Origin of the sequence: Sphingobium herbicidovorans (assembly GCF_002080435.1) — a bacterium.
Lineage (GTDB): Bacteria > Pseudomonadota > Alphaproteobacteria > Sphingomonadales > Sphingomonadaceae > Sphingobium > Sphingobium herbicidovorans.
Window position 1 is genome coordinate 402494 of sequence record NZ_CP020538.1, and the last position, 55209, is coordinate 457702.

The following is a 55209-nucleotide window of genomic DNA, read 5'->3' on the forward strand; positions in this document are numbered from 1 at the left end:
ATACTGCTGGGCGCCATTGATGCTGGTCATGGGCTTTGCCATCATGATTACGTCGCTTCGACGTTCAGGCGGTCCCTTCTTTTTCGATCAGAACGAATTTCTGTTCAGCAACGCTTTGATGCTCGTCCTCTTCTGCGCCTTGGTCTTTGCGGCGCTTCGCCAGCGCCGCTATTCCGGCTGGCACCGGCGGTTGATGCTGACGGCCATGAGCATATTGACTGGCCCAGGCCTTGGCCGCCTTCTTCCCATGCCGCTCCTGATGCCGCACGCCTGGCGCATCATGACGGTCGTCACTCTACTGTTCCCGGTGATCGGCATGATTGCGGACAAGCGTCGGCACGGGCGCATCCATCCCGCATGGTTCTGGGGTGTGGGAGCAATCCTTGCGACGCAGGTGGTTGCTGACCTCGTCGCCTATAGCCCGCTGGGCGTCAGCTTGACCCAGATGCTTCTTGCCGGTTCGCCGGGAGCGTCGCGCTCGATGGCCGCCTCTATGCCGCCCACCCCGTAATCGGGAAGCGGGGCGGGTCGGCACGACGCAGCCTCAACGCTTGACCATCCGCGCGACCTTCCCGCCCCTCACCCAATAATCAAACCCACCCCAGCTGATCCGCCGCGAACCAGCCGCCGCCAGCTGCATCGCCATATGCGCCCAGCACACCGCAAAGGGCGCCAGCACATCCCACCAGAGCGACCGCCGCGCCGCCCGCGCCTGTCCCGGCTCCACGACGCTCGCGATGATCCGCCGCCGCACCAGCGCCCGTCCAGCCGCCGCCGCATAGCCCACGGCCACCGCGCCCCAGCCGCCCCAGCCAAGCGCCCATATCCAGCCAAAGGCATGGCAACTCACCACCGCAGCGGCCGCCAGCCACATGCGCCAGCTATTGGTGAAAATATGCCGATACTGCCGCACTCCAAAGCCAACAGCCCCGCGCCCCTCCAGCGGCGAAGCGACCAGCAAATCCCGCACCGGCCGCAATCGCAGCTTCGCGCGCCACCCGGCCAGCCCGATCGCCATGTCATCCGACAACTGCCCCGCCAGAGCCGCATCCAAGTCCAGCCTCTCCGCTTGCCTCCGCGTCAACGCCATCGCCCCGCCCCACGGCATGGTTGCGCTCGCGGCACGCGGGAGCGTCGCCAACTGCATCTCCACCGCGCCCACCAGCGCCGCCACCACGCTCCGTTCCGGCAACAACAGCCGGTATCCCGTCACAATATCCGCCTTACCCCGCACCAGAGGAAAGAGCAGTCGCCCCACCATCCGGGGCGGAGGCGCAATGTCCGCATCCACGAAAACCAGATAGCGGTCCCCCTCACGCAAGGCGCGCAAAGCCGCGCGCAGCTTATGAACCTTCTGCCCCTCATCGCTCGCCACCCCGGCATGAACGATCTGCACCCAGTCGCCTTCTCGCGCAGCCAGAGCTTCCGCCGCCGGACAAGCCCCCGAAGTCGCGATCACCAGCCGAAACCGCACCGTCTGCGCCTTCAGCCGCGCGATCAGTTCCGCCCCGCCGTCCCAATCATCCCGCACTGACAGCAGCAGCACGACGCCCTCGGGCGCTTCCTCCTGCCGGTCCACAGGCAGATGCCGCCAATAATTCAGCACGCCCGCAAGGCTCAGCCCCTGCAACAGCACCCACAGCCCCAAGGCCCAATTCATGCGTAATCCAAGCCCTTTACCACCCCGACCGCTGCTGTATGACGGCAGGCGCGATGCTCTCCAACCCCTTTCTCTTCACCCTCCTCCGCATCCTCCCCGCGTCGGTCGCGTCCTGGCTAGGCGGCTGGCTGTCGGCGCATGTGGCCCGGCGGCAGATGAAGCTGCGCGACCAGCGCGCCCGCACCAACCTCGCCATCCTGCGCCCCGACCTTCCTGAAGCGGCGCAAGAGGCCATGCTCACCCGTCGCTGGATCAACCTTGGCCGCACCATGGCCGAACTGACCAACATCGACCGGCTGATCGAAAATAACCACATCACGGTGGATGATGCCGCCGGCTATCAGCAGGTGCTCGACGGCCCCGGCCCCATGATCGCGCTGGCCGTTCACCTCGGCAACTGGGACTTGCTGGCCGCTCATATCAAGGCGTCGACGGACCGTCCCGGCCTGGGCGTCTACGACCCGCCGGAAAATGCCGCGCAGGCCGCCATGCTCAAACGCGCCCGATCCAGTTACATGGGCGAAGCGATCACCGGCGAAGGCGCCGCGCGCGGCATCCTCAAGCATCTCACCACAAAGGATCGCGCTACCCTCTACATATTGCTGGACGAACGGCGCGACCGGCAGGTTTGCTTCCCCCGCTTCGGCCGCGATCTGCCGCCATCGGGCAACCTTTCGGTCGCCTTGAGGCTGGGCCGAAAAGTCGGCGCGAAATTCCTGCCTTTCTACATGATCCGCACAGGCGGCCCCCACTTCCGCGTCTACTGGCACGCCCCGCTCGACCCCGCGCAACTCACTGACGCGCAGATCATGGACCGGGTCGACGGCTTCCTTGGAAAGGCCTGCATCGACCATGCCGACCAATGGCTCGCCCTGCACGACATGGACCTGACCGCCCCGACCGCCTAAAGCGCCATCATGTCCCGACTCGCCATCAAGATTTGCGGTCTTTCGACCCCCGACACCGTCGGCGCAGCGATGCGAGCGGACGCCACCCATTTGGGCTTCGTCCACTTCGCCAAAAGCCCCCGTCATGTCGAAGCGGACCAGTTGCGGGCCCTGACGGCACAGGTTCCCGCCCATATCGACCGGGTCGCCGTGGTCGTTGATCCGACCGACGACATCCTTGCCGAACTGGTCGGCACAGGCGCACTCACCGCCCTGCAACTTCACGGCAAGGAAAGCCCCCAGCGCGCCGCCGCCATCCGCGCGCGCTTCAACCTTCCGGTCTGGAAGGCAATCGCCGTCAAGACCCGCGCCGACCTTGATGCCGCCAACGCGTATAACGGCGCAGCCGACCGCCTGCTCTTTGATGCGAAAACTCCCGAAGGCGCGGCGCTGCCGGGCGGCATGGGCCTGCGTTTCGACTGGACGCTGCTGCGGGGCGTCCCCATATCCTTGCCCTGGGGCCTGTCCGGGGGCCTTGGTATCGACAATGTCGCCGAGGCAATTCGCATTACCGGCGCCCCGATGATCGACGTTTCTTCCGGCGTGGAAAGCGCGCCGGGCATCAAGAGTGTGGACAAGATCATGGCCTTCTGCAAAGCGGCACAACAATCATGACCATCAAAAACTCCCTCCGCTCACAGCCCGATGCGTCCGGCCATTTCGGTTCATTCGGCGGCCGCTACGTCGCCGAAACGCTGATGCCGCTCATTCTTGAGCTGGAAAAGGTTTACAGGGAAGCCAGGCAGGACCCCGAATTTGACGCAGAGTTCACCGAACTGCTGCGCAACTATGTCGGCCGTCCCAACCCGCTTTATTATGCAGGTCGCCTGACCGAATCCCTGCGCGCCGACGCACCGGAAGGAAAGGGCGCGAAAATCTACCTGAAGCGCGAGGAATTGAACCACACCGGCGCGCACAAGATCAATAACTGCATCGGCCAGGCCCTGCTCGCCCGCCGCATGGGCAAGAAAAAGGTCATCGCCGAAACCGGTGCGGGCCAGCACGGCGTCGCCACTGCCACCGTCGCCGCCCTGTTCGGCCTGGAATGCAAGATCTTCATGGGCGCAAAGGATGTGGAGCGGCAAAAGCCCAACGTCTTTCGCATGAAGCTGCTCGGCGCAGAAGTGATCCCGGTCGTGTCCGGCTCTCAGACGCTGAAAGACGCGATGAACGACGCCCTGCGCCACTGGGTGTCGAACGTCCACGACACATTTTACATCATCGGCACGGCGGCAGGCCCGCACCCCTACCCGGAACTGGTCCGCGATTTTCAGTCGGTGATCGGCCGCGAAGCCCGCGAGCAGATATTGGAAATCGAAGGCCGCCTGCCCGACATGCTGATCGCTCCCGTCGGCGGCGGATCGAACGCCATCGGCCTGTTCCACCCCTTTCTCGACGATACGGAAGTCAAGATGATCGGCGTCGAAGCGGCCGGTGAGGGGCTTCAGGGCAAGCATGCGGCCTCGCTGGCTGGCGGCGCGTCGGGCATCCTGCATGGCAATCGCACCTATCTGCTTCAGGATGAGGACGGCCAGATCACCGAAGCGCACAGCATTTCGGCGGGTCTCGACTATCCCGGCATTGGCCCTGAACATAGCTGGCTGCACGAAATCGGCCGCGTCGAATATATGCCCATCACCGATGACGAGGCGCTTGCCAGCTTCCAGAAGCTTTCCGCGCTGGAAGGCATCATCCCCGCGCTTGAATCCGCCCATGCCATTGCGAGCGCCGAAAAGATCGCGCCCACGCTGGACGCGGATCAGATCCTTATCGTCAATCTCTCCGGCCGTGGCGACAAGGACATCTTCACCGTCGCCCAGGCCCTTGGTGTCGAAATATGACTTCTGATCGCCTCGCTACGCGCTTTGAAACCTGCAAGGACGCGGGTCGCGCCGCCCTCATCACCTTCGTAACCGCGGGCGATCCATCCGTCGCCGCTACCCCGGCCATTCTGGACGCGCTCGTGGCTGGTGGCGCGGACATCATCGAACTGGGCATGCCCTTCACCGATCCGATGGCGGACGGCCCGGCCATCGAACTGGCGAACCTGCGCAGTCTCGGCTCGGGCACGCGGACGAAAGACATTTTTCATCTCGCGACGACTTTCCGCGCGCGCCATCCGCGCATTCCCCTGATCCTCATGGGCTATGCCAATCCCATGCTGATCCGCGGATCGGAATGGTTCGCCGCGCAGTGCCGTGATGCGGGCGTCGATGGCGTCATCTGCGTCGATGTGCCCCCAGAGGAAGACGCCGAACTTGGCCCGGCGCTCCGTGCCGCTGGCATCCACCTCATCCGTCTCGCGACGCCGACGACCGACGCCGCCCGCCTGCCCGCCGTTCTCGATGGCGCCAGCGGCTTCCTTTATCATGTCGCCGTGGCGGGCATCACCGGAAAGCAGCAGGCCGCACAGGCGTCTGTCGAACTCGCCGTTGAAAAGCTCCGCAGCGCCACTGACCTGCCGATCGCGGTCGGTTTCGGCGTCCGTTCGGCTGAACAGGCCGCCGCCATCGGCCGCGTCGCCGATGGCGTGGTTGTCGGTTCCGCCATCGTCGATATCGTCGGTTCGCATGGCGATGCCGCCGCCCCCTTCGTTCAGGAGTTCGTCGCGACTCTGCGCGGCGCGCTCAACGCCAACAGCCCCCATTTTCGGGAGACCGCAGCATGAGCTGGATCAACCGCGTCCGCAAGGCCGTCCCTTTCCTGGCAAAGAAGGAAACGACCGCCGAGACGCTGTGGCACAAATGCCCGTCCTGCACCGAGATGATTTTCATCAAGGAGTGGGAGGACAATCTGTCCGTCTGCCCGCGCTGCGACCATCATGGCCGCATCGGGCCGTCCGAACGCTTCGAGCATATTCTCGACCCCGGCTTCATCCTGCTGCCGACGCCGCCGGTTCAGGAAGACCCGCTCAAATTCCGCGATTCCAAGCGTTACCCGGACCGCATAAGGGCCGCCCGCGCGCAGACGGGCGATCAGGACGCGCTGATCAACGCGCGCGGCGCTATCGACGATGTGCCGCTGGTCATGGGCGTTCAGAATTTCGCTTTCATGGGCGGCTCCATGGGCATGGGCGTCGGCGCGGCCTTCATTCAGGGCGTCAACGAAGCCATTGGCCATAAATGCCCCTATGTCATCTTCACCGCAGCGGGCGGCGCGCGGATGCAGGAAGGCATCCTGTCGTTGATGCAGATGCCCCGGTCCACCGTCGCGATCCAGAAACTGCACGCTGCTGGCCTGCCCTATATCGTCGTCCTGACCGATCCGACCACCGGCGGCGTCACGGCTAGCTATGCGATGTTGGGCGACATCCAGATCGCGGAACCCAACGCCCTGATCGGCTTTGCGGGCCAGCGCGTTATTGAAAGCACGATCCGCGAAAAGCTGCCCGATGGGTTCCAGCGGGCCGAATATCTGCTGGAACATGGCATGCTCGACATGGTTGTCCACCGCAGCGAACTGCGCGACACGCTGGCGCGGGTGATCGGCTATCTGACCCCACGCGTGGCGGCCTGACGCCCCAGCGCGAAGGACAGGGCCATGCCCGACCACGCCGTCTCCGATGATCCTGGGGTTCAGGCCCAGCTGGACCGTCTGGCGATCCTGTCGCCCGGCGCTGACATATTGGGCCTCGACCGCATCACCCGCCTGCTGGATCGCCTGCGCGACCCCCATCGCGCCCTGCCGCCGGTCTTTCATGTCGCGGGCACCAATGGAAAGGGATCGACCTGCGCCTTCCTGCGCGCCGCGCTCGAAGCCGATGGAAAAAGCGTCCATGTATTCACCTCACCCCACCTCGTGCGCTTCAATGAACGCATCCGCATCAGCGGCCAGTTGATCGGGGACGAGGCGCTTGCGGGCTATCTGTGCCGCGTCCTCGATGTGGCGGAAGGTGTCGGCGCCAGCTTCTTCGAAGTCACGACCGCCGCCGCATTCCTCGCCTTCGCCGAGCACCCGGCCGACGCCTGCATCATCGAAGTGGGTCTGGGCGGTCGCCTCGACGCCACCAACATCATCGACGATCCGGTCGTCTGCGGCATCGCGCAGTTGGGGATCGATCATCAGGCATTCCTCGGCAACAGCCTGCGCGCCATCGCCACGGAAAAGGCCGGTATCGCCAAGCCCGGCGCACCTCTGGTGACGCAACGCTACCCGACCTCGCTCGCCAGCGTCATGAGCGACGCCGCCGCCCGCGCACGCACTGTCTGGTTGCCGATGGGCGAAAGCTGGGACGCCGCCAGCTATCGCGATCGCCTTCATTATCGCGATGCTCAGGGTCGCATCGAAACCCCGCTGCCCCGCTTGCACGGCGCGCATCAGGTGCACAACGCCGCCCTTGCCTTCGCCATGCTGCGCCACCAGAGCGCCGTGCCGGTCAGCGAAGCCGCGCTGAAGGCCGCGCCGCTCTGGGCGCACTGGCCCGCCCGTCTCCAGCGGCTCGACCACGGCCCGCTGCTCGCCCCCCTGCCGGACGACAGCGAAGCCTGGCTCGACGGCGGTCATAATGCCGGCGCCGGGGAAGCCATCAGCGCCTTCTTCACCAATGAACGCCTTGCGGGGCGAAAGCTGCACCTCATCATCGGCATGCTCGCGAACAAGGATGTCGACGCCTATCTCGCGCCCTTCGCCGGATGCGTCGCCCACATCCACGCGCTGCCCGTGCCCGGCCACGACCATCATCCCGCCGACCGCTTCGCCGCCATCGCAAGTCGCTGGGGCATCGACTGCGCAGCGCATGATGATCCCGCGCAGGCCATCGCCGCCATCGCCGCCGCCCCTCAACCTGACCCGCCGCTCATCCTGATCGCGGGGTCGCTCTATCTGGCGGGCGAAATTTTGCGGCTGAACGAGCAATATCCCGACTGAATCCACTTGCGATTGACTCGCAATAGCGTAACCTGCCTTCCGTCACGCAACGGAAAAGAAGGTGCACGCCCATGGCCTACGGAGAGACCAGCCCCCTCGAACTGCCCCGCCCGCTTCCCGGCGGCTACGGCAACCGGCTCTTCCTTTATGTGTTGCGCCGCATGGCAAGCGCCGGTGTGGACGACGCCCACGCCGCCAACGCCATGCTGGGCGCATTCGGCCGCAGCTATCGCCGCCCGCTGATCCTCATGCGCGCCATGATGCTGGAGCTTGCCCGCTGCGCCACGCGCCGGATATTGGTCGCACCCTGCTGCTGCGCCCGTATGACCGCCGACGAAGCAATGCTCATGCAGGCCATCGGCGACGCGCTACAGGATCCGCCATCCGCCTATGACCAGCTCGCCACGCTGCTCGGCTCCGACGACGTGCTCGGCGCACTCACCTGTCTGCAAGCCGTCTCGCAGGCCCATGCGGACCTGGGTCGCCCGCTCGACCTTTATGCCGGAGCCTGATCGCCCTCTTCCGTCGCCGCGCTGCCGACGCTCGAATCCACCAGCCCGCTGCGCATCATCAACCAGAACAGGATGATGCCCGGCAGCGCCAGGACCGTTGTCAGCAGGTAGAAATCGACATAGCCGAACCGTTCGATCATCGCCCCGGCGGTGGTCCCGGTCAGGAACCGGCCCACGATGCTAGCCGCCGCCGATATCATCGCATATTGCGCGGCGGTAAAGCGCAGGTCGCACAGCGCGGAGAAATAGGCGACCACCGCCACGCCCCCGATCCCGCTCGCGAAATTTTCAAAGCCGATCGCGCCCGCCATGCCCATGTTGCTCTTTCCCGCCGCCGCCAGCGCGGCGAAGCTGAAATTGGACACCGCCATCAACACCAGGCTGATCAGCACAGACCGCTTCAGCCCCAGCCGCGCATACAGCACGCCGCCGACGAATATCCCGGCCAGCAACGCCCAGAAACCAATGCCCACATCATAGATCGCAATCTCTTCATTGGTGTAGCCAAGGTCATTGAACAGCAGCCGGAATGTAAGGTTCGCCAGCGTGTCGCCAATCTTGTGCACGATGATGAACAGCAGTACGAGCAGCGCGCCCTTGCGCTTGAAGAAGTCCAGGAACGGCCCGATGATCGCCTGCTTCAACTCGCCGCCGCTCTTGCGCGAAGCAATCTCGCGGTGCCGCTCCGGCTCGCCAACGATCAAAGCGGCCAGCATTGCAGGCAGGGCGAACAGCGAACATATGATGTAGGCCGCCGTCCAATCCCAATATTGCGCGACCACCAGCCCCACCGCGCCTGCCGCCGCAGCCCCGATTCGCCATCCATATTGCGACATGCCCGCACCAATGCCCAGCTGGTCTGGCCTAAGGATTTCAATGCGATAGCCGTCTATGATGATATCGAATGTCGCCCCCGCAATCCCCAGCAGAATCGCGGCCCGCACCATCGCCATCAGGTCCGACGCAGGATCGACCACCGCCAGATTGACCACCGCCGCCATCACCAGCACCCCGGCCAGCAGCATCCACGACACGCGCTGCCCCAAGCGATGCAGCAGCGGCAACTTCACGCCCTCCACCACCCACGCCCACAGCCATTTGAGATTATAGGCGAGGAGCACCAGGCTGAACGCCGTCACGCTCTTCTTGTCGATGCCGTCCTGCGCCAGGCGTGACGCCAGGTTCGCGCCGATCATCGCAAAGGGAAAACCGGACGAAATCCCCAGGAACAGCGCGGCCAGCGGCGCCTTCTCCACATAGGGCTTCACGGCATCGGCCCAGCTTCTGGCGCCCATGGCGATGTCGGTCATTTATGCTTGGCCCCCGATGTGATCCGTGGGCCCACCATATGAGCATATGCGCGGGAAACAACCCGCGCTTTCCCCAATAATCCCTTGAAAAAAACGGGATGAAGCGATCCGCTCGCTCTTGGTTCAACGCGCCCCTGCGGAACGCTAAAGCTCCAGCCCCTCTTCCCGCACGCTTTCCTCGGCCCGTTCCACGGTCTTGGCCAGATGCTCCTTTGTGGCGTTGGCCATTTGCGTGATCATCGCGAAATGCGTGATGGCCACGCGGAATCGCGATGCCAGCGCCGGATTTTGCGCAGTCGGTGAAATTTCATAGGAAATCGCATGCACGCACGGCAGCGCCTTGTCGGTGCGCAAAGTGTGGCTGCGGCATTCGGCATAACTTGTATTACTGTTGGTCATGCGCTCGCCATCGCGCGACCGCACGATCCACCCCGCGCCTTGATTGCTGTAGCCTGCGTCATCGAAACTCCCGTATTTGCGGGCGACTTCCTGCGCGACGCTGGCGATGGGGACTTCCTTGCCGGCCGGATATTCAAGCGTCCGGTCAATATGCACGACCCGTTCCGCGCCACTGGGACCCACCAGCCAGACATTGACCTTGTCCAGCCCGGTATCCGCATTCAGATTGACCTGCGACATCTGCCCGCCGGACGGCAGGGACGCACTGTTCTTTCCGGCGTTGATCGCATAATTGGCGTTCTTGCACAGCAGGACGCCACGGACCTGCTCTTCCGTCATACCGTGGCGCAGGCCCACAATATCATCGACCGCCTGTCCTCGCTCTGCCGACTGCGGCTTGAACTTGTCACAATCAATGTCGCTCTTGTCGATCGCGGATGCCGATTGCGCCTCGGCTTCCACCGTCTCTACGTCACCTGCGGCGGTTTCGCCCGCACGGGGCTCGTCACCACTCCCGCATCCCGCGAGAAACAACAATCCACCAGTCAGAAAAAGGGTGCTGCGCATGTGGTCCGCCTTTCAGCCTGAAACCTCCAAAGCATCTCGATACGATGGCCCCCCAGCGGGGAAGCAGTCCGCCAGGAGCCTCGCAAACGGCGGCCCATATTGTCGGCGCGCACGTGCGCCATGGCCATCGCCTGCGCAAAGCCAATCTGTCACTTTCCTTGCGAAGCCGCAACGGAACGAGCGGGCGCAAAGGGATTACGTCTTTGTGTCCGGGGGATAGGTAGATAGCCCCGGCGGGGTCAGGCGAACAGCCGCAACCCCTGCGGCACGCGCCCCGGTTCATCCCCGCGCATCACCGCTTCAATCACGGCAATAGACCCAAGCAGATCGCGCGGCAGATAGGGCTTCGCCAGGCATCCGACCGCCATCTCATGCGCGTCGATCGGGCACGCGCCCGTCACGAACAACACCGCCAGCCCCTTGCCATGGGCAAAGCGGGCCACATCGATGCCCGTCTTGTCGCCATGCAAGGTGATGTCGGCGATCACCAGATCGACATCATCCTCGTCGATCACGCGCACCGCATGGTCATAATCCTCGACCGTCGCGGCGACGCGATAACCGGCCTGTTCCAGCACATGTTCATTGTCGAAAGCGACCAGCGGTTCGTCCTCGACCACCAGCACGCTGCGGATCGCCGCGGCTTCCTGCCCTGACTTTGCGTCCCCTTTTACCAGCCCGAAAAACATTTGCCGATACGCCCCATTTACGCCATGCAGCCGATTAAACGCGCAGCGCCTGCTGGGAGTTGCGGCCTTCCCCCTCGCATGAGCGACGGGACGGCACTATTCGTCATTTTCACGGCTTTCCTGATATGGGAATGGCCTCGCTTCGTTAAAAGGAACCGCCGCGTGGAGCCGCCGAAAAAATCTGGACCGCCTCGCCGCGCAGGACCCGGCGGTCCCCGGCGCCCTGGCGAAGGCAGGGCCGCGACCGGCTCCCGCCCCGCGCGCCCGCCATTTCGGAAGGCAAAGGCGGCCCCGGCCACTCCCGCCAATCCTCATCCCGCCCGCGCCGCCGCCGTCGCCAGCGGCAAGAATGAACCGCAGCGCATCGCCAAGCTGCTGGCCCGCGCGGGGGTTGCATCCCGTCGTGAGATCGAACGGATGATCGAGGATGGCCGGATCACGCTGGACGGGGAAGCAGTGACGACGCCTGCCACGCTGCTGACCTCGCTCAATGGCATCGCCGTGGATGGCAACCCCGTCGCCCAGCCCGCGCCCACGCGCCTGTTCCTTTTTCACAAGCCTTCCGGCTATCTCACGGCGGAGCGTGACCCGCGTGGCCGCCCGACCATCTACGACCGGCTGCCCGCCGACCTGCCCCGCCTCATGCCCATCGGTCGGCTCGACATGACGACCGAGGGCCTTCTGCTCATGACCACCGACGGCGAATTCAAGCGTCAGATGGAACTGCCGGCCACCGGCGTTCCGCGCACATACCGCGCCCGCGCTTTTGGCGAAATCAGCCAGGCTCAGCTTGAAGACCTGTTCGACGGCATAGAGATTGATGGCATTCGCTACGGCCAGATCGAGGCGAATCTGGAACGGCGGACGGGCCGCAACCAGTGGATCGAAATGACCCTGACCGAAGGCAAGAACCGCGAAGTGCGCCGCGTGCTGGAACATTTGGGGCTTCAGGTAAGCCGCCTGATACGCACCAGCTACGGTCCCTTCCATCTGGGCGAGCTTGCGTCCGGCGCGGTCGAAGAAGTGCGCCAGCATGACCTGATCCTGTTTCGCAAGACGCTGAAACCGCTCAAGTCCTAAGGTTTTAATCCGCTTGCCCTTATCCGTGAAATCCAACAACGCACAAAGCCGGACGAAGCCATGAGAATAATCGCAGGCCAATGGCGTGGCCGCCCGCTGGTGGCCCCCAAGGGCGACGCAACCCGCCCCACCGCCGACCGCACCCGCGAAACGCTCTTTTCGATGCTGCTCAGCCGGGTGGGTTCATTCGAAGGGCTGGCCGTCGGCGACTTTTTCGCCGGGTCGGGCGCGTTGGGTTTCGAAGCCCTGTCGCGCGGCGCGGCCACTTGCCTCTTCGTCGAGCAGGACCGGGCCGCACTGGACGCTATCCGCGCCAATGGTGAAAAACTGGGGTTGCGCCCCGACATCCGCCAGAGCAGCGTGCTCTCGCTCGGCCCTGCGGCAAAGCCGCTCGACCTCATCCTGATGGATCCGCCCTATAATAGCGGCGCGGGCGCGGTGGCCCTCGACAAGCTCGGCCGTCTGGGCTGGACCGGTCCCGCAACGTGGATCAGCATCGAAACCGACCGCCGCGAAGATGTGGACGTCAAGGGCTTCGTTGTCGAAACCATCCGTGATGTCGGGAAGGCGCGGTTGACGTTGCTCCGGGCCGAACCTTGAAACGCCCCTCCCGCACGCGGTCAAACGAGGCGCGCGACTTGCTTGGAAGGCCGGGGGCGAGCTAGCCCCCGCTCACAATTCAAGCCGCTTCGGCGTCCTCATAGGCCTGCGCTTCCTTGCCGATCAGTATCTCCGCCAGGAACCAGTAGGCCTTGCCCCAGGCATCAAGCACAGCGTCGGTGGCCACTTCCTCGCCCAGCACATCGCGGATGGCGGGCAGGAGTGCCGCAGCGACCTTGGGATAATGCTCCGGCTTCACCCCGGTTTCGACATGACGCTGCACCATGCGGGCGACTGCGCCCTCCAGCGCCTGCAACTTGTCGATATTCTCCGCATAGCCAAGGATCGCCGCCGCCAGCCGCTTGGGCTGCTCGCCGCTTTCCTGCGCGGCTTGGTCGAACATGTCCTTGATCGAAGCATCCTGGAACAGCCGGGCGTACATGGCCGTGGTGATCTCTACCCCATGGCTGCGCAGGGCAGGCGCTGTGGCTTTGACGATCGCTATGGTTTCCGCGGTAAGCTGGCTCATGGAATGCACCCCTTTTGAGACTCGATAAAGGTGCATTTACGTTGCATCTTTTAACATGTAAACAGGATACATGTTTTATTTCACAAACCCGTTCTTCTAACGCATTCATCCATGCAATTGACCCGCCACACCGACTACGCCCTTCGCGTCCTCATCCACCTCGCGGTCTCCCCCACGGGCCGCGCGACTATCGCCGACATAGCCGACGCCTATGCGCTATCCCGCAACCATTTGATGAAGGTCGTCCACCATCTCGGCCAAGGCGATTTCATCATCACCCAGCGCGGACGCGGCGGCGGCTTCAGCCTCGCTCGCTCGCCTGCAGAAATCATGCTCGGCGCAGTGATCCGGCACACAGAAACAGACATGAATTTGGCCGACTGTGGCAGCTGCGCCCTTCGTCCCGCCTGCGGTCTCTCGGGCATATTGAAGGCGGCGACCAACGCCTTCCTTGCCGTCCTCGATCAACATAGTCTCGCCGACGCTGCACGCGACAAGGCCGGGCTCGCAGCTCTGATCGCCGCCTTGCCCGGCCCCACCACTTTAATCAGCGACGGTTGTTAGCGGCCCCTCTTGGCGCGTCGCGCTTCGCCCGGATTGATGCAGCTATCCTGCACAGTCCGGCTGCATAACGGATAATCCTTCGTCGCCGCTGGGGGCGGGGTCATATTCCCGCCAACGGTTACAGGATTGGAAGAACTGCCCACAGGCGCTGCCGGGTCAGTGGGGGCGCCCGCCGGAGCAGGAACCATGCCCGTGTCGTCCGGCACAGCGCCCGTCGGTTGACCGGCATTGGGATCCGCCGGCGTCGCAGGGGTAGCGGGCGTCGCCGCTTCACCCGGCATACCGGGCGTCGCAGGCGTAGCCGGGGTCGCTGGAACAGCCGGATCTGCAGGCGGCATGGAGCCGGCTTCGGGGGGCTGGGCCATACTGTTCGGCACACCCTGAGCGATCGCAATGCCAGTAGCGCCTGTACCGAAGGCCAGCATGGCCGCACCTGCAAGCATGATCGATTTCATCGGGTTATCCTTTCCTGTTCTTCACCCCGTTCTGCCTCTTGGCTTGGCAAGAACCGGGCCCGTAACACAGGCGTTCCGATACCGGCGACGAACCGTTGCCTACGCGCCACCAAGTGACGGCCGCATGCCCTTACTGATCCGGATATCGATCGGACCGGGGCAGTTCGTGCATTCTCCCCATCCACGGCGCCGCCTCTGCCCACTGGATGTGGATGGCTGGGGGAAATGCCGACTGATCGTCCAGGGTAGCCGTTTGAATATCGACCATTCCGGGAAAGCTGATCGCATTGCGATAAAACAGCCCTGTGCCACAGGTCGCGCAGAAATGCCGGGTAGCATCCTGCGAGGATCGATACGCCTTCGGCTCACCGATTACCTTGACGTCATCCTCGGGGAAAAGCACCCATCCCACCATTGGCGCGCCAGCGCTTCGGCGGCAATCCGAACAGTGGCAGAGCGCGCTGTATACCGGTTCGCCCCGCACCTCATAATGGATGGCTCCACATTGGCACCGCCCAGTCGCCATGGCCTTTCTCCTTGCATGATTCGCCTTTTGTTCTCATAGAAGGGCCTGCACTTCAAGGGCGTCGCTCTTGCCCCCTCCTGCCTTGCTCCCTAGTTGTTGACCATGACCCTGCCCGCTCCTTCGCCGAACGATCCTGACTATCTCAAGGGTCTCAACGCCCCGCAGAGGGAGGCGGTGCTGACGACCGAAGGCCCAGTCCTGGTGCTTGCCGGCGCAGGCACTGGCAAAACGGCTGCCCTGACAGCGCGCCTCGCTCATCTTATTGCCACCCGCCGCGCCTACCCTTCCGAAATTCTGGCCGTCACATTCACCAACAAGGCCGCGCGCGAGATGCGCGAGCGCGTTGGCCGGATGATCGGACCAGCGGTCGAGGGCATGCCTTGGCTCGGAACCTTTCACGCCATCGCGGCCAAGATGCTACGCCGTCATGCCGAACTGGTTGGCCTGCAATCCAATTTCACCATCCTCGATACCGACGATCAGCTTCGGTTGATGAAGCAGTTGATCCAGGCGGAAGGGATTGACGAAAAGCGCTGGCCCGCACGCCAGCTCGGCGGCCTGATCGACCAGTGGAAGAATAAAGGGCTGACGCCTGAGGAGGTCGGTGCGGGAGAAAGCGAAGCCTATGCCAACGGACGCGGCCAGAAATTATATGCCGCCTATCAGGCGCGGCTTCGCGACGTAAATGCGTGCGACTTCGGCGACCTTCTGCTCCATGTCCTGACCATATTGAAGCGTCATCGCGATGTGCTGGAAAGCTACCAGCAGCGCTTTCGCTACGTCATGGTGGACGAATATCAGGATACCAACAGCAGCCAATATCTCTGGCTCCGCCTGCTCGCCCAGCAGCGCAAGAATATCTGCTGCGTGGGCGATGACGATCAATCCATCTACTCCTGGCGCGGCGCCGAAGTCGCGAATATCCTGCGCTTCGAAAAGGATTTCCCAGGCGCGAAGATCGTCCGTCTGGAACAGAATTACCGGTCGACTCCGCACATCCTGGGCGCGGCTTCGGGGGTCATCGCCGAAAATGGCAACCGCCTGGGCAAGACGCTCTGGACCGATATCGACGTTGGCGAAAAGGTGCGCATCATCGGCGTATGGGACGGGCCGGAAGAGGCACGCCGGGTCGGCGACGAAATAGAGTCCATTCAGCGATCCGGGCAATCTCTGGAAGAGGTCGCTATCCTCGTCCGGGCACAACATCAGACTCGCGAATTTGAAGACCGCTTCATCCAGATCGGGCTACCTTACCGGATCGTGGGAGGATTCCGTTTCTACGAGCGCGCGGAGATACGTGACGCCCTCGCCTATCTTCGCCTTGTCAACCAACCGGCGGACGACCTCGCTTTCGAGCGGATCGTCAACGTCCCGAAAAGAGGGTTGGGCGACAAGGCCGTTGAAAAGCTCCACCGTCTTGCACGCGCCGAGGGCATTCCGCTGGCGCTCGCGGCCGCCCGCATCCTCGACACCGACGAAATGACCCCGCAGGCGCGCCGCAGCCTTGGCGCGTTCATCGGCGACCTTGCCCGCTGGCGCGATCGCGCGGCTCAACTGCCCCATGCCGAACTGGCGCGTCAGATACTGGACGAAAGCGGCTATACCGCGATGCTTCAGGCCGAGCGCACCGCCGAAAGCGCGGGTCGGCTGGAAAATCTCAACGAACTGACCCGCGCCATGGAGGAATATGAGACGCTCGGCGCATTCCTCGAACATGTGTCGCTGGTCATGGACAATGATGCCCAGGCCGAGGAGCGCAAGGTCACGATCATGACCATCCACGCGGCAAAGGGACTGGAATTCGACACTGTTTTTCTCGCCGGTTGGGAAGAGGGTATTTTCCCGTCCCAGCGCGCCCTTGACGAAGGCGGCCTCAACAGCCTGGAGGAAGAACGCCGCCTTGCCTATGTCGCAATCACGCGCGCGCGCCGGCTGTGCGTCATTCTTCATGCCGCCAACCGCCGGATTTATGGCCAATGGACCAGTTCCATCCCGTCGAGATTCGTTGGGGAATTGCCACCCGAACATGTCGAGGAAGAAAGCAGCATGTCCGGGGGTGCTTCGCTCTGGCGCGCCAACTGGTCAGAGCGCGCCGATCCCTTCGCCAATGTCCAGCGCGGCACAGGGCGTGGCCCAGGCTGGCAGCGCGCGCAGCAAGGTGGCCAGTTCACGCGGGAGCCTGTCCGGATCGTAGAGGCCCGCGCCTCCGCCGTCTCTCTGGGCAACAAGGGACGCGACGACATGAGCGTCGGCCTGCGCATCTTCCACCAGAAATTCGGCTATGGCATCGTGGCGGAGATCGAAGGCAACAAGCTGGAAATCGACTTTGAAACCGCGGGACGCAAACGGGTAATGGACAGTTTCGTCCAACCTGCCTGAACGCTCCTTTGATCGTCAGTTTCCACCCGCTTCATTCGTGTCGATTATAGGGGTCGTCAGGGTCTGGACGGTATCGGGCTTTTCCACCGGGCGCGGGCCGCTTGCCCCCTTACTGTCACCACCACCACCGCCGCCTGAAGATGCGGCAATGGCGTCGGACAAAAGGGATGTGGACAGCATGACCGTGATCGCCGGCGGCACAGTCACGGCAAAGCGCCCGCATGATTGCAGAAAGCGGCGTCGGTCGTCGGTGGTGGCTTTTTCGGCCATCGCTATTCCCCCTTCGTCTGAGAAAACGGAGATAGCATCTTTGACCGCCACTCGCGCTCATTCTGAAGGTTTATGCCTATCGGCATATGCCGGCTATCCGCTGGATTGACCGGTCAAGTGAGCAACCGCACCAATATATTGTCAGTGGTTTCCGAGTATAGCTTGGTGGAGCCTAGCGGGATCGAACCGCTGACCTCCTGCATGCCATGCAGGCGCTCTCCCAGCTGAGCTAAGGCCCCATCGTAGCGCGGCACGAACCGCATCCCAATGGATCAGGCCATGTCCGGTAAGACCGTCGGCCATATGTCTGGAGTTCCTCGCCCGCTCGGAACTGGCAGGGCTGTTCCAGGCCCGGCCCGCTTCCTCACATGAACTCGGGTGTCCTTCGGAAAAATGCCCTTTCGGTCATCATTTCATCCGAAAAACTGGTGGAGCCTAGCGGGATCGAACCGCTGACCTCCTGCATGCCATGCAGGCGCTCTCCCAGCTGAGCTAAGGCCCCATTTCCAGTGTCGGCGCCGTTTGGGTCCGGCCACCGTGGAGGTCGCTGCCATTAGGTGGCGGCTCCCTCCTTGGCAAGCAGAAAATTACTTAATTGTCGTCGTCGCCATCGTTGCCGCCAGCATCGACGCCCAGGTCGTCATCACCGCCTAGATCGACATCATTGTCCGGCGAATCTCCGTCGTCATCGACGTCCAGATCCAGGTCCAGATCGTCATCTGCCGTCTCCAGTTCGCCGTCGGCTGTCTCGATGACCTTCTTGGGCGCTTCTTCATAAGGCAGCGGCTGCTTCGACTTCAAAACAGGCTCAGGTTCCCAAGCCGTTCCGCAGTTGATGCAGGTCACCGGGTCGTCCTTGCCCAGGTCATAGAAGCGCGTCGCACATTTTGGGCAGCTACGCTTCGTGCCCCATTCAGCCTTGACCATGTCCGGCCTTGTCCTTCTAACGAGTGCTCTAACAGAAATCACGCGGCACGACGATGTCGCCCGCGAAGCGACGCGCGCCTTGCCATAGCGAAACCGCGCTGTCAAAAGCCGGGCGCAATTTTTCAGTTCCCCGGCAAACGGATCAACCCCGTGACATCTTCTTCCGATCAACCCAATCCCATGACCTTCTCCAGCGCGCCCTCCCTCTCAGGGAGCATCCGGGTGCCCGGCGACAAGAGCATTTCGCACCGATCGCTGATGCTGTCGGCGCTTGCGGTGGGTGAAAGCCGGGTGAAAGGCCTGCTGGAGGGCGAAGACGTGCTCGCCACCGCCGCCGCCATGCGTGCAATGGGCGCGCAGATCAGCCGCGACGATGACGGCATATGGCACATTCGGGGCGTCGGCGTCGGCGGGTTGCTGCAACCGCAGTCTGCGCTCGACATGGGGAATAGCGGCACCTCCACACGCCTGTTGATGGGCCTGGTCGCCAGTCATGCGATCACCGCGACTTTCGTAGGCGACGCATCCCTCAGCAAGCGCCCCATGGCGCGCGTTACAGAACCCCTCTCCCGCACAGGCGCGAGCTTCACGTCCAGCCCTGGCGATCGACTGCCGCTCACCATGCGCGGAATCTGCCCAGCCGTCCCGCTGGACTATCGCCTGCCCGTCGCCTCCGCTCAGGTGAAATCGGCCATCCTGCTCGCTGGTCTCAATACGCCCGGCATGACGCGCGTCGTCGAACCTATCCCAACCCGCGATCATAGCGAACGCATGCTCAAGGGTTTCGGCGCAGATCTCAACGTAGAGGTAGAGACTGACGGCACGCGCATCATCACCCTGATGGGCGAAGCCGAACTGCGCCCGCAATCGATCGCCGTGCCGGGCGACCCATCATCGGCCGCCTTCCCGATGGTCGCCGCACTGCTGGTGCCGGGGTCGAAGGTGACAATCGCCAATGTCGGCCTCAACGCGACCCGCGCGGGGCTGATCGATCTGCTGCGCGAAATGGGTGGCGACATTCTGATCGAAAATCCGCGCGAGGTGGGCGGCGAACCGGTGGGCGACCTCGTCATCACCGCCTCTCCGCTCGTGGCCGTCGAACCCGATCCCGCCCGCGCGCCGTCGATGATCGACGAATATCCCGTCGCTTTCATCGCCGCCGCATTCGCCGAAGGGCGCAGCATTTTCCGCGGCCTTCAGGAACTGCGCGTGAAGGAATCGGACCGCATCGCCACTATGGCGGCCGGCCTGCGCGCGATCGGCGTCGACGTAGAGGAACTGGAGGATGGCATCGTTATCGAAGGCAGCGGCGGCGCGCTCCTTCCCGGCGGCGGCCCTATCTCCACCAAGCTCGATCATCGTATCGCCATGAGTTTCGCTGTCGCCGGCCTGGTATCGAAGAACGGCGTCACCATCGACGACATGCGTCCGGTCGCAACCAGTTTCCCCGGCTTCACCGGCCTTCTGCAATCGCTGGGCGCCATTCCATGACGTTAGACCTCGCCAATATCGTTGGTCTGATCGGGAGCAGTATGATGGTTATCGCCTATGCCTATAGCAACATGGCGAAGGTCTTGAATTTCACCCTTTTCAATCTGTTGAATCTGGTCGGCGCGCTACTGCTCATCTGTTCGTTGACGGTTCATTTCAACGTGGCGTCCATGGCGCTGGAAGTCGTCTGGGCCGTCATTGCGCTCATCGGCCTGGCCAAAGCGCTGCGGAAGGGGAAAGCGTCATGATCATCGCCGTCGATGGCCCCGCCGCTTCGGGCAAAGGCACGATCGCCAAGGCTCTGGGCCGTCATTATGGCCTGCCCGTGCTCGACACCGGCCTTCTTTACCGGGCTGTGGGCCTGGCCGTCCTGAAGACCGGGGGGACCCCGATCATGAAGCCGATGCGTTGGGAGCCTGCACGTTCAAGGACGCCGTGCTGGCAGACCCGGCGCTGCGCAGCGAAGCCGTCGGCTCGCTCGCTTCGCGCGTCTCTATCCATCAAAGCGTTCGTCAGGCATTGGTCAAACGCCAGCGTGACTTCGCCACCCAGCCGGGCGGCGCGATACTGGACGGCCGGGACATCGCCACCGTCATCGCGCCTGACGCGGATGCAAAGATCTTCGTCACCGCGAGCGTTCATGTCCGCGCCCAGCGCCGCTATGACGACGCCCTGTCTCATGGCGGCAATCCTGACATGGACAGTCTGATCGCCGACATTCAGGCACGGGACACGCGCGACATGAGTCGCGACCATGCGCCCCTGCGCATGGCGGACGGTGCGGACTTGCTCGACACCAGCAATTTGACTATAGACGCCGCCGTCCAGCAGGCCATTGCACTGGTGGACGCCCAGTTGGAACGTCGGCGGCAAGCCTGACGCGACGGCGGCGCTTGGGATGCCCAGGCGCCCTTTTCGCTTTTCCCAAAGGGGTGTCCCTTGTCACGGCCGAACGGATGTTCGCACGGTATTCGGCCGTGCGGGCGGTTTGGCCTGAAAGACCACCGGATACAACCGGTAGGCCAGCAATGATGTGTGAAGGAAACTACCATGGCCTCTACGGCATTCCCCTCGCGCGACGATTTCGCCGCGCTTCTCAATGATTCTCTCGGTGGCGAGGACGGCGGCTTCGAAGGCCGCGTCGTAAAGGGCACCGTTACCGGCATCGAAAACGACATGGCGCTGATCGACGTCGGCCTGAAGTCGGAAGGCCGCGTGCCGCTGCGCGAATTCGCTGCGCCGGGCCAGAAGGCCGAATTGAAGGTCGGCGACGAAGTCGAAGTCTATGTCGATCGCGTCGAAAATGCCCATGGCGAAGCCATGCTGTCGCGCGACCGCGCGCGCCGTGAAGCCGCCTGGGACAAGCTGGAAAGCGAGTTCACCGAAAACGCACGCGTCGAAGGCGTCATCTTCGGCCGCGTCAAGGGCGGTTTCACCGTCGATCTCGACGGCGCCGTGGCGTTCCTGCCCGGTTCGCAGGTCGACATTCGCCCCGTCCGCGACGTCACGCCGCTGATGGACATTCCGCAGCCGTTCCAGATCCTGAAGATGGATCGCCGCCGCGGCAACATCGTCGTGTCGCGCCGCGCCATTCTGGAAGAAACCCGCGCCGAACAGCGTAGCGGCCTTATCCAGACGCTGGCCGAAGGTCAGATCATCGAAGGCGTCGTCAAGAACATCACCGACTATGGTGCGTTCGTTGACCTGGGCGGCATCGACGGCCTGCTGCATGTCACCGACCTCAGCTACAAGCGGATCAACCACCCGAACGAGATGATCAACATCGGCGATACCGTCCGTGTCCAGATCATCCGCATCAACCGCGACACCCAGCGCATCAGCCTTGGCATGAAGCAGCTGGAAAGCGATCCGTGGGAAGGCGCCGCCGCCAAGTACCCGATTGGCGCCAAGCTGTCGGGCCGCGTCACGAACATCACCGAATATGGCGCGTTCGTCGAACTGGAGCCGGGCATCGAGGGCCTGGTTCACGTGTCGGAAATGTCCTGGACCAAGAAGAACGTCCATCCTGGCAAGATCGTTTCGACCAGCCAGGAAGTCGAAGTCCTGGTCCTGGAAGTCGATCCCGAAAAGCGTCGCATCAGCCTCGGCCTCAAGCAGGCCCAGAACAATCCTTGGGACAGCTTTGCCGAACGTCACCCGATCGGCTCGACCGTCGAGGGCGAAGTCAAGAACGCAACCGAGTTCGGCCTGTTCATCGGCCTGGACGGCGACGTCGACGGCATGGTCCACATGTCGGACATCGCCTGGGGCATTTCGGGCGAAGACGCGCTGGCTCTCCACCGCAAGGGCGAATCGGTTCAGGCCGTCGTTCTCGACATCGACGTCGAGAAGGAGCGCATCAGCCTTGGCATGAAGCAGCTTGAGCGTGGCGGCCCGGCCGCTGGTGGCACCGCTGCCGCGGCTGCCGGCCTCAACAAGAACTCGATCGTTACCGTGACGGTTCTGGAAGTCCGCGACGGCGGTCTGGAAGTCCAGGCTGGCGAAGACGGCGCTGCCGGCTTCATCAAGCGCAGCGACCTTGGCCGTGACCGCGACGAACAGCGTCCGGAACGTTTCCAGGTCGGCCAGAAGTTCGACGCCATGGTCACCGGTTTCGACCGTGCCAAGAAGCCGACCTTCTCCGTCAAGGCGATGCAGATCGCCGAAGAAAAGCAGGCCGTGGCTCAATATGGTTCGTCCGACAGCGGCGCATCGCTGGGCGACATTCTGGGCGAAGCCTTGAAGGCGAAGAGCGAAGGCTAATCTCCTTCGAGGTCTATCTAAAGTAATAGAGCCCGCCGGAAGGACTTCCGGCGGGCTTTTTCTATCCCAAAATGAGAGCATAACTACCGACATTGGATAATTGTCATGAGGTAACGAACTCACTATAAATTAAGCGGGAACCAGAAGGGGGAGCTGGAGGACCAATGATACGCTCGGAACTGATACAGACTCTGGCAGAGGAAAATCCGGACCTCGGACTTCAAGAGGTCGAACGGATTGTTGATCTCTTCTTCAGGGAGATCGTGGACCGCCTTTCAAACGGCGGCAGGGTGGAGTTGCGCGGCTTTGGGGCGTTCACCACACGTGCGCGCGACGCACGCACAGGACGCAATCCGCGCACGGGGGAGCAGGTGCCGGTGTCCGCAAAGCGCGTCCCTTACTTCAAACCAGGCAAGGAAATGCGGGAACGTCTGAACAGCAAGACGCACTGAATAGCAGCGCGTCTTGACCTGCGCGCTCGGAGACGTCAGGGGGATCGCCACGCGGACGTGGCGAAATCGGTAGACGCAGCGGACTTAAAATCCGCCTCCCCCTGGGAATGCGGGTTCAAGTCCCGCCGTCCGCACCAGCTTGCATCACATATCGACGCGCTAGGGCGTAAACTCATGAATGGCGCGTTCGAGGCGTCAAAATGGCGAACATATCGCGCCGAAATGCACGGCGCGAAGCTCATACGCCTTTGCAAGCCTATTTCGGTTTCAGATGGAAGCCATTTGGGCGTCCTGCGGATTTGACCAAAAAGTCCCATCCCGGCGTCGAGAGTGCTTGAAATATCGACATATTCCTGCGCCATCTTTCGTTGTGTCGGGCCTTTTTGCTTCAAACCTCAAACGCGCCATTTCTGAGTTTACGCCCTAGTTGCGCGCAGGGCTGGAAATTCTGCGCGGTTCCCGCAATGGTGAACCATGGCCGGTGCAATCAATCCACAAAGTTTCAGCGATTCCCTGGTTATCCTGGGAGCGGCCGGCCTGGTGATCCCAGGCTTTGCGCGCTTCCGCATCAGCCCTGTGATCGGCTTCATCCTTGTCGGCCTTGCGGTAGGGCCATCGGGCCTTGGTGCGCTCGTCGGCCAGTATCCCTGGCTCTACCATGTCACCATTTCGAACAGGGAGGCGATAGAGCCTTTCGCTGAACTCGGCGTCATTTTACTGCTTTTCTCCATAGGCCTGGAACTGAGCTTCCGTCGCCTCTGGGTCATGCGAACGCAGGTCTTTGGGGTTGGTGCGACCGAACTGGTGGGAAGCGCCGCCCTGATCGCGCTGGGCCTTTACTGGCTTGGCCAACCCCTTGCAGGAGCAATCGGCCTTGGCTTGGCGCTCGCACTTTCGTCAACCGCCGTAGTGCTGCCCATGGTCGGAACACAGAGCGCGGTGGGACGCGCCGCTTTTGCGATGCTCCTGTTCGAAGATCTTGCGCTGGTTCCCATCATCTTCATGCTCGGTGCACTCGCACCGTCGGTTGCGTCCAGCCCGGATGGCGCGTGGGGCGCGCTCGCTGATACCCTGCTGAAAGGCGGGATCACAATTGCTGTCATGTTGGTGCTAGGCCGCATTGTCCTGCCACGCATATTCAGTCAGGCCGCCCGCACCAAAAGTCCCGAAGTTTTCCTCGCGGCCAGCCTGCTTGTCGTGATCATCTCCAGTATCGCGACATCGGTCGCTGGCCTGTCACCCATCGTGGGCGCCCTGCTGGCCGGGCTGCTGATTGCCGAAACCGAATATCATGGCGAAGTCGAAGTGATGACCGCGCCGTTCAAGGGCCTGGCCCTGGGCGTGTTCCTGATCACCGTGGGCATGAGCTTGGATGTCCGGGTGATCCTGGCGAACTGGCCCAGCCTGGTGCTGGCGGTCTTCGGGGTAGTCCTTGCGAAAACCGTCGTCACGGCGGCGCTCCTCTATATTTCCGGGGCTCGTAAGGGCGTTGCCCTTGAAGTCGGCGTACTCATGGCCAGCCCGTCGGAAACCACCTTGATCGTGCTTTCGACCGCCGCGGCAGCAAACCTCATTTTGCCGTCCACGGCCGCATTCTGGCAAATTGTGACGGCGATTGGCCTCACCATCACGCCCCTGCTCGCTCGCATCGGCCACGATATCGCAAGACGACTCGAAATGGCGCTGGGCGAAGATACGCCAGACCTCCACCAGGAAAGTACCGAAGCCGCCGCTGTCGTGATCGGCTTCGGTCGAGTTGGTCGCATGGTCTGCGATCTGCTGCGCGTCCACAATCAACGCTTTACGGTTGTTGAATCCGATCCCGATGTCGTCGCACAGGGTCGTCGTGACGGCTATCCGATCCTCTTTGGCGATGTGTCTCGCGTAGAAATGCTTGATAAACTTCGGCTGGGCCATGCCCGCGCGCTGATCCTGACCATGGACGATCCCGTCCTGTCGATCCGCGTGACCAAGCGAGTCCGCGGGTGGGTCCCGGATTTGCCGATCATCGCCCGCGCGCGCGATACCGACCATGCAGCACAACTATACAGGGCAGGCGCCAGCGATGCGGTTCCCGAAACGCTCGAAAGCTCCCTTCAACTGGCCGAAACGGCGCTCATTGACCTCGGCATCGCCATGGGGCCCGTCATCGCCTCCATTCACCAGACCCGCGAGGATCTGCGCATGGGTATTAAGGACGCGGCGCAAATGGACACCGCCCCGAAATTGCGAAGGCTGCGCCCCGACGAGGTGCCCTGACGATCAGCGGACCGCTCGCATCAAAACGACCCGGAAACCGCCAAGAAGCCCTTTGGCGACGGGTTATCCGGTAACCTTGGCCAACGCAGCCTTGACTGCATCGATGGCCATGGCCGCTTTCCCACCGTCCGGTCCACCGCCTTGGGCCATGTCGGCACGCCCGCCGCCACCCTTTCCGCCTAGCGCCTCAACGCCGGCGCGCACGAGGTCCACCGCGCTAATGGTCGCGACCAAATCTTCGGTAACGCCCACGGCGATGCTCGCCCGGCCATCGACGACTGCCAATATGGCGGACACCCCACTGCCCAAAGCCGCCTTGTTTTGATCCACGACGCCGCGTAATTCCTTGGGATCGAGCCCGTCAATGACCTGCCCGATAAAGTTGATGCTGCCGACCTTTTCCGGACCGGCGGCCTGTGCGGAACCACCGCCACCAAGCGCCAGCGCCTTCTTCGCTTCGGCCAATTCGCGCTCAAGCTTGCGGCTCTGCTCGACCAGGGCGGCGATCCGGGCGGGGACTTCCTCCGGCGTCGTCTTGAGCGCTGCTGCGGACTGGCGGAGCCGATCTTCACGGTCCGAAAGCCAGAGCCGGGCCGCTTCACCCGTCAGTGCCTCTATGCGGCGAACGCCCGAAGAAACGGCGCTTTCCGAGACGATCTTGAAGAGCGCGATATCGCCGGTCGCACGGACATGCGTGCCGCCGCATAATTCCACCGAATAGCTGTGCGCATCCCCCTTCCCCATGGAAAGGACGCGGACTTCGTCGCCATATTTCTCGCCGAACAGCGCCATCGCGCCTGCCTGAATGGCGTCGTCAGGCGTCATCAGCCGCGTCGTCACCGCTTCGTTGTGGCGGATCTGTTCATTAACATCCGCCTCTACAGCGGCGATCTGACTGTGGGTCAGTGCTTCGGGATGCGAAAAGTCAAAGCGCAGGCGTTCTGGTGCAACCAGGCTTCCCTTTTGCGTTACATGTGCGCCCAACTGGTTGCGAAGCGCGGCGTGCAACAAGTGGGTAGCGCTGTGGTTCGCGCGAATACGGTCGCGGCGGCCTTCATCCACCGTCATATGAACCGTATCGCCTACCTTGACGCTGCCCGCGCCAATCTTCGCCTTATGCGCGTGAAGGCGACCAAGCGGCTTGGCGGTATCTTCCACATCCGCGACGAGGCCGCCTTGCGAGCTGATGGTCCCAGCGTCGCCCATCTGGCCACCGCTTTCCCCATAAAAGGGCGTCTGGTTCGTGATGATGACAACCTCATCGCCGGGGCTGGCGATTTCAATGCGCGCGCCATCCCTGACTAGGGCAAGGACTTCGCCCTCGCCCTCGATCCCATTGTAGCCGATGAATTCGGTGCTGCCGGTGGTTTCGGCGATGTCGAACCAGATTTCGTCGGACGCCTTTTCACCCGAACCCTTCCAGGCAGCGCGAGCGGCGGCCTTTTGCTCGGCCATTGCCTCGTCGAATCCCGCCCGATCCACGCCCAGCCCCCGGGAACGCAGGGCGTCCTCGGTCAGGTCATATGGAAAGCCGAAGGTGTCATATAGCTTGAACGCGGTTTCTCCGGGCAGCGTGCCGCCGTCCGGCAATCCGGTCGTCGCCTCGTCCAGCAGCTTCAGCCCCTTTTCCAGCGTCTGGCGGAAACGGGTTTCCTCGCGCAACAGCGTTTCTTCGATCAGCGGCTGCGCACGCACCAGTTCCTGATAGGCGCCGCCCATTTCGGATACCAGGCTGCCGACCAGACGGTGCATCAACGGCTCCTTGGCGCCGATGATGTGCGCGTGGCGCATCGCCCGGCGCATGATGCGGCGCAGGACATAGCCTCGACCTTCGTTCGCGGGCAGCACGCCATCCGCGATGAGGAAGCTGGTCGAACGCAGGTGATCGGCGATGACGCGATGGCTGGCCTTGAACTCGCCATCCGTGGCCGTTCGGGTCAGCGCACCCGATTCCTCGATCAGCGCCTTGAACGTGTCCGTGTCGTAATTGTCGTGGACGCCCTGCAACACAGCCGCGATGCGCTCCAGCCCCATGCCGGTGTCAATGCTGGGCTTGGGCAGTTCGCCGACGATCTCGTTCGCTTCCTGCTCGTACTGCATGAAGACGAGGTTCCAGATTTCCACGAACCGATCGCCATCCTCCTCCGGGCTTCCCGGAGGGCCGCCCCAGATATGATCGCCATGATCGTAGAAAATTTCGGAGCAGGGACCACAAGGGCCGCTGTCGCCCATCGCCCAGAAGTTATCCTTTGTCGGAATGCGAATGATCTTGTGATCGGGCAGCCCTGCGATCTTCTTCCACAGGTCGAAGGCTTCGTCATCGGTGTGATAGACAGTGGCGGTCAGCTTTTCCGCCGGAATGCCCCATTCCTTCGTCAGCAGCGTCCAGGCATGGGTGATCGCCTGTTCCTTGAAATAGTCGCCGAAGCTGAAATTGCCCAGCATTTCAAAGAATGTGTGGTGGCGCGCTGTATAGCCAACATTGTCGAGGTCGTTATGCTTGCCCCCGGCGCGCACCGACTTCTGACTGCTCGCGGCTGTGGAATAAGGCCGCGATTCCAGGCCGGTAAAGACATTCTTGAACGGCACCATGCCCGCATTGACGAACATCAGCGTCGGATCGTTGTGCGGCACCAGCGGGGCTGATGGGACGATGGTGTGGCCGTTGGCCCCGAAATAGTCGAGGAAGGAGCGGCGAATGTCATTGGTCGAAGTCATGGGGGCGATTTAGTTGGAAGCGCTCCGGCGCACAAGCGGGGCTTTTCGTCGCGACGGTCGATTGGGTTATCTAATCGGATCGGCGGCGCATCTGGCACGAAATGCCGCCGCTCCGCCGCCTTGCGGCATTGTGGACTTGTAACGGTTTTGTGCCGGTCACTTGAGAGTTTAAGGCTCGTTCAAGGAGACCGACGAGATGATGAAGCATAGTGAAGAGTTCAAGCAGGAGGCTGTGCGCATTGCGCTGACCAGCGGGTTGTCGCGCGGACGCGTCGCGTCAGATTTGGGTGTCGGCAAGTCGACGCTGAACAAATGGGTTTCGCATTATCGTCCATCGGACCTGGTGGCAGCGCCGCAGGCAGATCTGGCACGAGAGAATGAACGGCTTCGCTTTGAGAACCGCGTGCTTCGGGAGGAGAGGGAAATCCTAAAAAAGGCGACTCAGTTCTTCGCGAGCCAAAGGCCGTGAGGTTCGCCTTTGTGCACAGCTGGCGGCATCGTTGGCCGGTGGAGCTGATGTGCCGTGTCCTTCAGGTGAGCGAGCGCGGTTATCGTTCCTGGCGCTCGCGTCCAGTAAGTCATCGGGAGCGGACAGACATGAGGGTGCTGGCCCATATTCGGGAACAATATAGCCTCAGCCTTGGCAGCTACGGTCGTCCAAGGATGACGATGGAACTCAAGGAGGCGGGCCTTGATGTTGGTGAGCGTCGGGTCGGCCGCCTCATGCGGATCAACGGGATCAAGCCGGTCCGCACACGCAAACACAAGGTGACGACGGACAGCCACCATCGCTTGGGTGTCGCAGCGAACTGGTTGGATGGCGACTTTGCCGCCGATGCGCCAAATTGCAAATGGGCTGGCGACATCACCTATGTCTGGACATCGGAAGGCTGGCTCTACCTTGCCGTCATCCTCGACCTGCACAGCCGCCGTGTCGTTGGCTGGGCTGTCAGCGATAGGATGAAGAAGGATCTGGCGATCCGGGCATTGGATATGGCGGTGCGCCTGCGCAATCCGCCGCATGGCTGCATTTTTCATTCCGATCGCGGCAGCCAATATTGCTCCTATGACTACCAAAAGAAGCTGCAGGCCTACGGCCTGCGTCCATCCATGAGCGGCAAAGGCAATTGTTACGACAACTCCGCCGTCGAGACATTCTTCAAATCCCTGAAGGCGGAAATGATCTGGCGGCAGAGCTGGCCAACCCGGCGGCAAGCAGAGGCCGCCATCTTTCAGTACATCAATGGCTTCTACAACTCACGGCGGCGCCATTCATATCTGGGCGGGATCAGCCCAATCGCCTTTGAGGCCAAGGTGGCATAATGAGATAGGTGACCGGCGCAAAACCGTTACAAGTCCATTGCTCCTATCCCAAATCAATTCTAAGGCCGCGCTATGGACGACAATACCCGCCGCGCAGCCCTGGATTATCATCGATTTCCCCAGCCTGGAAAGCTGCGGATCGAACCGACCAAGCGAATGGTCAACCAACGCGACCTGGCGTTGGCCTATTCACCCGGCGTCGCCGCCCCCTGCCTTGAGATCGCGGAGGATCCCGACAAGGCGATGGAATATACCGCGCGCGGTAATCTGGTCGCGGTCATATCGAATGGAACGGCGGTGCTGGGCCTTGGATCGATCGGCGCACTTGCCTCCAAGCCGGTGATGGAGGGCAAGGCGGTTCTTTTCAAGAAGTTCGCCGACATCGACGTCTTCGATATTGAGGTCGATACGACCGACCCGCAAAAATTCATCGACGCCGTTGCGCTTCTGGAACCGACCTTTGGCGGCATAAACCTTGAAGACATCAAGGCGCCGGAATGTTTCGCCATTGAGGCCGAACTCAAGAAGCGGATGAACATCCCCGTTTTCCACGACGACCAGCATGGGACCGCGATCGTCGTTGCAGCGGCAGTACGCAACGCGCTCGTGCTGCAAGGGAAGACTCTCGCCGAAGCCCGGCTGGTGACGTCCGGCGCGGGAGCAGCCGCGCTGGCCTGCGTCGACCTGCTCGTATCCATGGGGCTTCCGGTCGAACAGGTCACGCTTACCGACAAGGATGGCGTCATTCATTCGGGGCGCGAGGGTATGTTGCCCAATATGGCCCGCTATGCACGGGACACGAATGCGCGGACCCTGCCGGAGGTGTTGCCTGGGGCGAATATTTTCCTCGGATTATCCGCTCCGGGTGTCCTGAAGCCGGAATGGCTGCCCCTGCTGGCCCCAAATCCCCTGATATTCGCGCTCGCCAATCCTGAACCGGAAATCCGGCCCGAAGTGGCCCGGGAAGCGCGGCCCGATGCGATCGTCGCGACAGGGCGGTCGGACTACCCGAACCAGGTCAACAATGTCCTGTGTTTCCCGTACATCTTCCGGGGAGCGCTGGACGCCCGCGCAACGGAAATCAACGAAGCCATGAAGGCCGCCGCTGCGGAGGCAATCGCCGCCCTCGCCCGTTTGCCAGCCCATGACAGCGTGGCCCAGGCCTATGGCGGCCGCAAATTGGTGTTTGGCCCTGACTATATCATTCCCACGCCTTTTGACCCCCGCCTGATTGCGGAGATCGCCCCAGCGGTGGCGAAAGCGGCGATGGACAGCGGCGTGGCCAGGCATTCCCTGGACATCGACGCCTATCGCCGATCGCTCGCGCAGCAAAACACGCGTTCGGGCCAACTCATGCTTCCGGTGTTTGAGGCAGCGCGGGGAACATGCCGTCGGATCGCCTACGGCGAAGGAGAGGATGAGCGTGTGCTTCGCGCCATCCAGGACGGTCTCGATGAAGGCATCGTACGTCCGGTGATCGTCGCCCGGCGGCGGATCCTGAAGGACAAGCTGCCAAGCCTTGGCTTGCGCTTTGAACTGGACCGTGATGTCGAGGTCGTCGATCCTGAGACGGATCATGTGCTGATGGGCGAACTGGTGGAAGCCTATCGGGCCATTGCGGCGCGCAAAGGCGTCCCAACCGCTGAATTGCTCCGCCATGTCTATCGCCGGCCCACCGTCACCGCCGCCATGCTGCTGCGCACGGGGCGGGTCGATGCCGCGCTCGTCGGTGGAAACAGCGAATATTGGGGTCAGGTCGAACATGTCCTGCGGATCACGGACCGCCGGCCGGGGCACAGCCGCGTTTATGCTCTGTCGGGTCTCATCCTCGACGCTGGCGCGCTCTTCATCGCGGACACTCATATGGTGCCGGACCCGACGCCTGAACAGGTTGCGGAAATGGCTATCGCGGGAGCGACCGAGCTTCGGCATTTCGGATTGACGCCGCGCGTCGCCATGCTGTCCCACTCAAATTTCGGGGCATCACACAGCCCCAGTGCGCGCAAGATGCGGACAGCGCTGCAACTCGCCCGGAAGCAGGCGCCCGACCTGCTGATCGATGGCGAAATGCACGCCGATGCGGCGCTCAGCCAGTCGCTGCGCGAAAAGCTGGTGCCTGACTCCCGATTTGAAGGGCCGGCCAACCTTCTGATCATGCCCAATCTTGACTCGGCAAACATCGCTTTGACGGCCTTGGCTGCCTCGTCCAGCTCGCCCACGGTCGGGCCGATGCTGATGGGCCTGGCGCAGCCCATCCACGTGCTGACACCCGGCGTCACCGCGCGAGGCATCCTCAATCTCACCGCAATTGCCGCGGCTGAGGTCGATCGCGAAGGCTGACCTTAACCTTTTTCGTCCAACAAGGCAGCCATGACGCGATTGATCAAAGGCGTAGCCAAGGCGGCGGGTCCCAAGCTCCTCATTGGCGGCGCACTCGGCGCAGTCGCCTTGCTCGTGAGCAGCTATCTCGACCGAGGGCGCGATCTGCGCTCCGTCTCGGCAGAGGCTGCTCCGACCAGGCCGACGACTTCAAATCCTCCGGTGGAGCGCAGCCGCGCCCAGCCAATGGCCTTCGACCCGCACGCCTTGGTCGTGAAGAGCGTTCTGCCGGTCCCGCAGCCCTTTCGTCACGGGGATTATGTCTGGGACGAGAGCCGTGCTCCTGCGGCAGGGTCGGTGATCATCACGGTGGACCTGAAGGCGCAAACATTGTCCGCCTTTCGCGCCGGCCATGAAATCGGCGCGGCTGTAATCTTATATGGAGCCGATGACAAACCGAGTCCGGTGGGCGCCTTCCCGATCACGCAGAAGGACGCCGACCATGTATCGAACCTATATAACGCGCCCATGCCCTATATGTTGAGGCTGACGAACGACGGCGTCGCTATCCATGGCAGCAACGTGAAATGGGGCAACGCGACCCACGGCTGTATCGGAGTGCCCACCGCCTTCGCCCGAAAGCTGTTTAGCGCCGTGAAGCTTGGTGATCTGGTCATCGTCACGAATGGCAAGATGCTCGATACAAGTGACGCCCGCCGCAACGGATGAACTGTTTCAATCCAGGGTGCAGAGCGGCTTTCCGCCACGATCCTGTGCCCTCAACGCGCTTCCGGCCTCACTCCCAACGCGCGGAAAGCTGACACCGTCCAATGACCCGCGCCCCTTGCACAGGTCAGCGCATTTTACGTCGAGCACGCCCGGTAGCGAAAATTGATCGCCGTCATATTGGCCGATGATGATGCAGCCGCCCTCACCTCTGAAACGCAGGATCAACTTGTCGCCCGCCTGCCTTGCTATCCCGCCCCCTCGGCAGCTCTGTCCTTTTCCGAAAACCGCCTCCATGCCGAAACGAAAATCGCCAGCGCGTCCGGGGATTACACAGAAGCTGTCCCGGCCTGCCTCATGCCTGCGCTGGAAAAGACCGACCGGCGACAGTTTGGCCGTGTCCGCGATGACGCCGCTTTCGATCGCCGCGCGCTCCAGGCCGGTCGCTGGGGGCGTGGCGCCGGACGACGCCGAAGAGCGACCGCCATCGTCCTGACACCCAGCCAGGAGCAGCAGCAATGCAACCGCTCTATTCCAACACATCGACAGCAGTCAGTCCCTCTGGCCCGATACGGCGAAAAAAGCATGACCGCGCTCCCGTATGGCATGTCGGCCCCGCAGGCACGGCCTTCACCCATACGGCGTCCTGATCGCAATCGATCCGCATATCGCGTACCTGAAGCATATGACCCGACGTCTCGCCCTTTTTCCAAAGCGACTGTCGGCTACGCGACCAGAAATGGGCAAAACCCGTCTGGACGGTCAGCCCAAGCGCTTCTTCATTCATATGGGCGACCATCAGCACATCGCCGCTTTCAGCATCGGTGACGACGGCCGTGATCAGTCCGTCGCGGTCATATTTGGGATTGAGGGTCAGCCCCTTGTCGCGCGCGTCATTCATGCCCGGCTTATAGAGGGGCCGAAGGCTGCTGCGAACCCCAACGGGCCTGAAAAATGCAAATAATGGGGCGATCGACGGGATCCGAACCCGCGACCTCCGGTACCACAAACCGGCGCTCTAACCAACTGAGCTACGATCGCCACAGGGCCGCTCGGCCCAGGAGAGAAGCGGCACATATGCGGCCATTTGAAAGTCGTCAAGCCGACAATTACGCGCTCCGGCTGAAAAACAAAAAGGGCGCAGACCCTTCGTCCACGCCCCTCTTTGCGTTTCGGCATGCTGCTGCAGCGGGCACTGCCCTCCTGCCGCACTACTCTCCTAAAACTATCTAATCACCATTTTTGGCGATCATTATGGGTCATCGCGCCAAACTGGCGCAACGCCCCTTTTAATTCACTGAATCCTTGAGGCCCTTGCCAGCCTTGAACTTTGGCTGAGTGGAAGCCTTGATAGTCATCGTTTCGCCCGTACGCGGATTGCGGCCGGTAGACGCCTTGCGCTGGGAAACCGAGAACGTGCCAAAGCCAACAAGGCGGACTTCATCGCCCTTCTTAAGCGATGCGGAAATTGCATCAAACACACCCTCAACGGCCTTGCTGGCGTCGCTCTTGCTAAGGCCACTGCTTTCAGCAACAGCACTGATCAAATCCTGCTTGTTCATACCTTTGGAACCCCCTTCTAGCTTTGTGAATACCTAAGGAATCGCGGTATAGGCGGCGCAATAAGGCGTAGCTTCAGACGACTGTCAAAGGGAAAGCGACGAAGGCGCCACTATCGATGAGATTTTCCCGATATGGGACCCCGTCACCGCAAATGGCGTTAATCGCCGCCAGATCCCCCCTCAATGGCGCAGCGTAGCGTCTCCATCCCTGCCCTGTCCGGGACTAGGCTGGGCGGCAAGGTCGTCCTCTTCGGTCCAGGCGATCGCTTCGGGAAGCGAAACGAGCGCCCTTGAAAGCACCTCGTCCACGTGGGACACCGGCACAATTTCCAGACCTTCGAGGATATTAGCGGGTATTTCCGCCAGATCCTTCTCATTCTCCGCCGGGATCAACACCGTCTTGATGCCGCCACGCAGGGCCGCAAGCAGCTTTTCCTTCAGGCCGCCAATCGGCAGCACCCGGCCCCGAAGCGTTACCTCACCAGTCATCGCCACATCCTTGTGGACGGGGATGCCGGTCAGCGTCGACACAATGGTCGTGACCATGCCAATGCCTGCGGATGGGCCATCCTTGGGCACAGCGCCTTCGGGAAGGTGGATGTGGATGTCCTTGCGCGTGAAAATGCTGGGCTTAATGCCGTAACCGGGCGAACGCGCCTTTACATATGAGAAGGCCGCCTGCACCGACTCGGTCATCACTTCACCAAGCTTGCCGGTGGTCCGTATCGCCCCCTTTCCGGGCACGGTCACGGCTTCGATTGTCAGCAGCTCACCACCGACCTCCGTCCATGCAAGACCGGTGACAGCGCCGATCTGGTTTTCCTCTTCGCCAACGCCATGACGGAATTTCCGGACGCCAGCATAATCGGACAGATTTTCAGGCGTAATCGTGATCTTTTCGTAGGCCCCTTCCAGGATTTTCCGCAGCGCCTTGCGCGCCAGACGCGCCAGTTCGCGCTCAAGCGTACGTACGCCCGCCTCACGCGTATAATAGCGGATGAGATCGCGGACGGCGCTTTCCGTGACGTCCAGCTCGCCTTCCTTCAGGCCGTGAGCGTCGATCTGCTTGGGCAGCAGGTGGCGCTGGGCAATCTCGACCTTCTCGTCCTCGGTATAGCCTTCAAGCCGGATGATCTCCATTCGGTCCAGCAGCGGCTGGGGAAGGTTCAGTGAGTTCGCCGTGGTGACGAACATCACATCCGAAAGATCGACGTCGATTTCCAGATAATGATCCTGGAACTTGCTGTTCTGCTCAGGGTCCAACACCTCGAGCAACGCCGATGCGGGATCGCCCCGGAAATCCTGGCCCAGCTTGTCGATCTCATCGAGCAGGAAGAGCGGGTTCATCGTTCCCGCCTTCTTGAGGTTGGTGACGATCTTGCCGGGCAGCGACCCGATATAGGTGCGACGATGCCCCCGGATTTCCGCTTCATCGCGCACGCCGCCTAGCGACTGGCGCACAAATTCCCGGCCCGTAGCCTTGGCGATCGAACGGCCCAGTGAAGTCTTGCCGACGCCCGGAGGCCCGACAAGGCACAGGATCGGCCCCTTGAGCTTGTTGGTGCGCGCCTGAACCGCGAGATACTCCACGATCCGGTCCTTGACCTTCTCAAGCGCGAAATGATCCTCGTCCAGGATCGCCTGCGCACGCACCAGGTCGTTTTTGACCTTGCCTCGCTTGCCCCAGGGCAGGCCCAGAAGCACATCGAGATAGTTGCGGACGACCGTGGCCTCAGCCGACATCGGCTGCATGCCCTTCAGCTTCTTGAACTCGGCATTGGCCTTGGCGCGGGCTTCCTTGCTCAGCTTGGTCTTGGCGATCTTCTCGGCCAATTCGGCCAGCTCATCGCCTTCCTCGCCGTCGCTGTTGCCCAATTCGCACTGAATGGCCTTCAACTGCTCATTGAGATAATATTCGCGCTGGGTCTTCTCCATCTGGCGCTTCACGCGACCACGGATTTTTTTCTCGACCTGCAGCACGCCCAGTTCGCCCTCCATGAAGGCGAAAACCATCTCCAGGCGCTTGACCGGGTCAGCCTCGACCAGCAACGATTGCTTGTCTGCGACCTTCACATTGATATTCGCGGCGACGGCGTCCGCCAGGCGGCCGGCATCCTCAATCTCGCGCAACTGCACCGGCGTTTCTGCGGGCAGCTTCTTGTTGAGCTTGGCATAGTTCTCAAACTGCTCGGCCACCGACCGCATCAGCGCCGCAGCCTCCGGCCCCTCCGCCACGATTTCATCGATCGGATCGACCAAAGCTACCATGTGATTGTCAGCGCTGCTGATCGACTGCAACTGCGCCCGGTGCTTGCCTTCCACCAGTACGCGAACCGTCCCGTCGGGCAGCTTTAAAAGCTGCAGCACGATTGCGATTACACCTGTGTCGTACAGCGAGTCTCGGGCCGGATCGTCCTCAGCCGGATCAAGCTGCGACACCAGAAAGATTTCCTTGTCCCCTTCCATCGCAGATTCCAGCGCAGCAACGCTCTTGTCGCGGCCAACGAAAAGGGGGACGATCATCTGCGGAAACACCACGATGTCGCGCAACGGAAGAAGAGGATATTTCGTAGTCATTCAATCTCCGGGAGGCCGCCCCATCTTGGCTTAGCCGTGCGGTTCACCGCTTTATGGGGACAATCATCACGTCATTCAATCGCGTCATCCTATTAAACTACGGATGAACGGCCCGTTATCGCAGCCCACGATCAGAAGGGCAGCTTGAAACCGGGCGGCAGGGAAAGACCACTGGTCATCTTCGACATTTCTTCCGAACTCGCCTCGTCCGCCTTCTTGCGCGCGTCATTAAAGGCAGCGGCGACGAGATCCTCCAGCATCTGCTTTTCCGATGGAACCAGCAGACTGTCGTCGATCGACACGTTTACGATCCGCCCCTTGGCCGACGCCCGAACCTTGACAAGGCCGCCGCCAGCTGCGCCCTCAATTTCGATCTTGTCGAGATTATCCTGCGCCCGCTGCAGTTCCTCCTGCACCTTGCTGGCCATGTTCAATATCTCGTTCAAATCTTTCATCGCTCTGCGCTCCATGGTTCGGTCCGATCGAGATCGGCTTCGGGGAAAGCCGCAAGCACGGCCTTCACCACCGGGGTGTCGAATATTCCGGCGCGTTCGCGCGCCTGACTTTCCTGCTGCTGCTCCAGCAAAGAGGGCGCGGCGCTGCCTTCGCTACGCCTGACCTGCCAGGCAGAACCCGTCGCCTTCTGCAACTCCATGCCCAAGGTTCGGCAGAAGTCGCCCTCGCTCCAATCCTGGGTCAACTGCAATTCAATCTCGGGCGGATAAAAACGGACGACTCGCACGCAGTCATGCAGGAAGTCAGCGAGCCGACCCTTTTTTTGTTCCCACAAAAGATCGACGACGGCCTTCACATCCTTGGGCAGCGACGCAGCGCCGGAAGCAGGCGATGCCGGCACAGCGCCATTTGCGGGGATGGCATCCAAGCTACCCTCACGCAGCATTCGCGCAATCTCGCCGGGGTCGGGCATGGACGCCGCGTGCATAACCCGCAACAGCGCCATCTCGCATGCCTCAATGGGAAAAGCCGCGCTCGCCACTTCCTCATGCCCTTTCAGCAGCAATTGCCACAGGCGATGAAGCGGCGCGAAACCCATTTCGGACGCCCATTCGGCCAGCGCTTCACGCTCCTCGGCAGATTGTCCCGGATTTGCGATGTCGCGCCCGGCCTTCACGAGGGTCACCGCGTGAACCAGCTCCAGCAAGCCGCGCATCAGAGCCAGCGGCTCGACACCCAGCGCATATTGCTCACGAACCGCGCTCAATAGCGCCGCCGTATCGCCCTCCAGCACCAGGCCCAGCAGGCGGCGAACCGCGGCCCGATCCGACAGGCCCAACATTTCCCGCACCTGGGCGGCGGTAACCATCGGAGCCCCCTCGCCCATTTCCGCATGCGCGATGGCCTGGTCGAGGATAGAGAGCCCGTCACGGGCCGAACCTTCGGCCGCCTGGGCGATCAGCGCCAACGCATCCTCTTCGGCGGCCACCTGTTCGGCTTGCACGACATGGGCGAAATGGGTCGCGAGCAGTTCGGCGGGAATACGACGAAGATCGAAGCGCTGGCAGCGGGACAGCACCGTTACCGGCACCTTGTTCACCTCGGTCGTGGCAAACAGGAATTTCACATGCGCCGGGGGTTCTTCCAGCGTTTTGAGGAGCGCGTTGAACGCGTTCTTCGACAGCATGTGGACTTCGTCGATGATATAAATCTTGTAGCGGGCGGACACGGCTGCATAGCGCACCGCCTCGATAATCTCCCGCACGTCATCGACGCCGGTGTGGCTGGCGGCGTCCATTTCCACAACGTCGATATGGCGGCCTTCCGCGATCGCACGGCACGGTTCGCAAACACCGCAAGGGTCGATGGTGGGGCCGCCCTGCCCATCCTCCCCGATGCAGTTCAGTGCTTTTGCGATCAAACGGGCGGTCGATGTCTTGCCGACCCCGCGCACCCCGGTCATCAGGAAAGCATGCGCCAGCCTGCCTCGGCGGATTGCGTTGCCGAGCGTCTGGACCATCGCGTCCTGCCCGATCAACTCGCGAAAATTGCGCGGCCGGTATTTGCGCGCAAGAACGCGATAGGGTTGAGGTGAATCGGACATGGAAACAATCTAGCGGCTTGAGGAGCGGCTGTCGAAGCCGGAAAGCCGAATAAGGGTGGGAGCCGGAACGACCCGCGGCGAAATCGTTGTGGCTGCTTCCGTCAGGACCTGACCAGGTTGGCGACGACCACGTCCGCCCGACTCCCGGCGCGGCATATGGCGAAAGGCTGCGCCGATGGCAAGGGGCGGGACACTAAAGCCCCGTCGGCTGCGCCTTTCCAACGAATTCGAGCGCCGCACGCGCTGCTTCGGCAATCGCCGCATCCGCCGCCTTGGCGTCCCCGGTCGGACGGTCGAGATAAACGGCCAGAATATAACGCTCGCCCGAAGGCGCCTCCACCAGTGCAACGTCGTTGAAGGCAGTGCCGCAACTTCCCGTCTTGCCGCCCGAAGTCCATCCCGGCGGCAGGCCCGCTTTTATCCTCTTGTCGCCTGTCTTGCTGGCATTCAGCCAGCCTGTCAGCCGGGCCGCGCTTTCCGCCTGCATGTCACGAAACAATAATCGCCCTATCAGCCCAGCCATCGCCGCAGGACTCGTCGTATCGCGCGGATCGCCCGGCGTATTTTCATTCAACGCCGGTTCCAAGCGATCGAGCCGGGTCACCGTATCACCATGCGCGCGGACGAACGCGGTCAGTCCCTCCGGCCCGCCGATCATGGGCAAAAGCAGGTTGGCGGCGCTGTTATCGCTTACCTCAACCGCAGCCTTCGCCAGTTCCTCCATGGACAGGCGGCCACGCTTGCGGTTGGCCTTTACCACGGGCGCATGATCCAGAAGGTCCTTGTCGGTGAAGGCTACCTGCCCTTCCAACCCAAATCGCCCGGCGTCCGCACCCATCAAAACCGCCGCCGCCAGCGGCGCCTTGAAAGTCGAGCACATCGCGAAACGCTCATCCCGATTGAAGCCCAAAATCAAAGCGCCCTTGCTGTCCACCAGAGCCACGCCCAGGCGGCCTCCTGTTTCCTCCTCGATCGTCCGGGGATTGCGGATCTCCTTCATGACCGACTCGCTCACCATGTAGCGGGGCGGTGGCGGCAGCAGCGACTGGCGCGCGCCGTCCTGTTGCGGATCAGCGTTTCCAACCCCCAACGTCAAGGCGGCTGCCAGCAACACAAAGCGCAGGCGCATGCTCACATGCCCTGCATGTTGCAGGATTCGCTCGGAATACGAACCGTCAACCCGTCCAACTTGTCCTCCAGCACGATCTGGCAGGACAGGCGGCTGGTCCGCGTCGCCGCCGCCGCCAGGTCCAGCATGTCTTCCTCCGCCTCGCTGGCAGCCTTCAGCCTCGGAAAATCCTGCGCTTCCACAATCACATGACAGGTGGAGCATGCCATCTGCCCCTCGCACGTGCCCTCCAGCGGCTGCCCGGCCGCCTGCGCGACGTCCAGCAATACCGATCCGACAGCGGCATCGACCTCCTGGCGGTTTTCTCCATCCGCGCTGATGAACGTGACCCTTATCATGTCTGCGACTTCCCTTGACTACGGCGCCGCTTGTACGGCTGCCGCCTCGTTCATTGTCTTTGCGGCACTCTCCAGTTCGGCCAGTGTCGTGTATCGGCCAAAACCGATCCGCACCGATCCGCGCGCCTGCCGATCGGAAAGTCCGATGGCGCGCAGAACATGGCTAGGCCGCCCAGACCCACTAGCGCAAGCACTGCCCAGCGAAAATGCGACATCGCGGCAATCCGACAACAGTCGGGCGCCATCCATACCCTCTTTCCGGATATTCAGATTGCCATGATAGCGCGCCTCAGCGCTGCCATTGATTGCCCATCCTTCAAACAGTTGCAGGGCGCGCTGCCATAGCGCCTCGACATGCACGCTGTCCTGCTGCCCCCTTTCGCGCATCAGCCGTGCGGCAACGCCGAACCCGGCGCACAGAGCCGGCGACAGCGTCCCTGATCGCAGGCCACCCTCCTGCCCCCCGCCACGCATCACGGGGTTAAGCGCTACGCCCTCTCGCAACCAAAGAGCGCCAACGCCCTTGGGCCCGTGAATCTTGTGCGCACTGATCGCCACCATGTCACATGCTTGCGGGATGGGCACGCGCCCATAAGCCTGCACCGCGTCGCACAGGAACAGGGCGCCCGCGTGATGGGCAAGGTCTGCCAGCTTTTCGACGGGCTGGATTACGCCAATTTCATTATTCACAAGCATGGCTGCGACCAGTCCGACGCCCGGCCGGATCGCCGCTTGCGCCGCACCCATATCAACCAGACCATCGCCGCCGACCGGAAGGATGGTCACATTGCGGCCCTTGGCTCCAAGTGCTGCGACCGTGTCCAGAACCGCGGCATGTTCGGTCGCCAGCGTCACGATGTCCCCGTCGGGCGCGCCCTGGATTGCGAGGTTCAGCGCTTCAGTCGCGCCCGATGTGAAAAGCAGGCGGCCGCCGTCGGGCAATAACCTGCCGATCTCGTCCCGCGCCCGCTCAACTTGAGCCGCAGCCGCCCGGCCCAGCCTGTGAGCGCTGTGGGGATTGGCGAACTGATCGCGGAGCAGCGGCACCATGGCGTCGAAGGCTTCCGGCGCCAGCGGCGTCGTCGCCTGATAGTCGAGATAGATGGTCATCGCCGCCGTTCCACCATTTTGATCCACTGATCGGCGAAGCGGTCGATGTCCGCCTCGCTGGTCGAAGGGCCGAAGCTGACGCGTATAACCTCACTGGCGGCAGTCTCATCCCACCCCATCGCGCGCAGGACATGGCTGGCCTTCAGAGAGCCCGATGAGCAGGCGCTGCCTGCCGAAACGGAAATGCCCGCAAGGTCGAACTGGATGAGCTGGGACCGGGCCGATATGCCAGGCATGCGATAACTTGCGATCGTCGGAATGCGCGGCGCGGCGCGGGCGACAATCTCGCCGCCTGCTGCCTCTATCGCCTCGTCAAGACGACCACGTAGTTGCGCTGCTGACGCCAGCCAATCGCCCCCCTGCTCCAGTGCTGCGGCCATGGCGAGGACGCCCGGCAGATTCTCGGTGCCGGCCCGATATCCTTGCTCCTGACCGCCGCAAGGCTCGATGAGCGCAAGATCGCGCACGAGAAGGGCGCCGACGCCCGGCGGCCCGCCAAATTTATGTGCGCTGATTGCGATCATGTCCGCATCGGGCAACGGCAACTTTCCCGCGCTTTGTGCACAGTCAGCGAAAAGGATCACGCCGTCGCGGCGCATCTGGCCGAGCGGCTGGATCACCCCTGTCTCGTTATTGACATGCTGGACGGCGACGACCTCACCCTGACGGGGATCAAAGGATGGAAGCTCTATCAATCCGTCACCGGTGACATCTAAACGAGTTGCATCCGGCGTCACGCGCAGGACCGAATCATGCTCAACCGGCGAAGTGCATATCTCGCTTGCCTTGCAGCGCGTCAGGCCGATCGCGATGGCCTCACTCGCGCCGGAGGTGAGCAACACATGTCCCTTCCACCCCAGCGCCGCAGCAATACGGGATCGCGCATCCTCCAGAGCGGCGCGTGCAGCGCGACCGTCCGCATGAGGGCTGGACGGATTGGCCCAGCGATCCATGCCCTGCACCATCGCAGCCTTTGCCTGCGCCAGCATCGGGGTCGTCGCGGCATGGTCCAGATAAAGGCGATCGGCAGCCACGAAGGGATGTTACTCATTGATTGCGGAAATGGCGGCGCCTTCTATATAGGCGGTCTGCCGCGCAACGCCAGCACTGGCTTGCGCGCGCCCGCATCCAACCGCCTGCCTCCTTTCTTCGGGTGGCGGCCAGAACCATAACAGGTGCCATGCCCGACGTAATCTTCCCCGGACCCGAAGGCCGCCTCGAAGGCCGCTTCAGCCCCCCGCCCCGGCCTCGCGCGCCCGTCGCGATGATCCTGCATCCGCATCCGCAAGGCGGCGGCACGATGAACGACCGCATCACCCAGGCGCTGTACAAGACCTTCGTCAAGCGCGGTTTCGCCGTGCTGCGTTTCAACTTCCGGGGCGTAGGCCGCAGCCAGGGGACGTTCGACAACGGGATCGGCGAGTTGAGCGACGCCGCCGCTGCGCTCGATTGGGTGCAGAGCTTTCATCCCGAAGCGCAGACCACATGGATCGCGGGCTTCTCCTTTGGCGCATGGATCGGGATGCAGCTGCTGATGCGTCGTCCCGAGATCCGCGGCTTCATCTCGGTCGCCCCGCCGGCGAACATGTATGACTTCTCTTTCCTTGCGCCTTGTCCGGCGTCCGGCATCATTGTGCAGGGCACCGCTGATGAGGTCGTCACCGCCAGCGCCGTACAGAAGCTGGTGGACAAGCTGCGCACCCAGAAAGGGATCACGATCCATCACGATGAAATTCGTGGAGCCAACCACTTTTTCGAACATGAACTCGATCAGCTGATGAAGTCGGTCGACAATTATCTCGATATGCGGCTGGCCCCGGACTCTCCGATCCGCTGAGAATTTTCGCGCGTTGAAAATAAGAAGGGGCCGCTCGCAAAGCGGCCCTTTTTTTCTTTCCCAGCAGGGAGCCGCCAGACGGCCAAGAAATTGTTGCTTGGCCAACCCGCCTACGCCCCCTAGCTGCGCTGGCCATGATCGATGAGAAGAACGCCCCAGACCGTCTGATATGGAGCCGCTATTACAGCGCCTTCATCCCTGCGCCGCCTGGCCCCGGTTTCCTCGACCGGCTGAAAGCGGCCAGCGGCGCCATTGGCGGCATCGCCATCACCGGCCTGCTGTGCGGTCTCATGCTTGGAAACGGCATTGCGCATCCTTTGCTGGTCGCGCCGATGGGCGCCTCGGCCGTGCTGCTGTTTGCGGTCCCGGCAAGCCCCCTGGCGCAGCCCTGGCCGGTCCTGGGCGGCAATATAGTGTCAGCGGTCATCGGCATAACGATCGCCCGGCTGATCCCCGACCCAACCATAGCCGCAGCCCTTGCGGTAGGGTGTGCGATCGCGGGTATGTCACTTCTGCGTTGCCTTCATCCGCCGGGTGGCGCGGTCGCGCTTTCGGCAGTGCTGGGCGCGACCAATGGCGATCCCGGCTATATGTTCGCCCTGGTCCCCGTGGGCCTGAACACCGCGCTGCTCGTGATCGTGGCAATCCTGTTCCATCGAGTCGCAGGGCATAGCTATCCCCACATCGCGGCCAGGGCGCCCACCGCCCATGGCACGAGCGACCCTGCGCCACTGCTGCGCACGCCGCCATCGGAACAGGATGTCGAGGAAGCGTTGGACGCCTATGGCGATGTGCTGGACGTGGACGCCGCCGACTTGCAGGTCGTTCTGCATGACGCGGAGGTCCGGGCGGCAGAGCGCGGTCACGCCCTGCTTACCTGCGGCGAGATCATGTCGCGTGACGTCATATCGGTCCGGCAAAGCGAGCCTGTCGCTCAAGCCCGCCGGTTGATCCACGACCGGCGCCTGCTCTCGCTGCCCGTGGTGGACGATGCCGGACGCGTCAGGGGCCTCGTGGGCCCGCTTGATCTCGCCAGAGACGGCGATAATGCGGGCGACATCGCCTCCAAGCCCTTGCTGGTATCGAACGACACGCCTGTATCACAACTGCTCCGTCCCCTCACCAGCGGCTTTCGGCGAGAGGCCATAGTCGTCGACAGGGTTGGAAACTTGCAGGGACTGGTCACGCAAACGGACCTTCTGGCGGCGCTGGTCCTGCGCGCTTGATCAGTCGCGCGCCTGTTCCAGCATCGGGACGTCCGGGCCTGGGATGGCGGAGATTCCTACGTTGGCGAACATCACCAAGCCCGCTATGATCATCAGGATTCCACGCTTTCGGTCGCCCTTTTTCACGATTGCGTAGACGCCGCCGCCGGTCAGGAACAAGCCCGCCAGCATCAGGATGGATAAAATCGTTGCTGCCATGGAGCAGGCCATAAGCGGCCAGCTGGACTGTGGCAATTGTGCGCCGCCCCTCCTAAGAGGCGCGAGAACGAATCACTCATTGCGTGACAGGACGACTTCACCGTGAAAATCGCCATCGCTTCCGATCATGCCGCCGTTGATCTGAAGGCGGAACTCGCAGACTGGCTGCGCGCCGAAGGGCATGAGGTTGATGATCTCGGCCCGGCGACTACGGACCGCGTGGATTATCCCGACTATGGTTACAAGCTCGCGTCAGTGATCGCATCGGGCGCTGCCGAACGCGGTATTGCGCTATGTGGCTCGGGCATCGGCATTTCCATCGCGGTCAATCGCAATCCGGCCTGCCGCTGCGCGCTGGTTTCCGAACCGTTGTCGGCCGCGCTTTCCCGCGAACATAATGATGCAAACGTCCTGGCGATAGGAGCGCGGCTGACCGGAGTTGACATGGCCAAGGCCTGCGTCGCCGCTTTCCTTTCCACCGAATTTGGCGGGGGTCGTCATGGCGGCCGCGTCGAAAAACTCTCCCAGCCCGCGCTTTAAGGAGCCTGCCCGATGAGCACCGCAACCCTCGCCCAACCCGATCTGTCCGACATCCGCGCGGAAGGCTATTTCACGCGCAGCCTGGCGGACGCCGATCCGGCGGTGTTCGCTGGCGTTACCAAGGAATTGAAGCGCGAGCAGAACCAGATCGAGCTGATCGCGTCGGAAAATATCGTGTCCAAGGCGGTGCTGGAGGCGCAGGGTTCGGTCTTCACCAACAAATATGCCGAAGGCTATCCGGGCAAGCGCTATTATCAGGGCTGCGCGCCGTCCGATGAGGTCGAGCAGCTCGCTATCGACCGCGCGAAGCAGATCTTCAACTGCGGCTTCGTCAATGTGCAGCCCCACTCGGGCGCGCAGGCAAATGGCGCTGTGATGCTGGCCCTGACCAAGCCGGGCGACACCATCATGGGCCTGTCGCTCGACGCCGGTGGCCACCTGACCCATGGCGCCAAGCCCGCACTTTCCGGCAAATGGTATAACGCGGTTCAGTACGGCGTGCGCGAAGACACGCACCTTATCGACTATGACGCTCTGGAAGCGCAGGCTATCAAGGCCAAGCCGACGCTGATCATCGCAGGTGGTTCGGCCTATCCCCGTCACCTGGACTTCGCCCGCTTCCGCGCCATCGCGGACAAGGTCGGCGCGCTGCTGATGGTCGACATGGCGCACTTCGCCGGTCTCGTCGCGGGGGGCGCGCACCCGACGCCATTCGGCCATGCCCATGTCGTCACCACCACCACGCACAAGACCCTGCGCGGTCCGCGCGGCGGCATGATCCTGACCGATGACGAAGCCATCGCGAAGAAGATCAACTCGGCGGTGTTCCCCGGCCTTCAGGGTGGGCCGCTGATGCATGTCATCGCTGCGAAGGCCGTGGCTTTTGGCGAAGCACTGCGTCCCGAGTTCAAGACCTACGCCCAGGCAATCGTCACCAACGCCAAGGCGCTGGCCTCCAAACTCGAACAGCGCGGCCTCGCCGTGGTGTCGGGCGGCACGGACACGCACCTCGCCCTCATCGACCTGCGTCCCTATGGCATTTCCGGCAAGGACGCGGACGAGGCGCTGGAGCGCAGCTTCATCACCTGCAACAAGAATGGCGTGCCGGGCGATCCGCTGCCGCCGACCAAGACCAGCGGCATCCGCGTGGGTTCGCCCGCGGGCACGACGCGCGGCTTTGGCGTCGCGGAGTTCGAGGCGATCGGCGACATGATCGCTGATGTCCTCGAAGGATTGCGCGACAATGGCGAACATGGCGACGCCACAGCTGAAGCCAAGGTGCGGGAACGCGTCTCGGCCTTGTGCGCTCGCTTCCCCATCTACGAGGGCTGATATCCTCAACCGCTCGTGTCGAGCATGGTCGAGACACACAATCTGTGCCATTTCGTGTCTCGACTCGCTCGACCGAACGGAGAATTTGACTGAATGCGCTGCCCCTTCTGTTCCCATGACGACAGCCAGGTAAAAGACAGCCGTCCGACCGAAGATGGCGCAGCCATCCGCCGTCGTCGGCAGTGCGAGGCTTGCGGCGCGCGCTTCACCACCTTCGAGCGCATCCAGCTTCGCGACATCTGGGTGGTAAAAAGCGAGGGCCGCAAGGAAGCCTTCGACCGCGACAAGCTCGCCCGATCGATCGACATCGCCTGCCGCAAGCGCCAGATCGATCCAAGCCGCCTGGAAAAGCTCATTTCCGGGATCCAGCGCCAGCTTGAAACAAGCGGCGAAGGCGAAGTGCCTGCCCGCGCGATCGGGGAAATGGTGATGGAGGGCCTGAAACGGCTCGACAGCGTCGCGTACATCCGTTTCGCCAGCGTCTACAAGGATTTCACCGACGCGCGCGACTTTGAGGATTTCGCAGGAACAGTGAAGGAGGTTGGGAGTGAGTGACGCTCGGCCAGCTTCTGGTCAGCCTGTCATCGTCCTCGTGCGTCCTCAACTCGGCGAAAATATCGGCAAGGCTGCAAGGGCCATGCTGAACTTCGGCCTCACCGAACTGCGCCTGGTATCCCCGCGCGATGGCTGGCCAAACCCAGATGCCGGGCCCTCCGCCGCCGGGGCCGACATCGTGCTCGACAGGGCCGAACTGTTCGACAGTCTGGCCGATGCCGTCGCCGACTGCGCTCATGTCTATGCGACCACCGTGCGGAAACGCGGCGTGACCAAGCCAGTGGTGACCCCGGAAGAAGCCGCACGCGAGATTCATGCCGCGACTGGGCGGTCGGCCTATGTATTCGGCCCCGAACGGTCCGGCCTCGAAACGGAGGACGTGGCCGTCGCACGCAAGATTGTCACCGTCCCGATCAACCCGGAATTCGGGTCGTTGAACCTGGCGCAGGCCGTCATCCTGTGCGCCTATGAATGGTCGAAAGGGGCGCAGCTTCAACAGCCGACAGTGGTGGATCTAGGCGAACCAGCCCCCCAAGCGGAGTTGGACGGCATGATCGCCCAGTTCGATACATTGCTTGAAAACGCTGGCTATTTCTTCCCGCCTGACCGCGCACCCGCCACCAAGCGCACCTTGCGCAACCTGCTGACCAAGCCCGGCTGGAACCATCTGGAAATCCGCACGATGCGCGGCGTGCTGTCTGCGCTGGGCAACCCCAGGCAGCGTTAGGCTCTCAGGCGGTCGAACTCTTTCATCTCATAGGCGATCGACGCCTCTACCAACTGATCCCACAGCGTAGCCAAAATGTCGGCTGGAACGCCCAGACGTACGGCTTCCTGCCTGACGTTGTCGATCACCTCGGCCTTGCGCGCTTCATCGCGTACAGCGCTCCGCTCCGGCTTGATCCGTGCGGCGGCGCGCATATGGGCGAAACGTTGTTCGAACAGCGCCACAAGCTGGCGGTCGATCTTATCTACGCCGGCGCGGACCTCGGCCATGGTCGTGTAGTTTTCGGGGTTCATGGGGCAAGCTGACTAGGCCGCTTGCGCCGCCCTGTCGAGGGTTGACATCGGACCCGCCCTTCTTCATAGGCGCGCCTTCGCGATTGGTCCCGCATCCCGGTGAAGCGGCGGCCCTGCCCCTGAAATATGGAAACAGGCGATAACCGGGAATAACGTTGTTAGCGATTGTAAGGAATTATCATGTCGAAGCGTTCCAGCGCCAAGTATAAACTCGACCGCCGCATGGGCGAGAATATCTGGGGTCGCCCCAAAAGCCCGGTCAACAAGCGCGAATATGGCCCCGGCCAGCATGGTCAGCGCCGCAAGGGCAAGATGTCCGACTACGGCATCCAGCTCAAGGCGAAGCAGAAGCTGAAGGGCTATTACGGCGACATCACCGAAAAGCAGTTCAAGAAGAACTATATCGAAGCCGCCCGTATGAAGGGCGACACCGGCCAGAACCTGATCGGCCTGCTTGAGCGCCGTCTGGACGCGGTCGTTTATCGCGCCAAGTTCGCGCCGACGATCTTCTCGGCTCGTCAGATCGTTTCGCACGGTCACATTTATGTGAACGGCGTTAAGTGCAATATCGCCAGCCGTCTGGTGAAGCCGGGTGACGAAATCACCCTGGGCAAGAAGGCGCAGGAAATGGCGCTGGTTCTCGAAGCGCAGAGCCTGCCCGAGCGTGACATTCCCGACTATGTGTCGCCCGATGGCGCAAGCAAGGTAACCTATGTCCGCGTTCCCTCGCTGGACGAAGTGCCCTACCCGGTGAAGATGGAACCCAATCTGGTCGTCGAATTCTATTCGCGCTGATCGGTTTCTCCGCTTTGGAATTTTGGAAAGGGCGGCCTCTCGGGGTCGCCCTTTTCTTTTGCACAACATCCCCTTGCCCATGTCGGACGGCGCTGGCACACAATCGCATCCTTCCTTTTCCGGGGCGTTTGCGATGCGATCCTCTCTGTCTGTCGGCCTGATCGCTCTCCTTGCAGGGGGCGCGGCGTTGGCGACCCCTTCCAATGTCGCCCCGTCGATCGACACGATGAAGGAAGTCGTGAAGGAAATTTCGTCCGACGCCTACGAAGGCCGTGCGCCGGGGACCGTGGGTGAGGAAAAGACGCTCGCCTATCTGGTCCAGCGGTTCGAGGCGCTGGGATTGAAGCCGGGTAACAAGGGCAGCTGGTTCCAGGACGTCCCGCTCGTCGAAATCACCGCGAAGAACGTCGCGCCGCTGCGCTTCTCCGGCGGAAAAACGCCGATCTCGCTCAACTATGGATCGCAGATGGTCGTCGCCACATACCGCACGACCCGGCCCCATATCGAGGTGAAGGACAGCCCCGTCATATTCGTGGGCTACGGCATCAACGCACCGGAAAAAAAGTGGAACGATTATGCCGGGGTGAATGTCCGCGGGAAGACTGTCATCATCCTCGTGAACGATCCCGACTATCAGGCAACGGCGTTGCACGGCCCGTTCGGCGGGCGGGCAATGACCTATTATGGCCGCTGGACCTACAAGTTCGAGGAAGCAGCCGGGCAGGGCGCGGCTGCCGCAATCATCGTGCATGACACTGTCCCCGCCGCCTATGGCTGGAACGTCGTACAGTCGAGCTGGACCGGCGCACAACATGTGGCCGACAGCGCCAACGGCAATGCCGGCCAGTCCGCCGCGATCGGCTGGATACAAAAGGACCAGGCGGCAGCGCTGATGGCCAGCGCGGGCCTCAATCTCGACACGCTGAGCGCTGCGGCGAAAAAGCGCGGCTTCAAGGCCGTGCCGCTGAAGGGTGTGAAGGCCAGCCTGTCCTTCGACAACATGATCCGCAAGCACCGCTCCAAAAACCTCGTCGCGCTGTTGCCGGGTAAGGATCGGCCTGATGAATATGTGCTCTATGCCGCCCATTGGGACCATCTTGGCCAGTGCAAGGCCGCGCCCGACGGCGACGATATCTGCAACGGCGCGATCGACAATGCGACGGGGACCGCAGCACTCGTTGCTCTTGCGGAGGCCAACGTCAAAGCCGGGCCCACCGACCGTAGCCAGGTATTCCTTGCCGTCACGGCTGAGGAGTCTGGCCTTCTGGGATCAGCCTATTACGGCAATCACCCGGTTTTCCCGCTGAGCCAGACGGTTGGCGGCGTCAATATGGACGCGCTCAGCATGGCGGGACCGGCCCGGAATGTCGTGGTGATCGGCAGGGGCAAGTCGCAGCTGGACGCCTATCTCGATCGTGCGCTGGCCGCGCAAAACCGGGTGGCGAGCCTTGAACCCACGCCGGAAAAGGGATTCTATTACAGATCCGATCATTTCAGCTTCGCAAAACATGGCGTGCCAATGCTCTATTTCGAAGGCGGTCAGGATTTGGTGAAGGGCGGCCCGGAAGCGGGCGCGAGGGCGGCCAGAGATTATGAAGAACATCGCTACCATGGTCCCAAGGACGAATATGATCCCAACTGGGATTGGAGCGGCGTGAAAGCTGACCTGACGCTTTACTATGAGGTGGGACGGGCGTTGTCGAATAGGACGGACTGGCCAAACTGGACGCCCGGCGATGAATTTCGGGCGATCCGCGACAAGAGCCGGGCGGATAAATAACTGCACGCGCAGTTCCGTCTCTGCCGGACCTGGAAGCGGGGTAATCCCCCAAGGCGACCCCATTTTCCTTTCACCAATAGGAGGAGAGTGCTCCATCGCCTACTCCGTCCCATTGTCGGACTCGGCCCGTCACAACTGGTAGGTTACGTTACGGAAGCTTAACGTTTATGGTCCTGCCACCGAAAGAATCGGGGTCGCAAAAAAGGGGGGATCTTGGAGATCAACAACCCGGTCACAATCTTGCATGTTGGCAAACTGGTTACGGCTGACAGGGAACGCCTGTGCGTCGTACATTCACTCTCGTCGCGCCAGGCGCTTGTACGCACCAGCCTGCCGCTCGGCATAGGCGAAAGCGTTACTCTGGGTCTGCGCAACGGTTTTTCCGTCCCTGCCGTCGTCGGGGTTATCATGGGCGATCACGTATCGCTGCTGTTTGAAGACCTCGTCTCGATGACCACCATTTTGGCGGAGCAACGCGACGGAAGGACCGAAAGGGGAGCGGTGCGGCTGGCGATTTCCATGCCTGTCTCCATAATCGCTCCAACCGGCGTTCAGGTCGGGATGATGCAGGACATTTCCTTGTTCGGCGTCAGGGTCTTGGACGAATTGGGCAAATTGCAGGAGGATCAGAAAGTTCAGGTGGCGATCGACGGCCTTGGCAAGCGGGACGCCACGGTCCGCTGGCGCCAGTCCCCCTATGCAGGCCTCAGCTTTGAAGTGGCGCTGGGTTTCAAACTGCTGGATCAATGGACCGCCCAGATAGCGGCTGACGATGGCAGCTGAATTTGGCGCTGTCATGCGCGCTTTGATCCTGTAGAGGGCGGACAAGTATCGCGCTCTGCAGGAGAAAGCCCATGACATTCCGTATGCCAGCCGAATGGGCGCAGCATGAATGGACCTGGATCGGCTTTCCAACTTCGCCCGCGGAATGGCCCGGCGCTTTTGACAATGCTCGCCAGCAGATCGCCGACTTCGCCACTGCGCTTCATGCAGATGGACGCGGCGAGCAGGTGCGCCTGGTCGTCGCCAGCCCTTCCGATGCCGAAGCCGCAAAGGTCATGGCAGCGCCCGGTATAGAGATCGTCGTACAAAAACTGGGCGACGTCTGGCTGCGCGATACTGCCCCTATCGCCGTGTTGCGAGGCCAGGAGCGAGCGTTGGTCGATTTCGGCTTCAACGGTTGGGGCGGCAAATATCAAATGCCGGGCGATGAAGACATCGGCGCGCGCCTCGCCGCCATGACCGGACTGCCCACATCATCCCAGCACTGGATATTCGAAGGGGGAGCGGTCGATACAGACGGCACCGGCCTTTTCGTCACGACCGAACAGTGCCTGCTCAACCCAAACCGCAATCCGGATCTGGACCGCGGAAAGATCGAGACGCTGCTGGCTGGATCGCTCGGGTTGTCGGACATGCTGTGGCTTGGCGAGGGATTGCTGAACGATCACACGGACGGCCATGTCGATAATCTGGCGCGCTTTGTGGCGCCCGGCATACTGGCCCTGCCCGAAGCCAGCACGGAAGACGATCCCAACGCTGCCATCTACGCCGACGCGCGCGCCCGCGCGCAGGCATTCGGGGTGGAAGTGGCGTCCATCCCCTCTCCAGGCCGGGTCGTGGTGGATGGCGAAGTCATTCCGGCCAGCTACATGAATTTCTATATCGGCAACGCCGCCGTCATCCTGCCCATCTATGGCCAGCCCAATGATCAGGCCGCTCTTGACGCCCTCCGTCCCTTTTTCCCCGGCCGGGAAATTGTCGGCCTGCGGAGCGACGCCATACTTTCGGGCGGTGGCAGCTTCCACTGTTGCAGCCAGCAGATGCCGTCCGCAGCATGACCGCGATGCTGGCGCTGCGGGCGTTGCTGTCCGGCATCATCATCACCATCGTGTCGGTCGTATCGCGGCGCTACCCGGCGCTGGGCGCTCTGGTCGCGTCCCTGCCGCTGATATCGGTGCTGAGCATGATCTGGCTGTGGAACGATCGCCCAGACGCGGAAAATATGGCGCGGCATGCAGAGGCGACATTCTATTATGTCCTGCCGTCGCTGCCCATGTTCCTGCTTATTCCAGCGCTGTTACGACGCGGGATTTCCTTTCCCGCCGCGCTGATCGCAGGTTGCGTAGCGACAATCCTTCTCTATCTCGCAACCGTCGCCATCGTCGCTCGCATGGGCATTCGTCTCTAGGACTTCAGAGGATATGACCAAAGTCACCGTCGCCGCACTGCAACTCGCCTTTTCGGAGGACATGGACAATAATATCGCCATGGTCGCGGACCATGTGGTGAAGGCGGCGGCGCGCGGCGCGAAGATCGTCCTGCCGCCCGAACTGTTCGAAGGGCCCTATTTCTGCAAAGTCGAGGACGAGGCCCTTTTCGCCCGCGCACAGCCCGTGGGCGAACACCCTGCCGTCCAGGAAATGCGCAAGGTGGCGAAGGCGGAGCGCATCTATATCCCCACCAGCTTCTTCGAACGCGACGGGCAGCATCATTATAACTCCCTCGCGATGATCGACGATGAAGGCGAAATCATGGGGGTCTATCGCAAAAGCCACATCCCCGACGGCCCCGGCTATGAGGAAAAATATTATTTCCGCCCCGGGAATAGCGGCTTCAAGGTCTGGGAAACCCGTTATGGCGCCATCGGCGTCGGCATCTGCTGGGACCAATGGTATCCTGAAACGGCGCGGGTGATGGCGTTGATGGGTGCGGAAATGCTCTTCTATCCCACCGCGATAGGATCAGAACCTTATGACGCGGATCTGGACACCAGCCGCATGTGGCGCCGCGCCATGATCGGACACGCCGTCAGCAACTGCATGCCCGTGATCGCCGCCAACCGCATAGGGGAGGAGGATGGCCAGAAATTCTATGGTCACAGCTTCATCTCAGACGAATGGGGCGATTTCGCCGCCGACGCTGATGCAAAGGATCATGGCGCACTGGTTGCAACGCTCGACCTTGCGCAAGCACGCAAGCACCGCGCTGGCATGGGCTTCTTCCGCGACCGGCGGCCCGATCTGTATGCCCGGATCGCGCAGGACATCTGATGGGAGGAAAGCGATGACGATAGCGCGCCATTATGTGATGCATGCCAAGGCAGGAATGGAGGCCGCGCTCGACGCCGCCTTGCGTGCGGTGGCGCAGGCGGTTCGGCCTCTACCCGGCTGCGAGGGCGTGGAAATGCTCCGTGACCTTGCCAATGAAGGGCGCTTCATCTTCATCGAACAATGGACCGACGTAGATGCGCATAAAGCGGCCGGCGCCAAGCTCGACAAAAGCCTGTTCGCGCCCATGATGGCCGCGCTGGATGGACCGCCAGAAAGCGCCTATCTCGACTATCTGTTGCGCTGACTGGACGCCCCGCCCTCATCCAGCAACGCCGTGGCCCTTTCAAAAACGGCGGAAAACATCTCTTCGGTCAACCGGCCTGTCATCATGTTCCGCCTGGAGCAATGATAGCTGTCGATGACGATCTTGCCGCTGGGCATCCTGTGTTCGGCCAGATGAGCAAAGCGCGCCTTTGGCAGCTTGCCGCCCAGTACCTTCACGACCGACTGGTGGGCAACCTCGCCCAGCGCGACGAATATATGGGCATCAGGCAAAGCCGCGACTGCGGATTTCAGGAAAAGTCGGCAGTTATGCGCCTCCTGCGGCAGCGGCCTGTTTTCGGGCGGAAGGCATTTGACCGCGTTGACGATGACGGCACCCTTCAACACCAGGCCATCGTCGGCTCTCGCTTCGTAGCGCCCCTCCGTCAGCCCGAACTTTGCAAGCGTCGCAAAAAGCAGATCCCCTGAAAAGTCGCCTGTAAAAGCTCGCCCCGTGCGGTTGGCGCCCTGCTTTCCCGGCGCCAGTCCAACCACCACGATCCGCGCCTGCGGATCGCCGAACGCCGGGACTGGCGCGTTCCACCAATCCGGATGCTCCGCCCGGCATGCCTCCCGCAATGTGACGAGGCGCGGGCACAGGGGGCAATCGGGCGGCGCTTCGCCATGCGCGATGGGACTTTGCAGCGTCATGCCCAGCGGTTACGCCCTATCCGATGCGCAAGACAAGCATTCTCCATCTTTATGCACTCGCCCTTGGGTCCAATCGCCCGCTTTCGGCCGAACGCGCGCCCGCCCGGCTGCTGCAGGACGCCATAGGTGAGTTGAAGAAACTGGGCAGGATCGCCGCCATCGCCCCCGTCATGGTGACGCCCCCGATCGGCCCCTCCCTCCGCCTGTTCGCCAACAGCGCACTGTTGATCGAAAGCCCGTTGCACCCAAAGGCGATGCTGGCAGCACTCCAGCAGATCGAAGGACGCCTTGGCAGACGACGTCACCGTCGCTGGGGCGCGCGCAGCATCGACATCGACATTATCCTATGGTCCGGGGGGCGCTTCGACAGCCGCACGCTTCATATTCCCCACCCCGCCTTCCGCAGCCGGGATTTCGTCCTCTCCCCCCTCAACGCGATCGCACCGAGGTGGCGAGATCCCGTTTCCGGCCTGTCCGTTCGTCACCTGCACGCGCGACTGCAAAAAGCCGCGCCTTTGCCACGTCCTAGAGGTTGACCAGCCGCATCTCGGCCTTTAGGGCGTGCGGACCTCACCCGTGAGGGCCCTTAGCTCAGTCGGTAGAGCAACTGACTTTTAATCAGTAGGTCGCTGGTTCGAATCCAGCAGGGCTCACCATATTTTCATCGTCAGATCTCGCTGAAGCGAGCGTTGGCCATGCCTCTTCTTAAGGCATGACCGGAGCGCCTCCTCACACGCCGGTTATGCGGATGCCCGATCCGGGCACCTTATATTTGCGGTTGAGCGCAATAAGGAC

57 protein-coding genes, 5 tRNA genes, 1 other RNA gene and 2 pseudogenes (2 of these 65 only partly in view) are annotated in these 55209 nt (G+C 62.3%); 37 read left to right on the forward strand and 28 right to left on the reverse strand.

The window, feature by feature from the left end:
* Positions 1–511: the 3' portion of a hypothetical protein gene (locus B6S01_RS01880; RefSeq protein ID WP_051908239.1), read on the forward strand. It extends 269 nt beyond the left edge of the window; only the last 511 of its 780 coding nucleotides appear in the window; its start codon lies off the left edge, out of view; the stop codon is at positions 509–511.
* A gap of 33 nt (positions 512–544) precedes the next feature.
* On the opposite strand, the gene B6S01_RS01885 is transcribed toward B6S01_RS01880, so the two are convergent.
* Positions 545–1660 (reverse strand): glycosyltransferase, encoded by a 1116-nt coding sequence (locus B6S01_RS01885; protein WP_037465698.1) that lies wholly within the window; start codon positions 1658–1660, stop codon positions 545–547.
* Positions 1661–1713: 53 nt separating this feature from the next.
* Here B6S01_RS01885 and B6S01_RS01890 point away from each other — a divergent pair, with 53 nt between their 5' ends.
* From B6S01_RS01890 to B6S01_RS01920, 7 genes are all read left to right on the forward strand, one after another.
* A complete protein-coding gene (locus B6S01_RS01890; RefSeq protein WP_037465767.1) occupies positions 1714–2568 on the forward strand; it encodes a lysophospholipid acyltransferase family protein in 855 nt (284 codons plus the stop codon).
* A gap of 9 nt (positions 2569–2577) precedes the next feature.
* Complete coding sequence (locus B6S01_RS01895) at positions 2578–3222, forward strand: phosphoribosylanthranilate isomerase (protein ID WP_037465696.1); 645 nt, start codon at positions 2578–2580, stop codon at positions 3220–3222.
* Complete coding sequence (gene trpB / locus B6S01_RS01900; RefSeq protein WP_037465695.1) at positions 3219–4448, forward strand: tryptophan synthase subunit beta; 1230 nt, start codon at positions 3219–3221, stop codon at positions 4446–4448. Before B6S01_RS01895 ends, trpB begins: the two co-directional genes overlap by 4 nt.
* Positions 4445–5275: a tryptophan synthase subunit alpha gene (gene trpA / locus B6S01_RS01905; RefSeq protein ID WP_037465694.1), complete on the forward strand. Its 831-nt coding sequence runs from the start codon at positions 4445–4447 to the stop codon at positions 5273–5275. Before trpB ends, trpA begins: the two co-directional genes overlap by 4 nt.
* Complete coding sequence (gene accD, locus B6S01_RS01910) at positions 5272–6123, forward strand: acetyl-CoA carboxylase, carboxyltransferase subunit beta (protein WP_037465689.1); 852 nt, start codon at positions 5272–5274, stop codon at positions 6121–6123. The genes trpA and accD overlap by 4 nt, the downstream gene beginning before the upstream one ends.
* 24 nt (positions 6124–6147) lie before the next feature.
* Complete coding sequence (locus tag B6S01_RS01915) at positions 6148–7473, forward strand: bifunctional folylpolyglutamate synthase/dihydrofolate synthase (RefSeq protein WP_037465685.1); 1326 nt, start codon at positions 6148–6150, stop codon at positions 7471–7473.
* A gap of 71 nt (positions 7474–7544) precedes the next feature.
* A complete protein-coding gene (locus tag B6S01_RS01920) occupies positions 7545–7985 on the forward strand; it encodes a DUF6628 family protein (RefSeq protein ID WP_037465683.1) in 441 nt (146 codons plus the stop codon).
* Here B6S01_RS01920 and B6S01_RS01925 read toward each other — a convergent pair.
* The 3 genes from B6S01_RS01925 to B6S01_RS01935 form a co-directional block, all read right to left on the reverse strand.
* Positions 7970–9295 (reverse strand): AmpG family muropeptide MFS transporter, encoded by a 1326-nt coding sequence (locus B6S01_RS01925; RefSeq protein ID WP_037465681.1) that lies wholly within the window; start codon positions 9293–9295, stop codon positions 7970–7972. The two genes, B6S01_RS01920 and B6S01_RS01925, sit on opposite strands and share 16 nt — an antisense overlap.
* Before the next feature lie 144 nt (positions 9296–9439).
* Positions 9440–10261 (reverse strand): hypothetical protein, encoded by an 822-nt coding sequence (locus B6S01_RS01930; RefSeq protein WP_037465679.1) that lies wholly within the window; start codon positions 10259–10261, stop codon positions 9440–9442.
* 239 nt (positions 10262–10500) lie between these two features.
* Positions 10501–10950 carry a response regulator gene (locus tag B6S01_RS01935; RefSeq protein WP_037465675.1) on the reverse strand — a complete coding sequence of 150 codons (450 nt, stop codon included), beginning with the start codon at positions 10948–10950 and terminating at the stop codon, positions 10501–10503.
* A 162-nt stretch (positions 10951–11112) separates the two neighbouring features.
* Here B6S01_RS01935 and B6S01_RS01940 point away from each other — a divergent pair, with 162 nt between their 5' ends.
* The gene (locus tag B6S01_RS01940) at positions 11113–12030 is read left to right on the forward strand and encodes a pseudouridine synthase (RefSeq protein WP_037465764.1); all 918 of its coding nucleotides are present in this window, start codon (positions 11113–11115) and stop codon (positions 12028–12030) included.
* A gap of 60 nt (positions 12031–12090) precedes the next feature.
* A complete protein-coding gene (rsmD, locus tag B6S01_RS01945; protein WP_037465672.1) occupies positions 12091–12630 on the forward strand; it encodes a 16S rRNA (guanine(966)-N(2))-methyltransferase RsmD in 540 nt (179 codons plus the stop codon).
* A 79-nt stretch (positions 12631–12709) separates the two neighbouring features.
* Here the strand turns inward: rsmD and B6S01_RS01950 are convergent, their stop codons facing one another.
* Positions 12710–13159: a globin domain-containing protein gene (locus B6S01_RS01950; protein WP_037465666.1), complete on the reverse strand. Its 450-nt coding sequence runs from the start codon at positions 13157–13159 to the stop codon at positions 12710–12712.
* 111 nt (positions 13160–13270) lie between these two features.
* Between B6S01_RS01950 and B6S01_RS01955 the strand changes: the two genes are divergently transcribed.
* On the forward strand, positions 13271–13723 hold the full coding sequence (locus tag B6S01_RS01955; RefSeq protein WP_037465663.1) for an RrF2 family transcriptional regulator: 453 nt from the start codon (positions 13271–13273) through the stop codon (positions 13721–13723).
* On the opposite strand, the gene B6S01_RS21255 is transcribed toward B6S01_RS01955, so the two are convergent.
* Positions 13720–14178, reverse strand: coding sequence for a hypothetical protein (locus B6S01_RS21255; RefSeq protein WP_037465660.1), 459 nt, complete (start codon positions 14176–14178; stop codon positions 13720–13722). The two genes, B6S01_RS01955 and B6S01_RS21255, sit on opposite strands and share 4 nt — an antisense overlap.
* 130 nt (positions 14179–14308) lie before the next feature.
* Entirely contained in the window at positions 14309–14704 is a 396-nt protein-coding gene (locus B6S01_RS01965) for a GFA family protein (protein ID WP_037465657.1), read from the reverse strand.
* A gap of 102 nt (positions 14705–14806) precedes the next feature.
* Here B6S01_RS01965 and B6S01_RS01970 point away from each other — a divergent pair, with 102 nt between their 5' ends.
* On the forward strand, positions 14807–17083 hold the full coding sequence (locus B6S01_RS01970) for an ATP-dependent helicase (protein ID WP_037465653.1): 2277 nt from the start codon (positions 14807–14809) through the stop codon (positions 17081–17083).
* A 15-nt stretch (positions 17084–17098) separates the two neighbouring features.
* Here the strand turns inward: B6S01_RS01970 and B6S01_RS20950 are convergent, their stop codons facing one another.
* The 4 genes from B6S01_RS20950 to B6S01_RS01990 all read right to left on the reverse strand — a co-directional run bounded on the left by B6S01_RS20950 (position 17099) and on the right by B6S01_RS01990 (position 18280).
* Positions 17099–17353 (reverse strand): hypothetical protein, encoded by a 255-nt coding sequence (locus B6S01_RS20950; protein WP_037465652.1) that lies wholly within the window; start codon positions 17351–17353, stop codon positions 17099–17101.
* A 163-nt stretch (positions 17354–17516) separates the two neighbouring features.
* Positions 17517–17592, reverse strand: a tRNA-Ala gene (locus B6S01_RS01980).
* 187 nt (positions 17593–17779) lie between these two features.
* Positions 17780–17855, reverse strand: a tRNA-Ala gene (locus B6S01_RS01985).
* Positions 17856–17944: 89 nt separating this feature from the next.
* On the reverse strand, positions 17945–18280 hold the full coding sequence (locus B6S01_RS01990; protein WP_037465650.1) for a TIGR02300 family protein: 336 nt from the start codon (positions 18278–18280) through the stop codon (positions 17945–17947).
* A 150-nt stretch (positions 18281–18430) separates the two neighbouring features.
* On the opposite strand from B6S01_RS01990, the gene aroA reads away from it, so the two are divergent.
* The 7 genes and pseudogenes from aroA (at position 18431) to B6S01_RS02025 (ending at position 25245) form a co-directional block, all read left to right on the forward strand.
* Positions 18431–19771 carry a 3-phosphoshikimate 1-carboxyvinyltransferase gene (aroA, locus tag B6S01_RS01995; protein ID WP_037465648.1) on the forward strand — a complete coding sequence of 447 codons (1341 nt, stop codon included), beginning with the start codon at positions 18431–18433 and terminating at the stop codon, positions 19769–19771.
* The gene (locus B6S01_RS02000; protein WP_037465645.1) at positions 19768–20019 is read left to right on the forward strand and encodes a CBU_0592 family membrane protein; all 252 of its coding nucleotides are present in this window, start codon (positions 19768–19770) and stop codon (positions 20017–20019) included. Before aroA ends, B6S01_RS02000 begins: the two co-directional genes overlap by 4 nt.
* Positions 20016–20650: pseudogene (cmk, locus tag B6S01_RS02005) on the forward strand ((d)CMP kinase). The gene B6S01_RS02000 and the pseudogene cmk overlap by 4 nt, the downstream one beginning before the upstream one ends.
* A 171-nt stretch (positions 20651–20821) precedes the next feature.
* Positions 20822–22534 carry a 30S ribosomal protein S1 gene (gene rpsA / locus B6S01_RS02010; protein WP_037465637.1) on the forward strand — a complete coding sequence of 571 codons (1713 nt, stop codon included), beginning with the start codon at positions 20822–20824 and terminating at the stop codon, positions 22532–22534.
* Positions 22535–22698: 164 nt separating this feature from the next.
* Entirely contained in the window at positions 22699–22986 is a 288-nt protein-coding gene (locus tag B6S01_RS02015; RefSeq protein ID WP_037465632.1) for an integration host factor subunit beta, read from the forward strand.
* Between the two features lie 51 nt (positions 22987–23037).
* Positions 23038–23123: transfer RNA gene (locus tag B6S01_RS02020), tRNA-Leu, on the forward strand.
* 337 nt (positions 23124–23460) lie between these two features.
* Positions 23461–25245, forward strand: coding sequence for a cation:proton antiporter domain-containing protein (locus tag B6S01_RS02025; RefSeq protein ID WP_037465630.1), 1785 nt, complete (start codon positions 23461–23463; stop codon positions 25243–25245).
* Positions 25246–25308: 63 nt separating this feature from the next.
* On the opposite strand, the gene alaS is transcribed toward B6S01_RS02025, so the two are convergent.
* The gene (gene alaS / locus B6S01_RS02030) at positions 25309–27963 is read right to left on the reverse strand and encodes an alanine--tRNA ligase (protein ID WP_037465628.1); all 2655 of its coding nucleotides are present in this window, start codon (positions 27961–27963) and stop codon (positions 25309–25311) included.
* A 196-nt stretch (positions 27964–28159) separates the two neighbouring features.
* On the opposite strand from alaS, the gene B6S01_RS02035 reads away from it, so the two are divergent.
* The 3 genes from B6S01_RS02035 to B6S01_RS02045 all read left to right on the forward strand — a co-directional run bounded on the left by B6S01_RS02035 (position 28160) and on the right by B6S01_RS02045 (position 32334).
* Positions 28160–29286, forward strand: a protein-coding gene (locus tag B6S01_RS02035) for an IS3 family transposase (RefSeq protein ID WP_202819442.1) whose coding sequence is annotated in 2 segments (ribosomal slippage) — positions 28160–28391 and positions 28391–29286 — 1128 coding nt in all. Because the reading frame shifts where the segments join, the coding sequence is not laid out codon by codon here.
* Between the two features lie 72 nt (positions 29287–29358).
* The gene (locus B6S01_RS02040; RefSeq protein ID WP_037463010.1) at positions 29359–31626 is read left to right on the forward strand and encodes an NADP-dependent malic enzyme; all 2268 of its coding nucleotides are present in this window, start codon (positions 29359–29361) and stop codon (positions 31624–31626) included.
* Positions 31627–31656: 30 nt separating this feature from the next.
* On the forward strand, positions 31657–32334 hold the full coding sequence (locus tag B6S01_RS02045) for a L,D-transpeptidase family protein (protein WP_037463012.1): 678 nt from the start codon (positions 31657–31659) through the stop codon (positions 32332–32334).
* Positions 32335–32340: 6 nt separating this feature from the next.
* Here B6S01_RS02045 and B6S01_RS02050 read toward each other — a convergent pair whose 3' ends face one another.
* From B6S01_RS02050 to B6S01_RS02105, 12 genes are all read right to left on the reverse strand, one after another.
* Positions 32341–32874 carry a hypothetical protein gene (locus B6S01_RS02050; protein WP_037463013.1) on the reverse strand — a complete coding sequence of 178 codons (534 nt, stop codon included), beginning with the start codon at positions 32872–32874 and terminating at the stop codon, positions 32341–32343.
* Positions 32861–33232, reverse strand: coding sequence for a phosphoribosyl-AMP cyclohydrolase (gene hisI / locus B6S01_RS02055; protein WP_037463014.1), 372 nt, complete (start codon positions 33230–33232; stop codon positions 32861–32863). Before hisI ends, B6S01_RS02050 begins: the two co-directional genes overlap by 14 nt.
* A gap of 63 nt (positions 33233–33295) precedes the next feature.
* Positions 33296–33372, reverse strand: a tRNA-His gene (locus B6S01_RS02060).
* Between the two features lie 248 nt (positions 33373–33620).
* On the reverse strand, positions 33621–33893 hold the full coding sequence (locus B6S01_RS02065) for an HU family DNA-binding protein (RefSeq protein ID WP_037463015.1): 273 nt from the start codon (positions 33891–33893) through the stop codon (positions 33621–33623).
* A 180-nt stretch (positions 33894–34073) separates the two neighbouring features.
* On the reverse strand, positions 34074–36470 hold the full coding sequence (gene lon / locus B6S01_RS02070) for an endopeptidase La (protein WP_037463016.1): 2397 nt from the start codon (positions 36468–36470) through the stop codon (positions 34074–34076).
* A 131-nt stretch (positions 36471–36601) separates the two neighbouring features.
* Complete coding sequence (locus tag B6S01_RS02075; RefSeq protein ID WP_037463172.1) at positions 36602–36925, reverse strand: YbaB/EbfC family nucleoid-associated protein; 324 nt, start codon at positions 36923–36925, stop codon at positions 36602–36604.
* Positions 36922–38529 carry a DNA polymerase III subunit gamma/tau gene (locus tag B6S01_RS02080; RefSeq protein WP_037463017.1) on the reverse strand — a complete coding sequence of 536 codons (1608 nt, stop codon included), beginning with the start codon at positions 38527–38529 and terminating at the stop codon, positions 36922–36924. The genes B6S01_RS02075 and B6S01_RS02080 overlap by 4 nt, the downstream gene beginning before the upstream one ends.
* A gap of 51 nt (positions 38530–38580) precedes the next feature.
* Positions 38581–38678, reverse strand: an RNA gene (gene ffs / locus B6S01_RS02085) — signal recognition particle sRNA small type.
* Between the two features lie 44 nt (positions 38679–38722).
* The gene (blaSGM, locus tag B6S01_RS02090; protein ID WP_037463018.1) at positions 38723–39658 is read right to left on the reverse strand and encodes an SGM family class A beta-lactamase; all 936 of its coding nucleotides are present in this window, start codon (positions 39656–39658) and stop codon (positions 38723–38725) included.
* A gap of 2 nt (positions 39659–39660) precedes the next feature.
* Positions 39661–39996 carry a 2Fe-2S iron-sulfur cluster-binding protein gene (locus B6S01_RS02095; RefSeq protein WP_037463019.1) on the reverse strand — a complete coding sequence of 112 codons (336 nt, stop codon included), beginning with the start codon at positions 39994–39996 and terminating at the stop codon, positions 39661–39663.
* 18 nt (positions 39997–40014) lie between these two features.
* Positions 40015–41106 (reverse strand): cysteine desulfurase family protein, encoded by a 1092-nt coding sequence (locus B6S01_RS02100; protein WP_037463021.1) that lies wholly within the window; start codon positions 41104–41106, stop codon positions 40015–40017.
* The gene (locus B6S01_RS02105) at positions 41103–42140 is read right to left on the reverse strand and encodes a cysteine desulfurase family protein (RefSeq protein ID WP_037463022.1); all 1038 of its coding nucleotides are present in this window, start codon (positions 42138–42140) and stop codon (positions 41103–41105) included. The genes B6S01_RS02100 and B6S01_RS02105 overlap by 4 nt, the downstream gene beginning before the upstream one ends.
* 146 nt (positions 42141–42286) lie before the next feature.
* Between B6S01_RS02105 and B6S01_RS02110 the strand changes: the two genes are divergently transcribed.
* Positions 42287–42943, forward strand: coding sequence for an alpha/beta hydrolase (locus tag B6S01_RS02110; protein WP_037463024.1), 657 nt, complete (start codon positions 42287–42289; stop codon positions 42941–42943).
* Between the two features lie 134 nt (positions 42944–43077).
* Positions 43078–44169 (forward strand): HPP family protein, encoded by a 1092-nt coding sequence (locus B6S01_RS02115; protein WP_051908053.1) that lies wholly within the window; start codon positions 43078–43080, stop codon positions 44167–44169.
* Here B6S01_RS02115 and B6S01_RS02120 read toward each other — a convergent pair whose 3' ends face one another.
* Positions 44170–44367 (reverse strand): hypothetical protein, encoded by a 198-nt coding sequence (locus B6S01_RS02120; RefSeq protein WP_037463025.1) that lies wholly within the window; start codon positions 44365–44367, stop codon positions 44170–44172.
* Positions 44368–44469: 102 nt separating this feature from the next.
* Between B6S01_RS02120 and rpiB the strand changes: the two genes are divergently transcribed.
* The 4 genes and pseudogenes from rpiB to B6S01_RS02140 form a co-directional block, all read left to right on the forward strand.
* On the forward strand, positions 44470–44907 hold the full coding sequence (gene rpiB, locus B6S01_RS02125) for a ribose 5-phosphate isomerase B (RefSeq protein ID WP_037463026.1): 438 nt from the start codon (positions 44470–44472) through the stop codon (positions 44905–44907).
* 12 nt (positions 44908–44919) lie between these two features.
* Positions 44920–46239, forward strand: coding sequence for a serine hydroxymethyltransferase (gene glyA / locus B6S01_RS02130; protein WP_037463028.1), 1320 nt, complete (start codon positions 44920–44922; stop codon positions 46237–46239).
* Positions 46240–46332: 93 nt separating this feature from the next.
* Positions 46333–46794 carry a transcriptional regulator NrdR gene (nrdR, locus tag B6S01_RS02135; protein WP_037463029.1) on the forward strand — a complete coding sequence of 154 codons (462 nt, stop codon included), beginning with the start codon at positions 46333–46335 and terminating at the stop codon, positions 46792–46794.
* A 22-nt stretch (positions 46795–46816) separates the two neighbouring features.
* Positions 46817–47521 (forward strand): annotated as a pseudogene (locus B6S01_RS02140) (RNA methyltransferase); the annotation flags it as partial.
* On the opposite strand, the gene B6S01_RS02145 reads toward B6S01_RS02140, so the two are convergent.
* Positions 47518–47814: a chorismate mutase gene (locus tag B6S01_RS02145; RefSeq protein ID WP_037463031.1), complete on the reverse strand. Its 297-nt coding sequence runs from the start codon at positions 47812–47814 to the stop codon at positions 47518–47520. The pseudogene B6S01_RS02140 and the gene B6S01_RS02145 sit on opposite strands and share 4 nt — an antisense overlap.
* Before the next feature lie 180 nt (positions 47815–47994).
* On the opposite strand from B6S01_RS02145, the gene rpsD reads away from it, so the two are divergent.
* The 7 genes from rpsD (at position 47995) to B6S01_RS02180 (ending at position 53746) form a co-directional block, all read left to right on the forward strand.
* On the forward strand, positions 47995–48609 hold the full coding sequence (gene rpsD, locus B6S01_RS02150) for a 30S ribosomal protein S4 (RefSeq protein ID WP_037463032.1): 615 nt from the start codon (positions 47995–47997) through the stop codon (positions 48607–48609).
* A gap of 133 nt (positions 48610–48742) precedes the next feature.
* Positions 48743–50389: a M28 family metallopeptidase gene (locus tag B6S01_RS02155; RefSeq protein ID WP_037463176.1), complete on the forward strand. Its 1647-nt coding sequence runs from the start codon at positions 48743–48745 to the stop codon at positions 50387–50389.
* A gap of 213 nt (positions 50390–50602) precedes the next feature.
* On the forward strand, positions 50603–51172 hold the full coding sequence (locus tag B6S01_RS02160; RefSeq protein ID WP_037463033.1) for a PilZ domain-containing protein: 570 nt from the start codon (positions 50603–50605) through the stop codon (positions 51170–51172).
* Positions 51173–51243: 71 nt separating this feature from the next.
* Entirely contained in the window at positions 51244–52230 is a 987-nt protein-coding gene (locus tag B6S01_RS02165; RefSeq protein ID WP_037463034.1) for an agmatine deiminase family protein, read from the forward strand.
* Positions 52227–52580 (forward strand): DUF3147 family protein, encoded by a 354-nt coding sequence (locus tag B6S01_RS02170; RefSeq protein WP_037463035.1) that lies wholly within the window; start codon positions 52227–52229, stop codon positions 52578–52580. Before B6S01_RS02165 ends, B6S01_RS02170 begins: the two co-directional genes overlap by 4 nt.
* 13 nt (positions 52581–52593) lie before the next feature.
* On the forward strand, positions 52594–53442 hold the full coding sequence (gene aguB, locus B6S01_RS02175) for an N-carbamoylputrescine amidase (protein WP_037463036.1): 849 nt from the start codon (positions 52594–52596) through the stop codon (positions 53440–53442).
* A gap of 13 nt (positions 53443–53455) precedes the next feature.
* Complete coding sequence (locus B6S01_RS02180; RefSeq protein ID WP_037463037.1) at positions 53456–53746, forward strand: putative quinol monooxygenase; 291 nt, start codon at positions 53456–53458, stop codon at positions 53744–53746.
* Here the strand turns inward: B6S01_RS02180 and B6S01_RS02185 are convergent.
* Positions 53731–54414, reverse strand: a complete 684-nt coding sequence (locus B6S01_RS02185; RefSeq protein WP_037463038.1) for a uracil-DNA glycosylase — start codon at positions 54412–54414, stop codon at positions 53731–53733. The two genes, B6S01_RS02180 and B6S01_RS02185, sit on opposite strands and share 16 nt — an antisense overlap.
* Before the next feature lie 23 nt (positions 54415–54437).
* On the opposite strand from B6S01_RS02185, the gene folK reads away from it, so the two are divergent.
* Positions 54438–54950 carry a 2-amino-4-hydroxy-6-hydroxymethyldihydropteridine diphosphokinase gene (gene folK / locus B6S01_RS02190; RefSeq protein ID WP_037463039.1) on the forward strand — a complete coding sequence of 171 codons (513 nt, stop codon included), beginning with the start codon at positions 54438–54440 and terminating at the stop codon, positions 54948–54950.
* Positions 54951–54994: 44 nt separating this feature from the next.
* Positions 54995–55070, forward strand: a tRNA-Lys gene (locus B6S01_RS02195).
* 73 nt (positions 55071–55143) lie between these two features.
* Here B6S01_RS02195 and npdG read toward each other — a convergent pair.
* Positions 55144–55209: the end of an NADPH-dependent F420 reductase gene (gene npdG / locus B6S01_RS02200; protein WP_037463041.1), read on the reverse strand. 603 nt of this gene lie beyond the right edge of the window; the window shows 66 of its 669 coding nt (coding positions 604–669); its start codon lies beyond the right edge, outside the window; it ends in the stop codon at positions 55144–55146.

Excerpts from the sequence above, each read along its gene's own strand:
- nrdR (WP_037463029.1), top strand. The coding sequence starts at position 46,333 with ATGCGCTGCCCCTTCTGTTCCCATGACGACAGCCAGGTAAAAGACAGC.
- B6S01_RS01965 (WP_037465657.1), bottom strand. The coding sequence starts at position 14,704 with ATGGCGACTGGGCGGTGCCAATGTGGAGCCATCCATTATGAGGTGCGG.
- trpB (WP_037465695.1), top strand. The coding sequence starts at position 3,219 with ATGACCATCAAAAACTCCCTCCGCTCACAGCCCGATGCGTCCGGCCAT.
- B6S01_RS02170 (WP_037463035.1), top strand. The coding sequence starts at position 52,227 with ATGACCGCGATGCTGGCGCTGCGGGCGTTGCTGTCCGGCATCATCATC.
- B6S01_RS02100 (WP_037463021.1), bottom strand. The coding sequence starts at position 41,106 with ATGACCATCTATCTCGACTATCAGGCGACGACGCCGCTGGCGCCGGAA.
- B6S01_RS21255 (WP_037465660.1), bottom strand. The coding sequence starts at position 14,178 with ATGAAATCGATCATGCTTGCAGGTGCGGCCATGCTGGCCTTCGGTACA.
- B6S01_RS02045 (WP_037463012.1), top strand. The coding sequence starts at position 31,657 with ATGACGCGATTGATCAAAGGCGTAGCCAAGGCGGCGGGTCCCAAGCTC.
- B6S01_RS01970 (WP_037465653.1), top strand. The coding sequence starts at position 14,807 with ATGACCCTGCCCGCTCCTTCGCCGAACGATCCTGACTATCTCAAGGGT.
- rpsA (WP_037465637.1), top strand. The coding sequence starts at position 20,822 with ATGGCCTCTACGGCATTCCCCTCGCGCGACGATTTCGCCGCGCTTCTC.
- B6S01_RS02110 (WP_037463024.1), top strand. The coding sequence starts at position 42,287 with ATGCCCGACGTAATCTTCCCCGGACCCGAAGGCCGCCTCGAAGGCCGC.
- B6S01_RS02165 (WP_037463034.1), top strand. The coding sequence starts at position 51,244 with ATGACATTCCGTATGCCAGCCGAATGGGCGCAGCATGAATGGACCTGG.
- B6S01_RS02040 (WP_037463010.1), top strand. The coding sequence starts at position 29,359 with ATGGACGACAATACCCGCCGCGCAGCCCTGGATTATCATCGATTTCCC.
- B6S01_RS02155 (WP_037463176.1), top strand. The coding sequence starts at position 48,743 with ATGCGATCCTCTCTGTCTGTCGGCCTGATCGCTCTCCTTGCAGGGGGC.
- B6S01_RS01990 (WP_037465650.1), bottom strand. The coding sequence starts at position 18,280 with ATGGTCAAGGCTGAATGGGGCACGAAGCGTAGCTGCCCAAAATGTGCG.
- B6S01_RS02080 (WP_037463017.1), bottom strand. The coding sequence starts at position 38,529 with ATGTCCGATTCACCTCAACCCTATCGCGTTCTTGCGCGCAAATACCGG.
- rsmD (WP_037465672.1), top strand. The coding sequence starts at position 12,091 with ATGAGAATAATCGCAGGCCAATGGCGTGGCCGCCCGCTGGTGGCCCCC.
- B6S01_RS01890 (WP_037465767.1), top strand. The coding sequence starts at position 1,714 with ATGCTCTCCAACCCCTTTCTCTTCACCCTCCTCCGCATCCTCCCCGCG.
- B6S01_RS01935 (WP_037465675.1), bottom strand. The coding sequence starts at position 10,950 with ATGTTTTTCGGGCTGGTAAAAGGGGACGCAAAGTCAGGGCAGGAAGCC.
- B6S01_RS02095 (WP_037463019.1), bottom strand. The coding sequence starts at position 39,996 with ATGATAAGGGTCACGTTCATCAGCGCGGATGGAGAAAACCGCCAGGAG.
- B6S01_RS01885 (WP_037465698.1), bottom strand. The coding sequence starts at position 1,660 with ATGAATTGGGCCTTGGGGCTGTGGGTGCTGTTGCAGGGGCTGAGCCTT.
- accD (WP_037465689.1), top strand. The coding sequence starts at position 5,272 with ATGAGCTGGATCAACCGCGTCCGCAAGGCCGTCCCTTTCCTGGCAAAG.
- B6S01_RS01915 (WP_037465685.1), top strand. The coding sequence starts at position 6,148 with ATGCCCGACCACGCCGTCTCCGATGATCCTGGGGTTCAGGCCCAGCTG.
- B6S01_RS02025 (WP_037465630.1), top strand. The coding sequence starts at position 23,461 with ATGGCCGGTGCAATCAATCCACAAAGTTTCAGCGATTCCCTGGTTATC.
- B6S01_RS01930 (WP_037465679.1), bottom strand. The coding sequence starts at position 10,261 with ATGCGCAGCACCCTTTTTCTGACTGGTGGATTGTTGTTTCTCGCGGGA.
- B6S01_RS02120 (WP_037463025.1), bottom strand. The coding sequence starts at position 44,367 with ATGGCAGCAACGATTTTATCCATCCTGATGCTGGCGGGCTTGTTCCTG.
- glyA (WP_037463028.1), top strand. The coding sequence starts at position 44,920 with ATGAGCACCGCAACCCTCGCCCAACCCGATCTGTCCGACATCCGCGCG.
- alaS (WP_037465628.1), bottom strand. The coding sequence starts at position 27,963 with ATGACTTCGACCAATGACATTCGCCGCTCCTTCCTCGACTATTTCGGG.
- B6S01_RS01950 (WP_037465666.1), bottom strand. The coding sequence starts at position 13,159 with ATGAGCCAGCTTACCGCGGAAACCATAGCGATCGTCAAAGCCACAGCG.
- aguB (WP_037463036.1), top strand. The coding sequence starts at position 52,594 with ATGACCAAAGTCACCGTCGCCGCACTGCAACTCGCCTTTTCGGAGGAC.
- B6S01_RS02185 (WP_037463038.1), bottom strand. The coding sequence starts at position 54,414 with ATGACGCTGCAAAGTCCCATCGCGCATGGCGAAGCGCCGCCCGATTGC.
- blaSGM (WP_037463018.1), bottom strand. The coding sequence starts at position 39,658 with ATGCGCCTGCGCTTTGTGTTGCTGGCAGCCGCCTTGACGTTGGGGGTT.
- B6S01_RS02115 (WP_051908053.1), top strand. The coding sequence starts at position 43,078 with ATGATCGATGAGAAGAACGCCCCAGACCGTCTGATATGGAGCCGCTAT.
- B6S01_RS02180 (WP_037463037.1), top strand. The coding sequence starts at position 53,456 with ATGACGATAGCGCGCCATTATGTGATGCATGCCAAGGCAGGAATGGAG.
- B6S01_RS02075 (WP_037463172.1), bottom strand. The coding sequence starts at position 36,925 with ATGAAAGATTTGAACGAGATATTGAACATGGCCAGCAAGGTGCAGGAG.
- rpsD (WP_037463032.1), top strand. The coding sequence starts at position 47,995 with ATGTCGAAGCGTTCCAGCGCCAAGTATAAACTCGACCGCCGCATGGGC.
- B6S01_RS01925 (WP_037465681.1), bottom strand. The coding sequence starts at position 9,295 with ATGACCGACATCGCCATGGGCGCCAGAAGCTGGGCCGATGCCGTGAAG.
- B6S01_RS02050 (WP_037463013.1), bottom strand. The coding sequence starts at position 32,874 with ATGTGTTGGAATAGAGCGGTTGCATTGCTGCTGCTCCTGGCTGGGTGT.
- trpA (WP_037465694.1), top strand. The coding sequence starts at position 4,445 with ATGACTTCTGATCGCCTCGCTACGCGCTTTGAAACCTGCAAGGACGCG.
- lon (WP_037463016.1), bottom strand. The coding sequence starts at position 36,470 with ATGACTACGAAATATCCTCTTCTTCCGTTGCGCGACATCGTGGTGTTT.
- B6S01_RS01920 (WP_037465683.1), top strand. The coding sequence starts at position 7,545 with ATGGCCTACGGAGAGACCAGCCCCCTCGAACTGCCCCGCCCGCTTCCC.
- B6S01_RS02000 (WP_037465645.1), top strand. The coding sequence starts at position 19,768 with ATGACGTTAGACCTCGCCAATATCGTTGGTCTGATCGGGAGCAGTATG.
- B6S01_RS02065 (WP_037463015.1), bottom strand. The coding sequence starts at position 33,893 with ATGAACAAGCAGGATTTGATCAGTGCTGTTGCTGAAAGCAGTGGCCTT.
- B6S01_RS01955 (WP_037465663.1), top strand. The coding sequence starts at position 13,271 with ATGCAATTGACCCGCCACACCGACTACGCCCTTCGCGTCCTCATCCAC.
- B6S01_RS20950 (WP_037465652.1), bottom strand. The coding sequence starts at position 17,353 with ATGGCCGAAAAAGCCACCACCGACGACCGACGCCGCTTTCTGCAATCA.
- B6S01_RS02015 (WP_037465632.1), top strand. The coding sequence starts at position 22,699 with ATGATACGCTCGGAACTGATACAGACTCTGGCAGAGGAAAATCCGGAC.
- hisI (WP_037463014.1), bottom strand. The coding sequence starts at position 33,232 with ATGAATGACGCGCGCGACAAGGGGCTGACCCTCAATCCCAAATATGAC.
- B6S01_RS01895 (WP_037465696.1), top strand. The coding sequence starts at position 2,578 with ATGTCCCGACTCGCCATCAAGATTTGCGGTCTTTCGACCCCCGACACC.
- B6S01_RS02145 (WP_037463031.1), bottom strand. The coding sequence starts at position 47,814 with ATGAACCCCGAAAACTACACGACCATGGCCGAGGTCCGCGCCGGCGTA.
- folK (WP_037463039.1), top strand. The coding sequence starts at position 54,438 with ATGCGCAAGACAAGCATTCTCCATCTTTATGCACTCGCCCTTGGGTCC.